49 protein-coding genes (2 of these 49 running past the window's edge) are annotated in these 56,608 nt (G+C 68.0%); 27 read left to right on the top strand and 22 right to left on the bottom strand.

Translation table 11 applies throughout. The features are described 5' to 3' along the window. On the top strand, positions 1-494 hold the 3' portion of the coding sequence (locus VG556_RS17755; protein ID WP_014647973.1) for a mechanosensitive ion channel family protein. Its footprint begins 100 nt before the window's first position; 494 of the gene's 594 nt are visible here — the last part of the coding sequence; the start codon falls outside the window, past its left edge; its stop codon occupies positions 492-494. 540 nt (positions 495-1,034) lie between these two features. On the opposite strand, the gene VG556_RS17750 is transcribed toward VG556_RS17755, so the two are convergent. After that, positions 1,035-1,301: a DksA/TraR family C4-type zinc finger protein gene (locus tag VG556_RS17750; protein ID WP_032958647.1), complete on the bottom strand. Its 267-nt coding sequence runs from the start codon at positions 1,299-1,301 to the stop codon at positions 1,035-1,037. A 170-nt stretch (positions 1,302-1,471) separates the two neighbouring features. After that, entirely contained in the window at positions 1,472-2,029 is a 558-nt protein-coding gene (locus VG556_RS17745) for a DUF2058 domain-containing protein (RefSeq protein WP_014647975.1), read from the bottom strand. Positions 2,030-2,091: 62 nt separating this feature from the next. Between VG556_RS17745 and VG556_RS17740 the strand changes: the two genes are divergently transcribed. The 3 genes from VG556_RS17740 (at position 2,092) to VG556_RS17730 (ending at position 5,039) form a co-directional block, all read left to right on the top strand. Then, positions 2,092-2,592, top strand: coding sequence for a M48 family metallopeptidase (locus VG556_RS17740; protein WP_014647976.1), 501 nt, complete (start codon positions 2,092-2,094; stop codon positions 2,590-2,592). Positions 2,593-2,639: 47 nt separating this feature from the next. Beyond that, on the top strand, positions 2,640-3,338 hold the full coding sequence (locus tag VG556_RS17735) for an RNA pseudouridine synthase (RefSeq protein ID WP_046431915.1): 699 nt from the start codon (positions 2,640-2,642) through the stop codon (positions 3,336-3,338). A gap of 108 nt (positions 3,339-3,446) precedes the next feature. Then, positions 3,447-5,039: a phospholipase D family protein gene (locus VG556_RS17730; protein WP_049404698.1), complete on the top strand. Its 1,593-nt coding sequence runs from the start codon at positions 3,447-3,449 to the stop codon at positions 5,037-5,039. Between the two features lie 3 nt (positions 5,040-5,042). Here VG556_RS17730 and VG556_RS17725 read toward each other — a convergent pair whose 3' ends face one another. Continuing rightward, positions 5,043-6,119, bottom strand: a complete 1,077-nt coding sequence (locus VG556_RS17725; protein ID WP_049404700.1) for an HDOD domain-containing protein — start codon at positions 6,117-6,119, stop codon at positions 5,043-5,045. Between the two features lie 278 nt (positions 6,120-6,397). Between VG556_RS17725 and VG556_RS17720 the strand changes: the two genes are divergently transcribed. Next, positions 6,398-7,495, top strand: a complete 1,098-nt coding sequence (locus tag VG556_RS17720; protein ID WP_008264553.1) for a Glu/Leu/Phe/Val dehydrogenase dimerization domain-containing protein — start codon at positions 6,398-6,400, stop codon at positions 7,493-7,495. 47 nt (positions 7,496-7,542) lie between these two features. Here VG556_RS17720 and VG556_RS17715 read toward each other — a convergent pair whose 3' ends face one another. Continuing rightward, the gene (locus VG556_RS17715) at positions 7,543-10,386 is read right to left on the bottom strand and encodes an autotransporter serine protease (RefSeq protein WP_100450440.1); all 2,844 of its coding nucleotides are present in this window, start codon (positions 10,384-10,386) and stop codon (positions 7,543-7,545) included. 182 nt (positions 10,387-10,568) lie between these two features. On the opposite strand from VG556_RS17715, the gene VG556_RS17710 reads away from it, so the two are divergent. The 3 genes from VG556_RS17710 to VG556_RS17700 all read left to right on the top strand — a co-directional run bounded on the left by VG556_RS17710 (position 10,569) and on the right by VG556_RS17700 (position 12,777). Then, positions 10,569-11,744: a thiolase family protein gene (locus tag VG556_RS17710; protein WP_014647981.1), complete on the top strand. Its 1,176-nt coding sequence runs from the start codon at positions 10,569-10,571 to the stop codon at positions 11,742-11,744. A 124-nt stretch (positions 11,745-11,868) separates the two neighbouring features. Next, a complete protein-coding gene (locus VG556_RS17705) occupies positions 11,869-12,210 on the top strand; it encodes a hypothetical protein (protein WP_005418203.1) in 342 nt (113 codons plus the stop codon). Between the two features lie 156 nt (positions 12,211-12,366). Next, entirely contained in the window at positions 12,367-12,777 is a 411-nt protein-coding gene (locus tag VG556_RS17700) for a hypothetical protein (protein ID WP_014647982.1), read from the top strand. Positions 12,778-12,889: 112 nt separating this feature from the next. Here VG556_RS17700 and VG556_RS17695 read toward each other — a convergent pair whose 3' ends face one another. After that, positions 12,890-14,527: an acyl-CoA dehydrogenase family protein gene (locus VG556_RS17695; protein WP_100450441.1), complete on the bottom strand. Its 1,638-nt coding sequence runs from the start codon at positions 14,525-14,527 to the stop codon at positions 12,890-12,892. A gap of 113 nt (positions 14,528-14,640) precedes the next feature. Here VG556_RS17695 and VG556_RS17690 point away from each other — a divergent pair, with 113 nt between their 5' ends. From VG556_RS17690 to pdeM, 4 genes are read left to right on the top strand one after another with little or no spacing between them, the layout of a single operon-like run. Continuing rightward, positions 14,641-15,639 carry a ligase-associated DNA damage response exonuclease gene (locus VG556_RS17690; RefSeq protein ID WP_046431930.1) on the top strand — a complete coding sequence of 333 codons (999 nt, stop codon included), beginning with the start codon at positions 14,641-14,643 and terminating at the stop codon, positions 15,637-15,639. Next, positions 15,636-17,243 (top strand): ATP-dependent DNA ligase, encoded by a 1,608-nt coding sequence (locus VG556_RS17685; protein WP_100450442.1) that lies wholly within the window; start codon positions 15,636-15,638, stop codon positions 17,241-17,243. The genes VG556_RS17690 and VG556_RS17685 overlap by 4 nt, the downstream gene beginning before the upstream one ends. Continuing rightward, positions 17,240-19,699, top strand: a complete 2,460-nt coding sequence (locus VG556_RS17680) for a ligase-associated DNA damage response DEXH box helicase (RefSeq protein WP_100450443.1) — start codon at positions 17,240-17,242, stop codon at positions 19,697-19,699. The genes VG556_RS17685 and VG556_RS17680 overlap by 4 nt, the downstream gene beginning before the upstream one ends. Further along, positions 19,689-20,330: a ligase-associated DNA damage response endonuclease PdeM gene (gene pdeM, locus VG556_RS17675; RefSeq protein ID WP_032959004.1), complete on the top strand. Its 642-nt coding sequence runs from the start codon at positions 19,689-19,691 to the stop codon at positions 20,328-20,330. Before VG556_RS17680 ends, pdeM begins: the two co-directional genes overlap by 11 nt. A gap of 1 nt (position 20,331) precedes the next feature. On the opposite strand, the gene VG556_RS17670 is transcribed toward pdeM, so the two are convergent. The 9 genes from VG556_RS17670 to rlmD all read right to left on the bottom strand — a co-directional run bounded on the left by VG556_RS17670 (position 20,332) and on the right by rlmD (position 27,686). Beyond that, a complete protein-coding gene (locus tag VG556_RS17670; RefSeq protein WP_014647988.1) occupies positions 20,332-20,601 on the bottom strand; it encodes a hypothetical protein in 270 nt (89 codons plus the stop codon). Positions 20,602-20,781: 180 nt separating this feature from the next. Then, entirely contained in the window at positions 20,782-22,050 is a 1,269-nt protein-coding gene (locus tag VG556_RS17665; RefSeq protein WP_014647989.1) for an FAD-dependent oxidoreductase, read from the bottom strand. 125 nt (positions 22,051-22,175) lie between these two features. Further along, positions 22,176-22,382, bottom strand: a complete 207-nt coding sequence (locus VG556_RS17660; RefSeq protein ID WP_005410590.1) for a cold-shock protein — start codon at positions 22,380-22,382, stop codon at positions 22,176-22,178. Positions 22,383-22,470: 88 nt separating this feature from the next. Next, entirely contained in the window at positions 22,471-23,217 is a 747-nt protein-coding gene (locus VG556_RS17655; RefSeq protein WP_100450444.1) for an S-methyl-5'-thioinosine phosphorylase, read from the bottom strand. Positions 23,218-23,299: 82 nt separating this feature from the next. Continuing rightward, positions 23,300-23,854 carry a hypoxanthine-guanine phosphoribosyltransferase gene (locus tag VG556_RS17650; RefSeq protein WP_014038078.1) on the bottom strand — a complete coding sequence of 185 codons (555 nt, stop codon included), beginning with the start codon at positions 23,852-23,854 and terminating at the stop codon, positions 23,300-23,302. Further along, complete coding sequence (nagZ, locus tag VG556_RS17645; protein ID WP_049404721.1) at positions 23,854-24,861, bottom strand: beta-N-acetylhexosaminidase; 1,008 nt, start codon at positions 24,859-24,861, stop codon at positions 23,854-23,856. Before nagZ ends, VG556_RS17650 begins: the two co-directional genes overlap by 1 nt. A gap of 159 nt (positions 24,862-25,020) precedes the next feature. Then, positions 25,021-25,716, bottom strand: coding sequence for a DsbA family oxidoreductase (locus VG556_RS17640; protein ID WP_100450445.1), 696 nt, complete (start codon positions 25,714-25,716; stop codon positions 25,021-25,023). A 115-nt stretch (positions 25,717-25,831) separates the two neighbouring features. Continuing rightward, a complete protein-coding gene (locus VG556_RS17635) occupies positions 25,832-26,317 on the bottom strand; it encodes a CYTH domain-containing protein (RefSeq protein WP_100450446.1) in 486 nt (161 codons plus the stop codon). 34 nt (positions 26,318-26,351) lie between these two features. Beyond that, positions 26,352-27,686: a 23S rRNA (uracil(1939)-C(5))-methyltransferase RlmD gene (gene rlmD / locus VG556_RS17630; RefSeq protein WP_053495771.1), complete on the bottom strand. Its 1,335-nt coding sequence runs from the start codon at positions 27,684-27,686 to the stop codon at positions 26,352-26,354. A gap of 127 nt (positions 27,687-27,813) precedes the next feature. Here rlmD and VG556_RS17625 point away from each other — a divergent pair, with 127 nt between their 5' ends. Beyond that, positions 27,814-28,542 (top strand): response regulator, encoded by a 729-nt coding sequence (locus tag VG556_RS17625; protein WP_014647994.1) that lies wholly within the window; start codon positions 27,814-27,816, stop codon positions 28,540-28,542. Between the two features lie 551 nt (positions 28,543-29,093). On the opposite strand, the gene ggt is transcribed toward VG556_RS17625, so the two are convergent. After that, on the bottom strand, positions 29,094-30,812 hold the full coding sequence (gene ggt / locus VG556_RS17620) for a gamma-glutamyltransferase (RefSeq protein ID WP_100450920.1): 1,719 nt from the start codon (positions 30,810-30,812) through the stop codon (positions 29,094-29,096). 688 nt (positions 30,813-31,500) lie between these two features. Between ggt and ilvC the strand changes: the two genes are divergently transcribed. The 9 genes from ilvC (at position 31,501) to leuB (ending at position 41,155) form a co-directional block, all read left to right on the top strand. Continuing rightward, positions 31,501-32,475 (top strand): ketol-acid reductoisomerase, encoded by a 975-nt coding sequence (gene ilvC, locus VG556_RS17615; RefSeq protein ID WP_014648333.1) that lies wholly within the window; start codon positions 31,501-31,503, stop codon positions 32,473-32,475. Positions 32,476-32,514: 39 nt separating this feature from the next. Then, positions 32,515-34,251 (top strand): acetolactate synthase 2 catalytic subunit, encoded by a 1,737-nt coding sequence (ilvG, locus tag VG556_RS17610; protein ID WP_014648334.1) that lies wholly within the window; start codon positions 32,515-32,517, stop codon positions 34,249-34,251. Further along, positions 34,235-34,486 (top strand): ACT domain-containing protein, encoded by a 252-nt coding sequence (locus tag VG556_RS17605; RefSeq protein ID WP_014038403.1) that lies wholly within the window; start codon positions 34,235-34,237, stop codon positions 34,484-34,486. Before ilvG ends, VG556_RS17605 begins: the two co-directional genes overlap by 17 nt. Before the next feature lie 96 nt (positions 34,487-34,582). Then, positions 34,583-35,674 carry a threonine dehydratase gene (locus VG556_RS17600; protein ID WP_049420878.1) on the top strand — a complete coding sequence of 364 codons (1,092 nt, stop codon included), beginning with the start codon at positions 34,583-34,585 and terminating at the stop codon, positions 35,672-35,674. Then, the gene (locus VG556_RS17595) at positions 35,671-37,257 is read left to right on the top strand and encodes a 2-isopropylmalate synthase (protein WP_100450578.1); all 1,587 of its coding nucleotides are present in this window, start codon (positions 35,671-35,673) and stop codon (positions 37,255-37,257) included. Before VG556_RS17600 ends, VG556_RS17595 begins: the two co-directional genes overlap by 4 nt. Before the next feature lie 10 nt (positions 37,258-37,267). Then, positions 37,268-38,047, top strand: coding sequence for a class I SAM-dependent methyltransferase (locus tag VG556_RS17590; protein ID WP_032958187.1), 780 nt, complete (start codon positions 37,268-37,270; stop codon positions 38,045-38,047). Positions 38,048-38,107: 60 nt separating this feature from the next. Further along, on the top strand, positions 38,108-39,526 hold the full coding sequence (gene leuC / locus VG556_RS17585; protein WP_049405004.1) for a 3-isopropylmalate dehydratase large subunit: 1,419 nt from the start codon (positions 38,108-38,110) through the stop codon (positions 39,524-39,526). Continuing rightward, on the top strand, positions 39,526-40,104 hold the full coding sequence (leuD, locus tag VG556_RS17580) for a 3-isopropylmalate dehydratase small subunit (protein ID WP_005410953.1): 579 nt from the start codon (positions 39,526-39,528) through the stop codon (positions 40,102-40,104). Before leuC ends, leuD begins: the two co-directional genes overlap by 1 nt. Continuing rightward, complete coding sequence (leuB, locus tag VG556_RS17575; RefSeq protein ID WP_100450579.1) at positions 40,094-41,155, top strand: 3-isopropylmalate dehydrogenase; 1,062 nt, start codon at positions 40,094-40,096, stop codon at positions 41,153-41,155. The genes leuD and leuB overlap by 11 nt, the downstream gene beginning before the upstream one ends. Before the next feature lie 141 nt (positions 41,156-41,296). On the opposite strand, the gene VG556_RS17570 is transcribed toward leuB, so the two are convergent. Beyond that, complete coding sequence (locus VG556_RS17570) at positions 41,297-42,070, bottom strand: SDR family oxidoreductase (protein ID WP_100450580.1); 774 nt, start codon at positions 42,068-42,070, stop codon at positions 41,297-41,299. Between the two features lie 117 nt (positions 42,071-42,187). Between VG556_RS17570 and VG556_RS17565 the strand changes: the two genes are divergently transcribed. After that, positions 42,188-43,093 carry a LysR family transcriptional regulator gene (locus VG556_RS17565; protein WP_049405007.1) on the top strand — a complete coding sequence of 302 codons (906 nt, stop codon included), beginning with the start codon at positions 42,188-42,190 and terminating at the stop codon, positions 43,091-43,093. Between the two features lie 455 nt (positions 43,094-43,548). Here the strand turns inward: VG556_RS17565 and VG556_RS17560 are convergent, their stop codons facing one another. Together VG556_RS17560 and VG556_RS17555 are read right to left on the bottom strand one after the other, a co-directional pair. After that, positions 43,549-46,710 (bottom strand): efflux RND transporter permease subunit, encoded by a 3,162-nt coding sequence (locus VG556_RS17560; protein WP_053496227.1) that lies wholly within the window; start codon positions 46,708-46,710, stop codon positions 43,549-43,551. 4 nt (positions 46,711-46,714) lie between these two features. Next, the gene (locus tag VG556_RS17555) at positions 46,715-47,845 is read right to left on the bottom strand and encodes an efflux RND transporter periplasmic adaptor subunit (protein ID WP_100450581.1); all 1,131 of its coding nucleotides are present in this window, start codon (positions 47,843-47,845) and stop codon (positions 46,715-46,717) included. 119 nt (positions 47,846-47,964) lie between these two features. Here VG556_RS17555 and VG556_RS17550 point away from each other — a divergent pair, with 119 nt between their 5' ends. The 3 genes from VG556_RS17550 to VG556_RS17540 all read left to right on the top strand — a co-directional run bounded on the left by VG556_RS17550 (position 47,965) and on the right by VG556_RS17540 (position 50,804). Further along, positions 47,965-48,645: a TetR/AcrR family transcriptional regulator gene (locus VG556_RS17550; RefSeq protein ID WP_100450582.1), complete on the top strand. Its 681-nt coding sequence runs from the start codon at positions 47,965-47,967 to the stop codon at positions 48,643-48,645. 136 nt (positions 48,646-48,781) lie between these two features. Next, the gene (locus tag VG556_RS17545) at positions 48,782-49,429 is read left to right on the top strand and encodes a protein-L-isoaspartate O-methyltransferase family protein (RefSeq protein ID WP_014648346.1); all 648 of its coding nucleotides are present in this window, start codon (positions 48,782-48,784) and stop codon (positions 49,427-49,429) included. A 16-nt stretch (positions 49,430-49,445) separates the two neighbouring features. Beyond that, positions 49,446-50,804 carry a TolC family outer membrane protein gene (locus VG556_RS17540; protein WP_014648347.1) on the top strand — a complete coding sequence of 453 codons (1,359 nt, stop codon included), beginning with the start codon at positions 49,446-49,448 and terminating at the stop codon, positions 50,802-50,804. A 100-nt stretch (positions 50,805-50,904) separates the two neighbouring features. On the opposite strand, the gene VG556_RS17535 is transcribed toward VG556_RS17540, so the two are convergent. Then, a complete protein-coding gene (locus VG556_RS17535; RefSeq protein WP_100450583.1) occupies positions 50,905-52,164 on the bottom strand; it encodes an amino acid transporter in 1,260 nt (419 codons plus the stop codon). Positions 52,165-52,387: 223 nt separating this feature from the next. After that, entirely contained in the window at positions 52,388-53,686 is a 1,299-nt protein-coding gene (gene waaA / locus VG556_RS17530) for a lipid IV(A) 3-deoxy-D-manno-octulosonic acid transferase (RefSeq protein WP_014648349.1), read from the bottom strand. A gap of 60 nt (positions 53,687-53,746) precedes the next feature. Between waaA and VG556_RS17525 the strand changes: the two genes are divergently transcribed. Further along, the gene (locus VG556_RS17525; protein ID WP_014648350.1) at positions 53,747-54,664 is read left to right on the top strand and encodes an LpxL/LpxP family Kdo(2)-lipid IV(A) lauroyl/palmitoleoyl acyltransferase; all 918 of its coding nucleotides are present in this window, start codon (positions 53,747-53,749) and stop codon (positions 54,662-54,664) included. A gap of 101 nt (positions 54,665-54,765) precedes the next feature. Here VG556_RS17525 and VG556_RS17520 read toward each other — a convergent pair whose 3' ends face one another. Next, positions 54,766-56,097, bottom strand: coding sequence for an O-antigen ligase family protein (locus tag VG556_RS17520; protein ID WP_100450584.1), 1,332 nt, complete (start codon positions 56,095-56,097; stop codon positions 54,766-54,768). Beyond that, positions 56,078-56,608, bottom strand: the 3' portion of a protein-coding gene (locus VG556_RS17515) for a glycosyltransferase (RefSeq protein ID WP_100450585.1). 585 nt of this gene lie beyond the right edge of the window; only the last 531 of its 1,116 coding nucleotides appear in the window; its start codon lies off the right edge, out of view — the gene reads right to left on this strand; its stop codon occupies positions 56,078-56,080. The genes VG556_RS17520 and VG556_RS17515 overlap by 20 nt, the downstream gene beginning before the upstream one ends.

Below are 56,608 nucleotides of genomic sequence, written 5' to 3'. Positions count from 1 at the left end.
GGCTCCTGCGCGTGCTCGCCCGGCGCCTGATCCGCCGCTTCGCCGAGCACTACACGTTGCCGCCCGAGATGGTGATGGGCGCGCGCCGGATCACCAGTTTCGTGGTCTATTTCAGTGCCCTGCTGTACATCCTCAGCCTGCTCGGCGCGAAGCCCTCGGTGCTGTGGACCGCGTTCACCGGCTTCGCGGCCGTGGGCGCGGTGGCCTTCTTCGCGGCCTGGAGCGTGCTGTCCAACATCTTCTGCACGCTGCTGATCTTCACCACCCGCCCGTTCCGCCTGCACGACTACATCGAGGTGCTGGAGAACGGCGAGAAGCCGGGCCTGAAGGGCCGGGTGATCGACGTGAACCTGATCTACACCACGCTGCAGGAGACCGGCGAGGGCCACGAGGGCACGGTGCTGCAGCTGCCGAACAACCTGTTCTTCCAGCGCACGGTACGGCGCTGGCGTGACCCGGCGCAGGCCCCCGGCGGCATCCAGGGCGACGGTTGAGGGTGGAGTTTTCGGCAGGGCTGCGCCCTGCACCTGCAGAGGCCGAAGCCGAAGCCGAAGCAAGATCAAGAGCGGCATTCCGTGGGATGGCGGGGCGGTGTGGGTGGTCAGGACACGCCGTAAACCCCCCTCCGGGGTCCGGCCCAGCCGCTGGCGGCTGTGCGTTCGGGCGCTTGCGAAGCAGTGCTTCGCAAGCAAAGCGCCCTCACCCATGGGGGCTCGATGGCGCCATCCATGGCGCCAACGGTCCTACCCACCCACACCGCCCCACCTCTGACAGATTCCGCGCGCTGTTGGTGGGTGCCGACCGTTGGTCGGCACATCTGTCAGATATCGATAGTCAAAATTGGATCCGACCCCGTGCCGACCAACGGTCGGCACCCACCATCAGGAGCAGGTTCCAACAGATCGCGGAAATCTGTCGAAGGCGGGGTGGGTCCGGTTGAGGGGGGGCCAGATCAGTGAGCGCCATGGATGGCGCCTTTGATGTTGACGTTGCTTCTGCAGGTGCAGGGCGCAGCCCTGCAATAAAACACCCGTTTACCTCAGCTGGCTGTCCTTGCTGCCACGCCGGTTGTACCCGGCATGCGCCTGGTCTTCGTCGTCCCGCGCCTGCTGGCACGCAACGCACAACCGCACACCAGGCACAGCCTGGCGCCGCGCCAACGGGATCGGCGCGTCGCATTCCTCACAGTGTTCCAGGCCGGGGCCGTCGCGCAGCTGTCGCCGCGCGCGGGCGATCGCATCATCGACAGTGGCGTCGATCTGGTCCTGGACCGCGCCGTCTCCTGCCCAACCGGTGGCCATGGCTATCCTCCGCAGGTGTGTCGCCCGATATGGGGACGATACACCCCGGCAAAAAGGAAGGCCTTCATGTAGAGCCGGGCCATGCTCGGCTGCTCTTCAGGATGCCAAACAGAACGCCGACGGATCCGATCAGGCCGATTGCGGCTTAATCCCCTCCGTCCCCTTTTTGCTTACCAGACCAGGTCGTCGGGCACCTGGAACTGCGCGTAATAGGCGTCGTCTTCTGCGTTGCCGGTGGAGATCTCGGCGGTCGAGCCCGGCTGGCCGTGGTCGACGATGATTGCTTCGGGTGCGCGTTCACGCACCTTTTCGGCGGCGGCGCGGGGCAGCAACGCATAGCCCTCGCCGTGGGCGACGATGACCAGCACGCCCACCGACAGCGCCTTGCGCAGCTTGGGGTCGATCAGCAGGGTACGGATCGCCGCGCCATCGCTGAAGCGGTACTCGTCGTCGCCCTTGTGGGGTACGGCATGGGCCGTGATGATCTGCCTGGCCTGGGCCTTCTGTTCAGCCTGCCTGGCCTGGGCATTGCGTTCGGCGGCCAGTGCGCGGTCGCGCTCGACCTTCTCGGCGCGGGCACGTTCAGCCTCGCGCTGGACCTCGGCCGAGGTCGATTCGGCCTTGCCCTGGCGGGCCTTGGCCTGCTCGCGTGCGGCGGCGCTGGCCTGCGACTTCTTGGCCAGGCCGGCCTTGAGCAATTGTTCCTGCAGCGCGTTGGGCTTTGCCATGGTCGGTGCGTACCGCGTGTAATCTTGGATGCCCCATTCTACCGACGCCCCGCCGGCCCTGCATGGCAGTCCTGAAGTACCTCACCGGTTATCCCGAACCCCTGGTTGCCCAGGTCAGCGAGCTGCTGGCGCAGGGCAGGCTCGGCCCCTGGCTGCAGCAGCGCTACCCCGACCCGCACGAGGTGCGCAGCGACCGCCAGCTGTACGACTACACCCAGGAGCTGAAGGACCGTTACCTGCGCAAGTCGGTGCCGCTCAACAAGGTCTGCTACGACAATACGCTGGAAGTGATCAAGCACGCGCTGGGCACCCACACCGCCATCTCCCGCGTGCACGGCGGCCGCCTCAAGGCCAGCCGCGAGATCCGCATCGCGACCGTGTTCCGCCAGGCACCCGCGGCGTTCCTGCGCATGATCGTGGTGCATGAGCTGGCCCACCTGAAGGAAGCCGACCACAACAAGGCCTTCTACCAGCTGTGCCAGCACATGGAGCCGGACTACCTGCAGCTGGAGTTCGATACCCGCCTGTACCTGACCGAGCTGGCCAACCGCGGCCAGCGCTGACCGGCCGCAGCAGCTACACTGCGCGCCCCCTGCCCGACCTGCCTGCCATGGAACCGATCCGTCTCGACAAACGCCTGTCCGCCCTGCTCGGCATCCCGCGCGGCGAAGCGCGGCGCTACATCGAAGGCGGCTGGGTCACGGTCAACGGCGACGTGGTGGAACAGCCGCAGCGCCCGGTCGATGGCAGCGCGGTGATCGTGGTGGCCGAACAGGCCAGCGATGAAAAGGCCGAGCGGGTCAGCATGCTGCTGCACAAGCCGGCCGGTGTCGCCGCCGAAACCCTGTGTGCCCTGGTCAGCAGTGACAGCCGCAGCGAACTTGATGCCAGCGACATCCGTCCGTTGCAGCGTCACTTCCACGGCCTGCAGCTGGCCGCCTCGCTGCCGGCCAGCGACAGCGGGCTGGTGGTGGTCAGCCAGGATCCGGCCACGCTGGCCCACCTGCAGCGCAACCTGGGCCGTACCGAGCAGGAATACCTGATCGAAGTGGCCGAAGGCGGTCCCGAGCGCGGGCCGTGGCTGATGGCGCGGCTGCAGCAGGAATCGGGCGGCGCCAAGGTCAGCTGGCAGAGCGAGCAGCGCCTGCGCTTCGCCGGCAAGGGTCTGACGGCCAAGGGGCTGCGTGTGGCGGTCAGCGCCGCCGGCCTGCAGGTCACGGCCGTGCGCCGCCTGCGTATCGGACGCGTGGCGCTGGGGCCGCTGCCGCCGGGGCAGTGGCGCTACCTGGGCAGCGACGAGCGGTTCTGAGGTGTGCGGGTCAGGGCCCTTTCCCGTGGAAAGGGATCCGGGGGTCGGATCCCGTGCCGAAGGCAAGGGCTCTGACCCCGTATCGATCCTGCAGGCATTCCTTCACGCATGGCGTGGCTCTACCATCGGGGCATGAGCCTGCCCAAGCCGCTGTGGCGACGCCTGCTGCGTGTTGCTGCGATCATCCTCGCCGTGCTGGTGCTGCTGGTCCTGTCCGGGCTGCTGCTGGCCGACCATCTCACGCCGCAGGCGCATGGCGCGCCTTCGCACGTGCTGCCGCTGCAGCCGGCACAGACCCGCATCGACCAGCAGATCGTGCCGCTGCAGGCGGCCCATCCCGGCCAGTCGGGCGTGGCCTTCCTCAGCGATGGTATGGATGCCTTCGCCGCCCGCGCGATGATCACCACCCAGGCCGGCCGCAGCCTGGACCTGCAGTACTACATCTGGCACGACGACCTGATCGGCCACCTGATGGCCAAGGCGCTGTATGACGCCGCCGAGCGCGGCGTGCGCGTGCGCATCCTGCTCGATGACATGAATGCCAAGGACAAGGACGCGCTGATGATGGCGCTCGATGCCCATCCGAACATCGAGATCCGCCTGTACAACCCGTTCCGCAACCGGACCGGCATCCTGCGCATGGTGGAGATGGTGCAGCGCTTCTTCAGCGTGAACCACCGCATGCACAACAAGAGCTGGATCGCCGATGGCCGCGTCGCGATCGTCGGTGGCCGCAACATCGGCGAGGAGTACTTCAGCGCGCGCACCGACGTGAACTTCCAGGATCTGGACCTGCTGGTCGCCGGCCCCGCCGTGGAGCAGGCCAACCGGATCTTCGACGACTACTGGAACAGCGAAACCGCCATTCCGGTATCCGCGCTTGCCTTCCATACCGACGCACAACTGCGCCTGCTGGTGCGCGAATCGGACCACGAGGCGCAGCGGGACGTGGCCCGCCCCTACCTTGCGCGCGTGGCCGAATCACGCCAGCGGCAGCGCCCGAGCCCCGAGCCGTTGCACTGGAGCGGTGCCGTGCGCATCGTGTCGGACCCGCCGATGAAGCACCGCAGGGATGATCGCGCCACCTGGCTGGTGTCGACCCTGATCAGCGAGCTGCAGGCCGCCCGGCACAAGGCCCTGTTGATCTCGCCCTACTTCGTGCCCGGCAACGAGGGCCTCGATGGCTTTTCGGCAATGGCCGGGCGGGGCGTGCAGGTGGGCGTGGTCACCAACTCGCTGGCCGCCAACGACGTCGCCGCCGTGCACGGGGGCTACATGGGCTACCGCGTGCCACTGCTGGAAGCGGGCGTCCACCTGTACGAGCTGAAGGCACAGGGTCAGTCGGGCGATGCCGGCGTGTTCGGCAGCAGCGGCGCGAGCCTGCACACCAAGGCATTCCTGATCGATGACCGCCGCGGTTTCGTCGGCTCCTTCAACCTGGACCCGCGCTCGGCCTACCTGAACACTGAAATGGGTGTGCTGTTCGACGATCCGGTGCTGGGTACACAGCTGCGGGACGAATACCTGCGCCTGGCTGACCCCAGGCACAGCTGGTGGCTGGCACTGGACGACCGCCGCCGGTTGCGCTGGCTGGAGCGCGAACCGCCCCCCCACTGGGTGGAGGCCGAGCCAGGGGCAACGGCGCGCAAGCGCTGGTTGTCGCGGGTGATCAGCTGGCTGCCGGTGGAATCGCAGCTGTAGCGCTCAGGACGCCGGAGCGGCCTCATCCTGTCCGGCCTCATCCAGCGTTTCCACGTTGCGCCCATGCAGGCGCCGCCAGATCCAGCGCAATGCATGCGGCGGTGCCGAGGGCAGCTGCTCCAGCAGGGCCAGCATGCGGCTCTGGCTGGCATGCCCATGGCGGCACAACAAGCTGGCCGCTGCGGCCGCGCTCGCCAGGCGCAGGCTGTCGGCCAACGATCCTTCCGCATCCACCGCCAAGGCCTGGTGAACCGGCTCAGGCAACTCCCATGCGGCAGCGACCCGCTGCGCCAGCGGCAACGACCACTGCTGCAACAGCTGCAGGGCCAACGCCGGCTCCACGGGCTCGCCACGGGCCTGTGCCTCCTGCAGCAGCTGGCGCATCACCAGCGCCGCACCCAGCCCCTGCACCAGGCCCAGCCACTGCGCGGCGAAGGCATCGCCGAAGGTGACCGTGCGTGCGTGGTCGGCCGCTGCACGCGATGCCAGCAGTGCGTGCTCCCAGATGATCGCGCTGAACTGCGGGAACACCTCGCATTGCACCTGCATCACCGGCTGCACCAGTACCGCACTGATGATCTGGCGCACGCCCTCGGTGCCGACCAGGGTCACCGCCCGCTGCAGGCTCTCTACCGGGCGCTCGTGGACCTTGTAGGCCGGGCTGTTGGCGATGCGCAGCAGGTTGCCGGTCAGCACCGGATCCTGGCCGATGATCGCGGCCATCACCCGGGCCGAGGCGGCATCGTCGTTGACGGTCTGGATCAGCTGCGGCAGCAGCTGCGGCCGGCGGGGCAGCTGCCTGGCCGCCCAGTCGCGGTCCTGCAGCGCGCGCGCCACCGCCTCGCCCAGGCCTGGGTCCTGCACCGGCGTTGGCTCGCCGGCCAGCCGTGGGTACAACGCAAGCGCATGCAGCCCGCGTTGCAGGTGAGCGGCGATCTCCGGCGACGGCAGCGCCTCGCCCTGCAGGCTTGCGGCTGCGGCGGCCACCGCCTGGCGGGATGCGGCAACCAGCCGCGCCGGTGCCGCCCCGGTCGAACGTGTCAGCCAGCCGCGCAGCGATCGCCACCATGCCGCTGTCATCGCCGCCCGTCCTGTCGTTGTGATGCCCTTGCCGTCACTGACCGCCCTGCCTCTTCACGCCCATCCGGCCACCCGCCGTCGTCGCAGCATCGGCCGCACTTTCATCTTCTTTAACCTGACGGCCGCCGACGTCGACGGCAACGGCCGGGCGAATGGACTAGAATGGCGCCGCGCGACCCGTCCCCCAGCCATGACGACGTCGCTTTTTTTGTTTTGGGACCCTACCGTTCACTGGCCGTTCGCTGCAGTTCGCCGCTGTTCGCGCCATCGGAGACGCCATGCTATTCGAAACCCTCGCCACCACCGGCCACGAACAAGTGGTGTTCTGCCACAACCACGATGCCGGCCTGAAGGCGATCATCGCCATTCACAACACCACCCTGGGCCCGGCCCTGGGCGGCGTGCGCATGCGCCCCTACGCCAGCACCGACGAGGCACTGGCCGACGTGCTGCGGCTGAGCCGGACGATGACCTACAAGAATGCGCTGGCCGGCCTCAACGTCGGTGGCGGCAAGGCGGTGATCATCGGCGACCCGAAGGTGGACAAGACCGAGGTGCTGTTCCGCGCCTTCGGCCGTTACGTCGACTCGCTGGGCGGCCGCTACATCACCGCCGAAGACGTCGGCACCGACGTCAACGACATGGAGAACATCTACCTGGAGAGCCAGTTCGTGACCGGCGTGCACCAGGTCCATGGCGGCTCCGGCGATCCGGCCCCGTTCACCGCCTACGGTGCGCTGCAGGCGCTGATGGCGGCGATGCGCTTCAAGTTCGGCCACGAGGAAGTGGGCAAGACCAGCATCGCGGTGCAGGGCCTGGGCCACATCGGCATGGAGCTGGTGAAACTGCTGCGCGACCGCGGTGCCAAGCTGTATGTCACCGACCTGGACAGCGCACTGGTTGATCGCGCGGTCAGCGATTTCGGCGCCGAAGCGGTCAAGCCCGACGAGATCCACGAAGTGAACGCCGACGTGTTCGCACCGTGCGCGCTGGAAGGCGCCATCAACGCCGACACCCTGCCGCGAATCAAGGCCAAGATCATCTGCGGTACCGCCAACAACCAGCTGTCGAGCCTGGAAATCGGCGATGAACTGCACGCGCGCGGCATCCTGTATGCGCCGGACTATGCGGTCAACGCTGGCGGCGTGATGAACGTGTCGCTGGAGATCGATGGCTACAACCGCGAACGCGCCATGCGCCTGATCCGCAGCATCTATCACAACCTCACCCGCATCTTCGAACTGTCGCAGCGCGAGAACATCGCGCCGCAGCGTGCGGCCGACCGCATCGCCGAAAGCCGCATCCTGTCGATCGGCAAGCTGAAGATGCCGCTGGGCCGCAGCACCCCGCGCCTGGGCAACCTGCGCGGCGGCTGAGCCTGCCGATGTCGCGCCGGGGCTGACGTCCCGGCGCGACCTCCCGCTCAGAACCCGGTGCTGTAGCGCAGCGCCGCCTGGCGCGCGCCCTCGCCACCGACGCGCTGGTCGAAGCCCAGGCTCAGGCGGCCATTGCGGCCCCACCACGACTCCAGCGCCACGCCGAACAGCGCACTGCCACGCGGTGCGTCCCATCCCGCCAGGGGTGCCCAGGCATCGACACCAACGAAGCTGGCCTGCCAGTCCGCATCGGCACCGTCGAGCCGTTGCTGCCACTCGGCGTGCCCGCGCAGCGTCCAGCGCCCCCAGCCGCGCTCGCCGCGGATACCGGCCAGCATCTGGCTGCGCTGCACGCGGTTGGCGTCGCCACGCAGGCCGAAGCCGAAACCACCCAGCTCATTGAAGGCATCGGTATCCACGCGCGTGGTGCTGGCACCCAGATACGGTGTCAACGACGCGCCCGCGCGGCCGAAACGATAGCCGCCTTCGACGCTGGCACTGCTGAAGCGTCCGCCGTAACGCGCGGAAACACCATAGGCACCGGCGCCCAGCAGCAACTGGCGATCCAGCGCACGGGTGAACTGGCCGCTGCCGACCTGCGCCAGCGCATAGCCCCGGCCCAGGTTCCAGCCGGCGTACAGCTGCGCCTGCGCCTGGCGATCACGCCCACGATCGCCGCCGAAGCTGCTGCCACCATTGCTGCGGGTCTCGCCAAAGGCCACGCCCATCAGCCCATTGCTGCCCAGCGGCAGGTCCTGGCCGGCCATCCAGCCACGGCTGTCGGCGGCATTGCCGGCAAAACTGCCCTGCCCGGCCTCACCGAGCGCGCTCTGCCAGGCCCCGCGCAGGCGCGGCGCCGCCTGCACGCGATCGAAGCGCTCGGCGATCGCACGGCGCGACATGTCGATGCTGTCGAAGGTGGCCGACTCGGCCCGCGCATGCGCCTGCCCGGACAGGCTCTGCAGGCTGGCTGCCAGGCCCTCGCTGCCACCGCCGGTCCACTGCAGCGCACCGGCCGCCGCGCCGAAGGCCGAGCCCTGCAGGGCGGGACTGCCATCGAGTGCGCTGAACGCACCTTCCAGTCGTTGCGCCGCGGACTGCGCCGAGGCCGCGAGCCCGGTCGCCGCCGCCGTCACGCTCACCTGGGTCAGGTTCAACCAGGCAGTGTTGCTGTCATAGCCATAGCTGCTCTGCAGCAGCGACAGGCCCTGCAGGCCGCTGGAGGAGGCCGGGCTGCTGAAGGTGCCGCTCAGGCCACCGGCCGCATGGACCAGGTCCTGGCGGCTGCCGTTCTGCGGCACGTAGCCGGAGACGAAGCCATGCACGCGCACGCCACCATTGATCGAGGCCGTGCCGGTCACCTGCAGCGCATTGGCACCGAGCGCGATCATCAACTGGCCACCCGCCTGCTGCGTGTAGTTGCCCTCGATGGTGCCGGTGGTGCTGCCGGTGGTCAGGAACACGCTGCTGCCGTTGACCACGTTGCCGATCACGCGCGGCGTGCCGCCATTGAACTGCAGGCCGGTCGAATCCGGGTCGGGCTGGCCGAGGATGGTCACGTTGGAACGGATGACACCGCCGTTCTGCAGCGACAGGATGCCGCGCTCGATGCGGGTGGCGCCGCTGTAGCTGTTGTTGCCTGCGAGCACCAGGGTGCCCCCGCCCTGCTTGACCAGGCCACCGCTGCCGACGATGTCGTTGCTCCACAGCGAGCCACTCGATGGCGCATCGACATTGGCCACTACATCACCCCAGTCGAAGCGGCCCGGGCCCTTGATCGCCCGCGAGATGTCGAGCAGGCCGTAGCCGAACACCGCATCCACGCCGGGCGCGCCGATGTCCTTGGCCGTGCCCAGCAGGGTCTGCCGCACCAGGTTGTTGTCGAAGTACGGGTAGCGCTGCCAGACCAGCGCGGCGGCGCCGGAGATCAACGGGGCGGCGAAGGACGTCCCGTAGTTCCAGTAGTAGGTGCTGCCATTGGCATCGGGATAGACCGCGCTGCCCGGCGCCGCCAGGCAATAGCGCGCCGCCTGCCCGCAGGCATTGGCGTAGCTGGCCAGCGTGCCCGGTGCATAGGGATCCACTGCGGTCGCCACCAGCCAACCGCGCTCCAGGTCGGCCGCCGGTAGCGAGCCGGCAACGCCCAGCTGGCTGGGCAGGGCGGCCAGGCTGCTCGGTTCGGTGCGCGCATCGTTGCCGGCCGCGAACACCACCAGGCCGCCATGGTTGATGACGAACGGACGGTACTCGGCCGCCACTTGCGCGGTGGTCGGCAGGTCGGTCCAGTACAGGCCGCCCCACGAGTTGTTCATCACCTTCACGTTGTAGCTGATCAGGTCCTGGTGGACCTGCGCCACGCCCAGCGGACCGCTGAAGGAATTGCCCTTGCCGCTGCCGTCATCGACCGGCGGCTTGTCGGCGATGATCCGCGCCGAAACGATCTGCGCACCGGGGGCGATGCCGCCCGGCCAGGTTCCCACCGGCGCGCCGGCGGCCAGGCTGGCTACCGCCGTGCCGTGGCCCACCACGTCGTCCACCAGCAGGTTGTTGCGCGCCGGATCGATGTAGTTGAGGTTGCCCACCACCCGCCCGTTCAATGCCGCTGCGTTGCGCTGCACGCCCGAGTCGACGATGCCGATGCGCACGCCCTGCCCGGTCAGGCCGGCGGCCTGTGCGGCACGCGCATTGGTCACTGACAGGTGCGCGTCGAAGGCTGGTTCCTGCGGCTTGGCCGGAGGCGGTGCCGTCGGAGGGGGCGTCGTTGGGGGTGTGGGGGTGGTCGGAGGGGGATCGATGCGGACATTGCCGCCGCCTCCGCCGCCGCCACATGCCGTCATTGCCATCGCCAGCGCCGTTGCCAGCGCGGACCTAACCATCGTCGTGCGTTCCATCGATTCCTTCCCATGAACGTTGACCTGCCTACATCCCGGCAGGCGTGCGGTGCCGCCCAGCGGCGGCCCTCCCCGACCCTCTATACTTGGGCCGACCCCCACGCAGTCTGCCGGGAAACCGGGGCGCTTCCAACGTCCGCGGTCTCCTTTCCGAACATTGCTTACGCATCAACGAGATTGCCATGTCCAACATCGTCATCGCCGCCGCCAAGCGCACCGCCATCGGCTCCTTCCTCGGCCAGTTCAACGGCGTGCCGACCCCCACCCTCGGCGCGGCCGCCATCGCTGCCGCCCTGGAACAGTCGGGCGTACCGGCCAGCGACGTCTCCGAGGTCCTCATGGGCTGCGTGCTGCCGGCCAACCTCGGCCAGGCGCCCGCCCGCCAGGCGGCGATCGCCGCCGGCATTCCGCTGTCGACCGGCGCCACCACCCTCAACAAGGTGTGCGGCTCGGGCATGAAGACCATCATGCTCGGCCATGACCTGATCAAGGCCGGTTCGGCCAGCATCGTGGTCGCCGGTGGCATGGAATCGATGTCCAACGCCCCGCACCTGCTGCCGAACTCGCGTACCGGCAACCGCTTCGGCAACTTCCAGGCGGTCGACCACATGGCCCACGACGGCCTGGTCAACGCCTATGACGGCAAGGCCATGGGCGAATTCGCCGAATGCGCCGTGGACAAGTACCAGTTCAGCCGCGAGGAGCAGGACGCCTACGCGATCGAATCGGTCAAGCGCGCGCAGGCCGCACAGGCCAACGGTGCGTTCGCCGACGAGATCGTCGCGGTGAAGGTAGCCACCCGCAAGGGTGACGTCGAGGTCGCCACCGACGAGCAGCCGGGGCGCTCGGATATCGCCAAGATCCCGACCCTGCGTCCGGCCTTCAAGAAGGACGGCAGCGTCACCGCCGCCAGTTCCTCCAGCATCTCCGACGGCGCCGCCGCGGTGGTCCTGCTGACCGAGGAAGACGCGGCCGCCCGTGGCATCACTCCGCTGGCCCGCATCGTCGGCCACGCCACCCATTCGCAGGAACCGGAGTGGTTCACCACCGCCCCGATCGGCGCGATCCACACGCTGCTGGCCAAGACCGGCTGGTCGCTGGACCAGATCGACCTGTTCGAGATCAACGAGGCCTTTGCCGTGGTGGCAATGGCGCCGATGCGTGAGCTGGGCATCCCGCACGACAAGCTGAACGTGAATGGCGGTGCCTGCGCGCTGGGTCATCCCATCGGTGCCTCCGGTGCACGCCTGGTGGTGACCCTGGTCAACGCCCTGCGCACGCGCGGTGGCAAGCGCGGCATTGCCACCCTGTGCATCGGTGGCGGCGAAGCAACGGCAATCGCCATCGAATTGATTTAAAAAGATTTAACGATGATTTCGCAAAAATGAATGCGGGATCGCTTGACACCCAATCTTGGCTTGTCATCATGTTGTCGGCGCGCAGCATGCGCGTTGCCTAATTCTAACGACGAGGATTTACACAATGAGCATCAACAAGCTGCTGGTCGCGATGTCCCTGGCTCTGGCCCTGGCCGCCTGCTCGAAGCAGGAAGCTGCCCAGGACGCCGCTGCTTCGGCCAACGAAGCCGCCACCGAAGCCCAGGCTGCTGCCGACCAGGCCGCCGCTGCCGGCGCCCAGACCGCCGACGCTGCCCAGCAGGCTGCCAACACCGCCGCCACCGCTGCTGACGCTGCGACCGACGCTGCTGCCAACACCGCTGCTGCCGCGACCGACGCTGCTGCTGGCGAAGCCAAGGACGCTGCCAAGGCTGCCGAAGCTACCGCTGAGCAGGCCAAGGACGCTGCTGAAGAAGCCAAGAAGTAATAACTTCTTTCTTCACGCTGTTCCGGAAAAGCCGCTGGTTCGCCAGCGGCTTTTTCTTTGCGCCACTGCCACCTCGCGGCGCGGGCATCGCGACCCCGCCTTCACAACGGCATGAATAGGCTGGCGTCCCCATCCATTGCAGTACCGGAGACCGCCATGAAGATTCGCCCGATCACCACCACCCTGCTGGCCGCCTCCCTGCTGCTGGCCCTGGCCGCCTGCAAGGGCCCGGAAGCCGAACAGGCCAAGCAGGACGCGCAGCAGGCCGCTGACAGCGCCGGCGCGGCTGCCCGCGATGCCGTCGACAAGGCGGCAGAAGCTACCCGTGACGCCGCCGACAAGACCGCTGCAGCCTCCGAGCAGGCCGCCGCCGATACCCAGCAGGCGCTGGACAAGGCTGCAGACGCCACCGCCAACGCTGCCGACAAGGCCAAGGACGCCGCAACCGACGCCGCCGCACACGCCAGCGACGCGACTGCCAACGCCGCACAGAAGGTGGCCGACAAGGCCCGCGATGTCGCCAATGACGCGAAGGCGAACGCCGCCAAGGAAGAAGCCAAGCACTGAGGCGTACCGGCAGCCAGGCATGGGCCCGGCGCTACAGGAAAAGCCGCGGCACTGCCGCGGCTTTTCTGCTTTTCGCTTTGCGTTTTTTCCGTTGATTCCGTGGTGGGCGCTCCTACGGCAGCGCGCGCACCAGCATCGCCGACAGATCCACGCCCGTCGGCAGGGTCCCGAACACCAGCCCATGCTCCGCTTGCAGCCGGCTGCGCACGAATGCCTCTGCCATCGGACTTTGCGCACGCAACAGCAGCGCGGCCTGCAACAACAGCACTGTGCGCTCGCAGAACAGCCGCGCCTGCGACTCATCCGGTGGCGGTGCTGCTGCCCACCGCTGCAAAGCCGCTGCGTAGCGCGCATCACGATCGGCCACCGCCGCCAGTTCAGCGCGCAGCGCCGCCAGCGCCTCCGGTTCGCGCGCCAGCGCGCGCAGCACGTCCAGACACTGGGTGTTGCCGCTTCCTTCCCAGATCGAATTCAACGGTGCCTGCCGGTACAGCCGCGGCAGCATCGATTCCTCCACATAGCCCGCGCCGCCCAGGCATTCCTGTGCTTCATTGACGAAGGCCGGCGCGCGCTTGCACAACCAGTACTTGCCCAGCGCCGTCCCCACACGCGCCAACGCGGCTTCGTTGGCATCCACGCCGGCCCGGTCCACCGCACGCGCGATGCGCATCGACAGCACTGTGGCCGCTTCCGACTCCAGTGCCAGGTCGGCCAGCACATTGGTCATCAACGGGTGCTCGACCAGCAGCTTGCCGAACGTGCGGCGATGACGTGCGTGATGCAGCGCCTGCGCCAGCGCCATGCGCATTTCCGCCGCCGCGCCCAGCATGCAGTCCAGGCGGGTCATCATCACCATGCCGATGATGGTGGCCACGCCCCGCCCCTCCTCGCCCACGCGCCACGCCTGTGCCCCGCAGAACTCGACTTCGCTGGAGGCATTGGCCCAATCGCCAAGCTTGTCCTTCAAGCGCATCAACCGGAATGCGTTGCGGTCGCCGTCGGCCAGCCGGCGCGGCATCAGCAGGCAGGTCAGTCCTCCCGGCGCCTGCGCCAGCACCAGGAAGCCATCGCACATCGGTGCGGAAAAGAACCACTTGTGACCGACCAGGCGATAGCGCTGGCCATCGATCGGTTCAGCACGCGTGCTGTTGGCGCGCACATCCGAGCCTCCCTGCTTCTCGGTCATGCCCATGCCCAGCGTGATGCCGGCCTTGTCCGCCACCGGTACATCGCGCGGGTCATAGACCGGCGCTGCGGCTTTGCGCGCCCACTCGGCCAGGTGCGGCTGCGTGTGCAGCACTGCAACTGCCGCATGGGTCATCGTCAACGGGCAACTGGTGCCAGCCTCGGCCTGGTGGTGCAGGTAGCTCAACACCGCGCGCGCGACGTGCCCGCCCGGTTGCGGCTCGTGCCAGGACAACCCGGCGACCCCGTGCGATTTCGCTGTGCCCATCAACTGGTGATACGCCGGATGGAACTCCACCGTATCGATGCGATGGCCCTGCGCATCATGCGTGCGCAGGCGCGGCCGATCGCGGTTGGCATCGAAGCCGAGCCGGTACAGTTCGTCACCCGCCAGCGCGCCATAGACCGCCAGCCGCGGCGCAAAGCCGCCAGCGCCTTCGCGCTGCACCGCCTCCATCAGCGCCACGTCATCGGTCCACAACTGGCGCCCCGCGAACGACGGCGGCTGGTTCAGCACCACATGGGTTTCGTAGGGCGCATTGCTGCTGAAGCTGGGTCCACTCATCCGGTCCGTCCTGGCGGCAAGAGATCTGCGGTTCGATTGTGCCGCATCGCCTGCCAAGCCCGTGTTCAGGCCGATTCTCACCCTGTGCACGAGCGGCCGGCCACAGTGACCGCATGGCAGTCAACGACGATCTGGTGGTCCTGCGCCCCGAAGGGCTGTACTGCGCCGCCGGTGATTTCCACATCGATCCCTGGCGACCGGTCCCGCGCGCGGTCATCACCCATGGCCACGGCGATCACGCACGCCCGGGCATGGGCGAATACCACTGCAGCGACGGCAGCCTGCCGATCCTGCGCTGGCGCCTGGGCGATGTGCCGGTGCAGGCGCATGCCGAGGGCGTGCCGTTCCGCCTGGGCCGGGTGCAGGTATCGCTGCATCCCGCCGGCCATGTACTGGGATCTTCGCAGGTGCGCATCGACGACGGGCAGCAGGTCTGGGTGGCGTCCGGCGACTACAAGCGCCAGCCTGATCCAACCTGTGCGCCGTTCGAAGTGGTGCCCTGCGATACCTTCATCACCGAGGCCACCTTTGCCCTGCCGATCTATCGTTGGCCGGACACGCCCACCGTCGCTGCGGAGATCGTGGCGTGGCGCCGCGAATGCGAACAGCGCGGCGAAGCTGCCATCCTGCTGTGCTATGCACTGGGCAAGGCGCAACGGGTACTGGCCGAACTGCTGCCGCTGGACGATCGCCCGGCCTGGCTGCACGGTGCCATCGCCAATGGTGTGGAGGTGTATCGGCAGGCCAACGTGCCAATGCTGGAGACGCTGGCGGTGGCCGAGCAGGGTCGCCAGCCGGATGCCGCCGGCCAGTTGATCCTCGCCCCGCCCTCGGCCGCCGGCACGCCGTGGATGCGCCGCTTCGGCCGCTACCAGCTGGGCTTCGCCTCGGGCTGGATGCAGCTGCGCGGCAACCGGCGTCGCCGCAACGTCGATCGTGGCTTCGTCATTTCCGATCACGCCGATTGGCCCGCACTGCTGCAGACCATCGAACAGACCGGCGCGCAGCGGGTGATCGCCACCCATGGCAATACCGATGCGTTGATTCCCTTCCTGCGCGAGCGCGGCGTAGCGGCTGAAGCCTTCCGTACCGATTTCGGGAGCGAGGAATGAAGGCCTTCGCGGCACTCTACCAGCGCCTGGACCGCAGCACCGCCACGCTGGACAAGCGTGCGGCATTGATCGATTACTTCCGCCAGGCAGGCGCGCACGATGCGGCGTGGGCGCTGTACCTGCTCAGCGGTGGCAAGGTGGGCGGCGCACGCCGCAAGATCGCCGCCAGTGGCGAACTGCGCGCCTGGATTGCCGAAGAATCCGGCTTGCCGCCATGGCTGGTGGAAGACAGCTATGCGCAGGTCGGTGACCTGGCCGAAACGTTGACCCTGCTGCTGGATGATCCATCCCAGCCGGCCGCCGACCGTGCGTTGGCGGATTGGATCGAACAGCATCTGCTGGCGGTGGCCAACCAGCCCGAAGCGGTACGCCGTGCGGCGGTCGTCGCGGGCTGGCAGCAGCTGTGCAGCAGCGAACGCCTGGTGTTCAACAAGCTGCTGACCGGCGCCCTGCGCGTTGGCGTCTCGCAGCGGCTGGTGCAGCAGGCACTGGCGGAGTGGTCCGGGCTGGACATCGCGCGCATCGCCCAGCGCATGCTTGGCGAGTGGGTGCCCTCGCCCGCACTGCTGGGCCAGCTGCTGTCGCCGGATGAGCTGCCACTGGACCGGCAGCAACCCTACCCGTTCTTCCTCGCCTCGCCACTGGAAGGCGATCCTGCCGAACGCCTCGGCCCCATCGAAGATTGGCTGCTGGAATGGAAGTGGGATGGCATCCGCCTGCAGCTGCTGCGCCGGCGCGGCGAGGTCGCATTGTGGTCACGCGGCGAAGAGCGGCTGGATGGTCGCTTCCCCGAAATCGAACAGGCGGCGATGGCGCTTCCCGATGGCTGCGTGCTGGACGGAGAGCTGCTGGCGTGGGACGAAGCCACGGACCTGCCGCGTGCATTCACCGCGCTGCAGACCCGCATCCAGCGCCGCAAGCCCGGTGCGGCTACCCTGCGCAACACGCCGGTGCGCGTGCTCGCCTATGACCTGCTGGAACACGATGGCGCGGACCTGCGTGAGTTGCCGTTGCGGGAACGGCGTGCACGGCTTGCCGACGTCGTCGGTGCCCTGGGTGATGCACGGATCCAGCTCTCACCCGACGTTGCCGCCGAAGACTGGCCGCAGGCGGCGGCGATGCGCGATCTGGCACGCGAACGTGGCGTGGAAGGGCTGATGCTGAAACGTCGTGCCTCGCCCTACCAGGCCGGGCGACGCCGCGGTGACTGGTGGAAATGGAAGGTCGATCCGCTCACCATCGATGCAGTGCTCCTGTACGCGCAGGCCGGCCATGGGCGGCGCAGCACGTTGTACACCGACTACACCTTCGGCGTCTGGGACGGCGACACGCTGGTACCGGTGGCCAAGGCCTATTCGGGCCTGGATGACAAGGAGATCCTCGCGCTTGATCGCTGGATCCGCGCCAATACCCGCGAGCGCTTTGGCCCGGTGCGCAGCGTACGCCCCGAACACGTCTTCGAACTGGGCTTCGAGGCGGTCAACCGCAGCAGCCGGCACAAGTCCGGTATCGCCGTACGCTTTCCACGCATCCTGCGCTGGCGCCACGACAAGCCAGCCAGCGAGGCCGATCAGCTGGCTACCCTGCAGGCGCTGGCGCGATGAACCGCAGCCAGGCACTACGCCGGCTGGAAGACTGGTTCGCGTCGAAAGGCTGGCGCTCGTTGCCGTTCCAGCGCGCGATGTGGCGGCACTATCTCGCCGGCGGATCCGGGTTGCTGCACACGCCCACAGGCAGCGGCAAGACACTGGCGATGTTCGGGGGACCGCTGCTGCAGGCCATGATCGACCCACCGCCTTCGCCCCGCCGCGCCGGTGCGGTACGCCCGCTGCAGGTGCTGTGGGTGACGCCCTTGCGCGCGTTGGCCAGCGACACCGCGCGTGCGCTGCAGGCCGTGGTCGATGGGTTGCAGCTTGGATGGCGTGTCGGCCTGCGCAGCGGTGACGCCAGCAACCGCGAGCGACGACAGGCACGCGAGGGCCGCATCGACGTACTGGTCACGACGCCGGAATCGCTGGCGCTGCTGTTGAGCTATCCGGATACGCTGCCGCGCATGCGCCAGCTGCGCTGCGTGGTGGTGGACGAATGGCACGAACTGCTGGGCAACAAGCGCGGCGTCCTGCTGCAGTTGAATCTGGCCGTGCTGCGCGATGCCGCGCCTGCATTGCAGCTGTGGGGGCTGTCGGCCACGCTGGGCAATCTGGATGAGGCGCGCGACGTGCTGCTGCCCGGACAGCCCGACGCGCCGATCGTGCAGGGCGTGCGCCCGCGTGCGACCACGGTGCGCAGCCTGCTGCCCGAACCCGGTGAACGCTTTCCCTGGGCCGGGCACCTGGGCCTGGCCCAACTGCCGCGGGTGCTGGACGCATTGATGCAGGCACGCAGCAGCCTGCTCTTCACCAACACCCGTGCACAGGCAGAACTGTGGCATCAGGCGCTGGCGTCGGTTTGGCCCGAGCAACACGACACGCTTGCGCTGCACCACGGTTCGCTGGATCCGGCGCTGCGCCAGCAGGTGGAGGACGGGCTGCGTGCAGGAACGCTGCGCTGCGTGGTCGCCACCTCCAGCCTCGACCTCGGCGTGGACTTTCCCGAGGTCGAACAGGTACTGCAGCTGGGCAGCCCGAAGGGCGTCGCGCGCCTGCGCCAGCGCGCCGGACGTGCGCGCCATCGTCCCGGTGCCAGTGGCGCGATCCTGTGCGTGCCCAGCCATGCGCTGGAACTGGCCGAGTACGCAGCCGTGCGTCGCGCACTGGCCGAAGGCGTGGTCGAAGCACGCAGGCCGCCGATGCTGTCGCTGGACGTTCTGGCCCAGCATGCGGTCAGCCGTGCCCTGGCCGGTGGATTCCACGGTGATGCGCTGCTGGCGCAGGTCCGGCGCACCCATGCGTTCGCATCCCTGGCCGAGGACCAGTGGCAGGCCGTGCTGACTTTCATCGTGCAGGGGGGCCAGGCCCTGGCCCAGTACCCTGACTTCCACAAGGTCGTGCAGGACGTCGATGGCCGCTACCGGATGCACGACCGGCGCCAGGCACTACGCCACCGGCTGTCGATCGGCACCATCAGCAGCGATGGCAGCGTGCGCGTGCAGTTCCTGCGCGGGGCCGGCCTCGGCGCCGTGGAGGAACAGTTCGCCAGCCGCCTGCGCCGCGGAGACCGCTTCCAGTTCGCCGGGCGCCTGCTGGAGCTGGTGCAGCTGCGCGACATGACCGCCTTCGTGCGGCTGGCACGAGGGCGCGGTGAAGGTGTCGTGCCCCGCTGGCAGGGAGGCCAGCTGCCGCTGTCGATGGCACTCGGCAGCGAACTGGAGTCGGTGCTGTCAGGCGCCGACGACAGTGCGGAAGCGCGCTGGCTGGCACCGCTGCTGGCACTTCAGCAGCAGGTGTCGGCGCTTCCCGGCCCGGACCACCTGCTGCTGGAAGACGTACGCCGCCGCGAAGGCCAGTTCCTCTTCGTCTATCCCTTCGCCGGACGCCACGTGCACGAGGCGCTGGCCGCCCTGTTGGCACTGCGCTGCACCCGCCAGCAACGCAACAGCATCGGCTATGCCGTGAATGATCACGGCCTGGTGCTGGCACCGGCGCAGGCGATCGACCTGGACGCGGCGCAATGGCATGCGTTGTTCACCACCGATCAGCTGCTGGACGATCTGCGTGCGGCGGTGAACCTGGGCGAGCTTGCGCGGCGCCAGTTCCGTGGCATCGCGCGCGTCGCAGGCCTGCTGGTACCCAGCCTGCCGGGGGGCATGCCGCGATCGCTGCGCCAACTGCAGGCCTCGGCGGGCCTGCTGTACGACGTATTGCGCGAGCATGACCCCGAGCACTTGCTGCTGGCGCTGGCCGAACGCGAAGTGCTGCATGACAGCCTCGACCTGCCGGGGCTGCGCCAGGTGCTGGTCCGGATCGGCGCGCGACGCATGTCGATGCAGCGCCCTGCATCGCTGACGCCCCTGGGCTTTCCGCTGTGGGCCGAACGCCTGCGCGGACAGTTCAGCAACGAGGACTGGCGTACCCGCGTGCAACGCGCGGCCCAGCAACTGGAACGTCGCCATGGCCGATGAGATACCGCTGCTGCTTGCCGGCGAACCGGTGACCCTGGCGGGCGCACGCGCACTCTACTGGCCGGCGCGGCAGGCGCTGCTGATCGCGGACCTGCACCTGGGCAAGGCCGATGTGTTCCGCCGCGCCGGCATCGCGCTGCCCAGCGGCGGAACCGGCGAAGACCTGCAACGCCTGCAGGGTCTGCTGGACAGGCACGCCTGCCGCGAACTGTGGATCCTGGGCGACATCCTGCATGGGCCGGCGCATCGCGCCGCCTGGTACCAGCAATGGCTCGGCTGGCGCGAACGCAACACCGCACTGGACGTGCATGTCCTGCGCGGAAATCATGACCGGCAGCTACCGCATGCCCAGCTGCAGGTGCAGATCCACGAGGAGGTGCGGCTGGCGCCGTTCCTGCTGCGCCATGAACCGTGCGCAGACCCGGCGTGGCACGTGGTCGCAGGCCACCTGCATCCGCAGGTCGCACTGCCCGCATTGCGCCGGCGCTTCCCGGCCTTCTGGCTGCGCGAGCGGATGACGGTCCTGCCGGCCTTTTCCGCGTTCACCGCCGGAATCGTGCCTGCTCCCGCCAGCGGCGAACAGATGATCGCCTGCGTGGAAAACGGCCTGGTGGAACTGCCAGTGGCTTGAATCAGGCCGGACGAATGTCCAGCTGCGGCATCAACTGGAACTCAGGCGTGTCAACTTCACGTCGCCGCGGCAAGGCCTGGATTGCCGCCAGCATCTCCTGTGCGCAGGCGCGGATGCGTCCGTGGTGCTCCGGCGATGCATGACTGATCAAGCTGCCCACATGGAATTCGAACACGTCCTCCAGTACGTCGGGCTGGTCCTCGTGCAGCATCTGCAACAGTCCGCGCAGCTTGCAGATTTCCGATTCCAGCTCCTCGACCGCGAACCACATGGCGTCCTCCTCTTCAACAACAGGCGGCACGTCCGGGCCGCGACAGGCCGCAACGGCAACGCCGCCCGGGCCACGCGCGATGTCAATCACGGAAAGGAAAACGGGCGACGCGCAATCGCGTGCAACCTACTTCTCGCATATACACGGTGAGGCAACCGTTAATTCGCGTGACAGCGCGCTTCACGCATTCGCAGTGATCGCGCTGATGCCAGGCATCTGCGCCCCTGCAGCCAACGCGTCGACAAATGCCGGATCCAGCGCAAGCGAACCGAACCAGCCATGCTGCGTACCGCTGAGCACGCGCAGCATGTGGCCACGCCCACCCGGCAGGCGCCCCATCGGCCCGAGCAGCACGTCGCGCGCCTTTGCCCAGGCATCGCGATCAGACTGGAACAGCGGCGTCAGCCAACGGCTCCAGCGCTGGTAGACCGCAACGTGCGCCCTGCGCTGCGCCTGGTAGGCCTGCAATGCAGCGCCTCCCCCGCCATGTGCGCGCACGGCATCGCGCAATGCCAGCGCATCGAGCAGCGCCATGTTCACGCCCTGCCCCAGCTGCGGGCTCATCGCATGTGCGGCATCGCCGGCCAGCACCATGCGGCCGCAATGCCAGCGCGTCATCACGGCGTCACGGTAGACCGCGCGCGCCAGCTGGCCGGCATCATGCAGATGCGCAAAGCGCGCGCTGGCCTGCGGCCACAGCGCGTGCAGCTCGTCCAGCCAGGGCGTCATGCCATCGGCCTGCCATCGTTCGAAGTCGGCGCGTGGCAGGCTCCAGAAGAAGCTCAGGCGCGGCGTGTCATCACCTGGCCGCGTACCGACCGGCAGCAGCCCGATCATCTTGCGCGCGGCCACGTAGCGCTGCCGCAGCTCCTGCAGGTGCGGCCAGTCCTCGGCCGGCAGCAGGCACCACAGTGCGCCCCAGGGATACACGCGGTCCAGCCCGGTGCCGCCTTCGATCGAGCCGCGCAGCGTCGAAGCCGCACCATCGGCGGCCACCACCAGGTCGAACGGCCCATGCATGCGGCCCTCACTGTCATGCAGGCGGCCCTGTGCGGCATCCACTGCGGCAATGGTGACGCCGGCATGCAGCTGGCCCGCACCCGCACGCGCCCCGTCCAGCAGCGAGAACAGCGCCCCACGCTGCATGCCGAGGCCGTGCAGGCGCGCATCCAGGCCGTCATAGCGCATGTCCATCACCGTGCGCTCGCACGGCGTATCGCCATACAGACGGTGCACCGGCGCCGCATGCGCGCGCACGGCATCAAGCAGGCCCATCTGCCACAGCACCTGCAGGCCGCTGGGCTGCAGCAGGAAGCCGGCGCCAACCGGCCCCGGCGAGGGCACGCGTTCGAAGATCTCCACCTCGTGACCATCACGGGAGAGCAGGATGGACAATGCCTGTCCAGCGGTGCCGTAGCCGATCACGGCGATGCGCAGTCGTTCCTTCATCGGCGCATTGTGCCCGAGCGCAAATCCGGATGGCCACCTGGAACCCTGTCCACAGCGCCGCAATGCCCGTCGCGACGCAAAAAAAACCCCGCCGGAGCGGGGTTTTCAACGCACTGTCGAGTGGATCACTCGGCCGGCGTGATGTTCGAAGCCTGGGCACCCTTCGGGCCCTGGGTCACGTCATAGGTGACACGCTGGCCTTCCTGCAGGCTGCGGAAGCCCTTGGAGTTGATGGCGGAGAAGTGCGCGAACACGTCGGCGCTGCCATCCTCCGGCGAGATGAAGCCAAATCCCTTGGCGTCGTTGAACCACTTGACGGTACCGTTCGGCATGGTGATGCGAGACCTTATGCAATGAATGGGTGGTGTACGCTGAACCCGCGCACAAGCTGAGTATGCAAAGCTTGCTCGGGGAAGACAATCACCCCCGCGCCAATTCGCCCACCAGTTCCGGAAGTCCGTTGCTGGCCGCCTGCACGTTCGCCAGTACTTCGGCCATCGTAATCTCCTCGCCATCACCGCAGCCGGCGGCCCAGTTGGCGATGATTGCCAGGCAGGCGTAATCCAGCCCCAGCTCGCGTGCCAGCGCGGCCTCCGGCATGCCGGTCATGCCTACCAGGTCGCAGCCGTCACGGCGCATGCGGGCGATCTCGGCGATGGTCTCCAGGCGCGGGCCCTGCGTCGCGCCGTAGCAGCCACCGTCATGGACCGTGACGCCGGTCACTTTCGCTGCCGCCAGGATCTTGCTGCGCAGCATCGGCGTATAGGGGTGGCCGAAATCGACGTGGACCACGTCGGTGCCTTCTTCTTCACAGATCGTGCTGATGCGGCCCCAGGTGTAGTCGATGATCTGGTCCGGGCAGGCCAGCACGCGCGGACCGAAGTCTTCGGTGATGCCACCCACCGTGTTCAATGCCAGCACGCGCTGCGCGCCCAGCTGCTGCAGCGCGGCCAGGTTGGCGCGGTAGTTGATCTTGTGCGGCGGCAGTGAGTGCCCCTCGCCATGCCGCGCCAGGAACGCCACGCGATGACCGAGCAGCGTGCCCACGCGCACCGGGCCGGACGGGCGGCCAAAGCGGGTGTCGACCTCGTGGATCTGCACGTCGTCGAGCTTGGCCAGGTTGTAGACACCGGTACCGCCGATCACGGCCAGGGCGATCTGTTGCATTCAAAGCACTCCATGGAAAGACGAACGCCGGCACCCGAGGATGCCGGCGGTGGAAGAAGACGCGCCGCAGGCAGCTGCGCCGTTACTCCTTCATTGCGTAGATCGCCGGCACGCAGCGCAGGGTCTCGTTGACGTCCATGCCGAAGCCGAACACGTAGCGGTCCGGCAGCTCGATGCCGGCGTAGTCGGCGGTCACGTCCGGCAGTGCGCGGTCGTGCTTCTTCACGGTCATCGCGGCGATGCGCACGTCGGTCGCGCCCTGCTCCAGGCACCAGGTGCGGACGCCCTGCAGGGTGTAGCCCTCGTCGAGGATGTCGTCGATCAGCAGCACGCGGCGGCCGAACAGCGAGGTGGCCGGCTTGTGCTTCCAGACCAGGTCTCCGCCGGTGGTTTCACCGCGGTAGCGGGTCGCGTGCAGGTAATCGAACTGCACGTCCTGGCCGCGCGCGCCCAGTTCCAGCGCCAGCTGGCCGGCGAACGGCAGCGCACCATGCATGATGGACAGGAACAGCGGCACCTCGCCCTTGTAATCGCGCGCGATGGCGTCGGCGATACCAGCGATGGCCTTGTCGATGGTGGGGCGGTCGACCAGCAGGTCAGCCTGGGCCAGGGCCTGGGAAATGGTGAGGTTGGGCATCAGACGGTTCTTCCAAGGGTTTCAAGCAGACGGGATTGGGTGTCGCCATGGCGGGCGTCGGCCAGCAGGCCGTCCCAGCCGAGCGCGCCGCGGCCAAGCAGGCCCAGCAGCGCAGCAGTATTGAGGGAGCGTCCCTGCACCGCGTGCAGGGCTTCATCGACCAGTTCCGGGTGGCAGACCAGCACTACGTCGCAGCCCGCATCCAGATGCGCGTGCACGCGTGCCGGCACGCCACCGGCGCTGTGCGAGGCGGCCATGCCGATGTCATCGGAGAACACCACGCCACGGAAGCCGAGCTCGCCACGCAGGATGTCCTGGATCCAGCGCGGGGAATAGCCGGCCGGCTCCGGCGCCACCTGCGGATAGATCACGTGCGCCATCATCACCGCATCGGCACCGGCGGCGATGCCGGCCTGGAACGGCACCAGGTCCTGCCCACGCAGTTCGTCCAGCGCGCGCGGGTCGATCGCGGTATCGACGTGGGTGTCTTCCAGCACGGTGCCGTGGCCGGGGAAATGCTTGAGCGTGGCGGCCATGCCGACCGCATGCATGCCGCGCACATAGGCGGCGGTGAACGCGGCCACCACCTGCGGGTCTTCACTGAAGGCACGGTTGCCGATGGCGCGGTTGCCGCGGCCAAGGTCGACCACCGGCGCGAAACTCAGGTCGAGGCCGCTGGCACGTACTTCGCTGGCCATCAGCCAGGCATGCTGTTCGGCCAGGGCCAGCGCCTGCTGCGGGTCGGCGGCGTACAGCGCGCCGATGTCCTGCAGCGGCGGCAGCGCGCTGTAGCCCTCGCGGAAACGCTGCACACGGCCGCCTTCCTGGTCCACGCAGATCAGCTGCGGGCGTGGGGCGGCGGCACGGATCGCCGCACTCAGATCGGTCACCTGCTGGCGCGAGGCGAAGTTGCGCTTGAACAGCACCACCCCGGCCACGGCGTCGTGCTGCAGCCAGTCACGTTCCTGGGCGGTCAGTTCGGTGCCGGCAACGCCGATCAGCAGCATGGTCGATCTCCACAACGCGCGCCCGCATGGCGCAGTGCCGCATTGTCGCAGAACCGGCCGACAGGCGCAGGGGTCAGACGAAGGGGAGTGTGGGGTCAGAGCCCCTGCGGGGATCTGACCCCGGGGTCGGATTCCCGCGGGGGGCTGCCCCCGGTCTGCTCAGACCTTGCAGCCGTCCGGGCCGCAGGCCTCGTCGCCGCCAGCCGAAGCTGCCGGGGCGCCCTGTTCGACTGCGATCTGGCGAAGGGCGTTGGCGAAGGCCTCTGGCGGCTGGGCCCCGGAAATGGCCCACTTCCCATCGATGACGAAAGTCGGCACCGAGGAAATGCCCAGTGCATGGGCCTGCGCCAGCCTGGCTTCGACCTCGGCCAGGCCGCGGTCGGAGCCCAGCATCTGCGCGATTTCAGCACCGTCCAGGCCGCCAGCCACGCCGGCCTTCACCAGCACTGCAGTATCGGCCAGATTCTGGCCATGCTCGAAGTGGGCACGGAAAAGTGCTTCGCCGACCGCATCCTGCACGCCGTGCTGGCCGGCCAGCCACAACACCCGATGGGCCGGCAGCGTGGTCACCCGCACCTGGCCCTGGCTGAAATCCATCGGCAGGCCCTCGGCCCGCGCGGTGGTCTGGGTCTGGCCGAGGATCTGCTCGGTGCGCTCGACGCCACCGAACTTGCGCACATAGGCCTCGCGCAGCGGCACCGGGGTGGCGTCCGCGTCCGGGTCCAGCTGGAACGGCTGCCAGTGGATATCGAGTTCAGGCGCATTGGCGCCGAGCAACTGCACACCCTGCTGGAAGCGATGCTTGCCGATCCAGCACCAGGGGCAGACCACGTCGGAGTAGATGTCGATTCTCATCCCCACCACATGGGGCCCGCCTCCCTCGAAAAAAGGGGACGGAGGGGATTAAGTCGTTTCCAGCACAGCTGGGGTAAAGACGACCTAATCCCCTCCGTCCCTTTTTTTGGGGGCTTCACCACTGTGAATAGGGGTGACTGGCCAGTGCGACGTTGTAGTAGCGCGCGTCGTCGGTGACTTCGGCACCCACCCAGTCCGGCAGTTCGATCGCCTGGTCGGCGCTGTCCAGCTCGACTTCGGCCACGACCAGGCCGGCGTTGTCGCCGAGGAACTCGTCCACCTCCCAGGTCAGGCCGGCGTGTTCGACCAGGTGGCGGCGCTTGTCGATCAGGCCACCGACGCACAGCGCCAACAGGGCGCGCGCATCCTCCACCGGGATCGGGTAGTCGAACTCCTGGCGGGTATGGCCGATGGTGCGCGACTTCAGGTTCAGCGCGGCGTGGTCGCCTTCGATGCGCACGCGCACCGAGGCGTTCTGGGTGCCGCGGTCGAGCGCGCCCATGTCGTTGATGTAGCCCTGCGCCATCGGGATCACCCGATGCGCGGCGGTGCGCCAGCCATCACTGCTGACGAGGAATTTGCGTTCGATTTCGATGCCCATCGCGCCATTATGCGCGATGGGTGATGACAACCTGTCAGCGCTTCTCGAACACCGCGATGCTTTCCACGTGCGCGGTATGCGGGAACATGTCCATGGCACCGGCGCTGACCAGGGTGAAGCCCTGTTCGTTGACCAGATAGCCGGCATCGCGCGCCAGCGAGCCCGGGTGGCAGCTGACGTAGACAATGCGCTTGAACTGCTTCAGCGGCAGCTGCTGCAGCACTTCGATCGCACCCGAGCGCGGCGGGTCCAGCAGCAGCTTGTCAAAGCCCTGGCGCATCCACGGGGTGCTGCGCTGGTCCTGGGTCAGGTCGGCGCTGAAGAACTGCGCGTTGGCCAGGCCGTTGCGCTCGGCGTTCTCACGCGCACGCGCCACCAGGCCGGCATCGCCTTCCACGCCAACCACCTCGCGCACGCGGCGCGCCAGCGGCAGGGTGAAGTTGCCCAGGCCACAGAACAGGTCCAGTACACGCTCGTCCTCACCCGGTTCCAGCAGGTCCAGGGCGTGGGCGATCATCTTCTCGTTGAGCTTGGCATTGACCTGGATGAAGTCCAGCGGGCGGAACGCCAGCTCGACATCCCACGGCGCCAGACGGAACGACAGCGGCACATCCTGCCCGTCCAGCGGCCGCACGGTATCCACGCCGCCGGACTGCAGGTAGATCACGAAGCCATGCTGCTGGCCGAAGGCCGCCCAGGCCGCGCGGTCGGCATCGCTGAGCGGCTGCAGATGGCGAACGGTCAGGACCACGGCCTGGTCACCGGCGATGAATTCGATCTGCGGGATGTCACGCTTGCCATCGAGTGACTCGATGAAGGTGGACAGCGCCTCGACCTTGGTACCAATCTCGGGGATCACGGTCAGGCACTGGCTGAGGTCGGCAACGAAGCGCGGATCCTGTTCACGGAAGCCGACCAGGGTCTTGTCCTTCTTTTCGACCCGGCGCACCGAGAAACGGCCCTTGCGGCGGTAGCCCCAGCTCTCGCCGACCAGCGGCGCGAGCACGGTGCCCGGCTTCACATGGCCGATCCGCTCCAGGTTGTCCATCAGCACGCGCTGCTTGGCCACGATCTGCTGGTCTTCGTCGAGGTGCTGCAGCACGCAGCCGGCGCAGGTGCCGAAATGGGGGCACTTGGGGGTCACCCGCTGCGGCGAGGCCTGCAGCACCTCCAGGGTGCGCGCCTCGTCGAAATGGCGGCTGCGGGCAGTCTGCTCAGCCATCACCACCTCGCCGGGCAGCGCGCCGCTGACGAAGGTGACCTTGCCGCCCTCGCCTTCACGGCGGGCGACACCGCGACCATCATGGCTGAGGTCGAGGATCTCGGTCTGGAATGGGGTACGGTCAGTGCGGGAACGGGATCGGGCCACGTGGCAACAGGCTGCGGGCAAAAATGGGGGCGTATTGTCGCAGATCCTGACCGACGGGGCCTGGACCCGCTTGCGCCCGTGGCCGTCGTGCTTGATGATTGGGCCAGCTGACATGGAGGCAGCCCTGATGCAGATGACCCCGCGGGCCGCACGGCCCCGCTTCCTGCTTGTCGAGGACGACATCATCAGCCGCGGTTTTTTCAAGGCGGCGTTGGAAACGTTACCGGCGGATGTGGATACCGCAGATTCGCTGGCCAGTGCCCTGGCCAGTGCCGAACCCGGCGCGCATGATCTGTGGCTGATCGACGTCAACCTGCCGGATGGCAATGGCGCGCAACTGCTGCGTGAGCTGCGCCGCTCACATCCCGACACACCGGCGCTGGCACATACGGCCGACGGCGATACCTCCATCCACGCCCGCCTGCGCGAAGCCGGTTTCAGCGACACCCTGGTCAAGCCGCTGGGCCGCGACCAGCTGCTGAAGGCCGTGCGCCGCGCGCTGGTCAACAGCCCGGCGGGAATCTTCGTGGCACAGGCCCCGGCCGCGGTCGAGCTGGCCGTGCAGGACTGGGACGAGACTGCGGCATTGGCCGCGCTCAATGGCCAGCGCAACCACCTGATCGCACTGCGCGAGCTGTTCCTGGCCGAGTTGCCCGGTGTGCGCGACGCGGTCGAGCAGGCGGTGGACCAGCACGACGAGCGCCAGCTGCGCAGCCAGTTGCACCGGTTGCAGGCGAGCTGTGGCTTCGTGGGGGCGGCACGGTTGGGCCGGGCGGTGCGCCAGCTGCATCATGCACCCGAGTCCGGGCAGGCCCAGGACGGGTTCCGCGCCGCGGTGGCTGCCCTGCTGCATTGAGGGTTTTTGGGCAGGGCTGCGCCCTGCACCGCAGAGGCTTCAAGCCAAGGCAACAGCAACAGCAACGGCATGCATTCCGTGGGTTGGCGGTGCGGTATCGGAGGGCGGGGACGCCGTAAACCCGTCCTTGGGGGCTTGGCAGCCGCATCCATGCGGCTGACACCCCGCCCTCCGATACCGCCCCACCTCTTACAGTTTTCCGCGATCGGGTAGATCCACGCCATGCGTGGATGAATTTCTGTCAGATATCGAAATCAATCTGGGGTCGGATCCGTTTTCCTGCGGAAAACGGATCCGACCCCAACCCAAAGCCCGCGGCTGTTGCCGTTGCCTTTGCTCTTGCTCTTCTTTTTCTTTTCCTGCGGTGACGGACACGGAAACTGTCCGTGGCCGGGCGGGTGGGTTGGCTGGGGGCGTGAGCCGCATGGATGCGGCGACCGAGCCTACAGGGACGTATTCACGGCGTCCCCCAGACAATCCACCCGCCCGGCCAAGCCAAGCATCGCTGAACCATCACCGCAGAGGGGGCTGCGCCCGGTGGCCGGGAAACCTCAATACCCCGCCGCCTGCCCATCCTTGCGACTCTCCGAAGCTCCGTAATAAACCCCGCTCTCGGGGTCGCGCATGATCGCCTGGTACCCGCCATAAGGCCCATCGGCGAACACGATGCGATGCCCCTTGCGCATCAACGCACGCACGGTTTCATAGGGGAAGCCGGTTTCCAGATTCACTTCACCACCGTCGGTCATCGCCGTGGCCTGTCCGGTCGGTTCGGTCGAGCCCTCGTGCTGGATGCGCGGTGCGTCACCGGCTTCCTGCAGGTTCATGCCGAAATCCACCAGGTTCATCACAATCTGCGCGTGGCCCTGCGGCTGCATCGCGCCGCCCATCACGCCGAAGCTGGCGTACGGCTTGCCGCCCTTGGTGATGAACGCCGGGATGATCGTCTGGAACGGCCGCTTGCCCGGTGCATAGCCGTTGGGATGGTTCTTCTGCAGCACGAACATCTCGCCACGATCCTGCAGGATGAAGCCCAGCCCCGGCGGCGCCATGCCGCTGCCCATGCCGCGGTAGTTGGACTGGATCAACGACACCATCATGCCGTCGGCGTCGGCCACGGTCATGTAGATCGTGTCGCCTTCTTCCAGCTGCTTCGGCGTGCCCGGCTGCACTTCCTTCAACGCCTTGTCCATCGAGATCAGCGCGCGGCGCTGCGCGGCGTATTCCTTGGAGATCAGCTTCTGCACCGGCGCCGGCTGGAAGGCCATGTCGGCATAGAAGCGCGCACGGTCGGCGAAGGCCAGCTTCTTCGCTTCGACGAACAGGTGCACGTGCTCGGGTGAACCGAACGGGATCTTCGAGAAATCGTAGCCTTCCAGCACGTTGAGGATCTGCAGGGCGGCGATGCCCTGGCTGTTCGGCGGCAGCTCCCACACGTCGTAGCCACGGTAGTTGCTGCTGACCGGCTCGACCCATTCACCGTGGTGCTCGGCCATGTCCTGGTAGCTCAGGTAGCCACCATTGGCCTTGAAGTAGTCGCCGATGGTGTGGGCAATGGCGCCCTTGTAGAAGGCATCGCGTCCGCCGTCGGCAATCTGCTGCAGGGTGCTGGCCAGGTTCGGGTTCTTCCACATCTCGCCCTTGCGCGGGGCGTGGCCGTTGATCGTGAATTGCTCCTTGAAGCCCGGGTACTGCGACAGCTTGGGCACCGAGCGGTCCCAGTAGTAGGCGATCACCTCGGCGACGGGATGGCCCTCGCGCGCGTAGCGGATGGCCGGCGCCAGGTTGTCGGCCATCGGCTTGCGGCCGAAGCGGTCGTGCAGCGCGAACCAGCCGTCGACCGCGCCGGGCACGGAGACCGGCAGCGGGCCGGTAGCCGGGATGTCCTTCAGGCCACGTCGCTGGAACTCGGCCAGGGTCAGCGACTTCGGCGAGCGCCCCGAACCGTTGTAGCCGTAGAGCTTCTGCGTCTTCGGGTCCCAGACGATGGCGAACAGGTCGCCGCCGATGCCATTGCCGGTCGGCTCCATCAGGCCAAGCGCGGCGTTGGCGGCAATCGCCGCGTCCACCGCCGAACCGCCCCCCTTCATCACGTCCAGCGCAATCTGGGTGGCCAGCGGCTGCGAGGTAGCGGCCATCGCATGCGGGGCGATCACCTCCGAACGGGTGGCAAAGGTGTGGCCGGTGATGCGGTCGGCGGCCGAAGACAGTGCGGGCACAGCGGCCAGTACAGCGGCGGCCAGCAGGGAACGGGCAAGGCGTCGGGACACGGTCGGGTTCCGATGGAAGGGTGGTCCCCCGATCTTCGCCGCTGCGGCCATCCTGGGGTATCGGGCAGAGGTCATGGACGTTGGTCCTGGGGTGGGTGTGCAAGGTCCGCACCCAGCAAGGCGAGGATCCGCCGGATTCCGCGCAAAAACCGCCCTGAAAGGAGTGAATTCCGGTTCACCGAAACACTTTCAGCGGCAACCATCCTTGTGCCACAGGCGATTGCGCCGGATGCAACGGAAACCAACAAGAATTCCGTCGCGAGGGTTGACATCGCCAAAACGGCTGTGTTTCTCTCGATCACATGTTGCATCACAACACGCCACCGCGAACCCACAACGAAGCCGCCGACATCGGCGCCGCCTCGCTGCGTTCGATTCTTGTGCTCGTACTTATTACCCAACCAACAGGTGCGGGACGAGCCAGCGTGTAAGCAACGAATACACCGGAACTCTTCAAAAACCCGCACCCGCCCCGGTGTGGGTTTTTTCATTTCAGAACCTGGTTTCAGACGCAACCACCATGCACAACGCCCAACGCAAAACCCGGACCCACACCGCCGCCACGCCTCGTGGTGGCTGTGCCTGCGCGGCGCATGGTGCCTCCTCCACCGCTTTCCCCTGACCGGCCGGTACGTCACCTCGACGACCGGCCGTTCTTTTTTTCTTCCCACCGCAAGGAACCTCCCCCATGAGCACCAACGACCTGCCCCAGACCAAGATCGCCGTCATCGGCTACGGCAGCCAGGGCCGCGCCCACGCACTGAACCTGCGCGAATCCGGCTTCGACGTGGTGGTAGGCCTGCGTCCGGGCGGCCCGACCGAAGTCAAGGCACAGGCCGACGGCTTCACCGTGAAAGCACCGGCCGACGCGGTGAAGGATGCGGACCTGGTCGCCGTGCTGACCCCGGACATGGTGCAGAAGAAGCTCTACGACGACGTGCTGGCGCCGAACATGAAGCAGGGTGCGGTGCTGCTGTTCGCGCACGGCCTGAACGTGCACTTCGACATGATCAGGCCGCGCGACGACCTGGACGTGGTGCTGGTTGCGCCCAAGGGCCCGGGCGCGCTGGTGCGCCGCGAGTACGAGATCGGCCGTGGCGTGCCCTGCATCTGGGCGGTCTACCAGGACAAGAGCGGCAAGGCGGCCGAGTACGCACTGGCCTATGCGGCCGGCCTCGGCGGTGCACGCGCCAACCTGATCCAGACCACCTTCAAGGAAGAGACCGAGACCGACCTGTTCGGCGAGCAGGCGGTGCTGTGCGGCGGTGCCTCGGCGCTGGTGCAGGCCGGTTTCGAAACCCTGGTCGAAGCTGGCTACCAGCCGGAGATCGCCTATTACGAAGTGCTGCACGAGCTGAAGCTGATCGTCGACCTGTTCTATGAAGGCGGTATCTCGCGCATGCTGGAATTCATCTCCGAGACCGCGCAGTACGGCGACTACGTCAGCGGCCCGCGGGTGATCGACGCCGGCACCAAGGCGCGCATGAAGGAGGTGCTGAAGGACATCCAGGACGGCACCTTCACCAAGAACTGGGTGGCCGAGTACGAAGCGGGCCTGCCGAACTACAACCGGTTCAAGCAGGCCGACCTGGAGCACCCGATCGAGAAGGTGGGCAAGGAACTGCGCGCCAAGATGGTCTGGTTGCAAGGACAGGCCGCGTAACCGCGCGGCCCTCCCCCACCCGCTTTGCAAGGTTCCCCCATGAACTCTTCCACACACCGCAGCGCGCCGCCCAACGGCGCGCGCTGGCTGACCCAGGCGCTGGAAGCCGAAGGCATCCGCACGCTGTTCGGCTATCCCGGCGGCACCATCATGCCGTTCTACGACGCGCTGGTGGATTCGTCGCTGAAGCACATCCTGGTGCGCCACGAGCAGGGTGCCGCACTGGCGGCGAATGGATTCGCCCGCGCCAGCGGCCAGGTCGGCGTCTGCGTGGCCACCTCCGGCCCGGGCGCCTCCAACCTGGTCACCGGCATTGCCGATGCGATGCTGGATTCGGTGCCGATGGTCTGCATCACCGGCCAGGTCGCCACGCCGCTGCTGGGTACTGACGCTTTCCAGGAACTGGATGTGTTCGGCCTGACCATGCCGATCGTCAAGCACAGCTGGCTGGTGCGCAGCGTCGACGACCTGCCGCGCGTGGTCGCCGATGCCTTCCGCGTCGCCCGCGAGGGCCGGCCCGGCCCGGTGCTGATCGACCTGCCCAAGGACGTGCAGCTGGCCGATGCCAGCCACCTGCCGGCGCACGTGCCGAGCAGCGTCGAGCCGCCACCTGCGCCGGCCGAAGCGGCCATCGCCGAAGCCATTGCCGCACTGGCAGCCGCCGAGAAGCCGGTGGTCTACGCCGGTGGCGGCATCGCGCTGGGCGATGCGGTGCAGGACCTGCGCGACTTCGTCGAAGCCAGCGCCATCCCCACCGTGATGACCCTGCGTGGCCTGGGCGCGCTGCCGGCCAGCCATCCGCAGTCACTGGGCATGCTGGGCATGCACGGTACCCGCGCGGCCAACATGGCGGTGCAGGAAAGCGACCTGCTGCTGGTGCTGGGTGCACGCTTCGACGACCGCGCCACCGGCAAGCTGGCCGAGTTCGCACCGTTCGCCCGCGTCGTCCATATCGATGCCGACGCCTACGAGATCTCCAAGCTGCGCAGCGCCGATGTCGCCGTGCCTGGCAACGTCGGCCATGCCATCCGTGCCCTGCGTGCGGCCTTCCCCTCCCCCAAGGCCCATCAGGACGCGTGGCGCAGGCGTTGCGCGCAGCACCGCGACCGCTTCTCGGCACGCTACGACGCACCGGGCCAGCACATCTACGCCCCGGCGCTGCTGAAGCGCCTGAGCGAGCTGGCCCCGGCCGATGCGGTGATCGCCTGCGATGTCGGCCAGCACCAGATGTGGGTGGCGCAGCACTGCCGCTTCAACCACCCGCGCAACCACCTGACCAGTGGCGCGCTGGGCACCATGGGCTTCGGCCTGCCGGCGGCGATGGGTGCGCAGTTCGCATGCCCGGAGCGCACCGTGGTGCTGGTGTCCGGCGACGGCAGCTTCATGATGAACGTGCAGGAGCTGGCGACCATCGCGCGTTGCCGCCTGCCGGTGAAGATCGTGCTGCTGGACAACAGTTCGCTGGGCATGGTGCGGCAGTGGCAGGAACTGTTCTTCGCCGAGCGCTACAGCGAGATCGACCTGTCCGACAACCCGGACTTCGTGGCGCTGGCACAGGTGTTCGGCATCGCCGCCACCCGCATCGACAACCGCGATGACGTGGAAGGCGGCCTGGCCGCGCTGCTGGCCGAACCGGGCCCGGCCCTGCTGCACGTGGCCATCGATGCACGTGCCAACGTGTGGCCACTGGTGCCGCCGAACACCGCCAACAGCACGATGCTGGAAAGCAACCCTGCCCATGCCCGCCAGGAGACCCCCAATGCAATACCGGCTTGACCTGGTGCTGCACCCGGCCGAAGGCGCGCTGCTGCGCGTGATCGGCATGGCCGAACGCCGGGGCTTCGCACCGCGCGCGATCAGCGGTGCGCCGGTGGCCGCCGACGATGGCCGCTGGCACCTGCAGCTGGTGGTGGATGGCCAGCGCCCGGCGGAAACGCTGTGCCGGCAGATCGAGAAGATCTACGACTGCGTGTCCGTGCAGGTCACTGCCGTGGAAGGAGCATCCGTATGAACACCCGTACCGTAGTGACCACGGTGCCGGTACGGAGGCGTCTTCTTCGCCGCCCGTGCCCGCATGCGGCGGTCGCCCGCACCGCGCTGGTGGCCCATGCCGGCCGCTGATGCCAGCCAGGAAAGCGATGTCGGCGACGTAAGCGTCGCCGACGTACTGGCGGCGCAGGCCCGGCTGCGCCGCTTCCTGCCGCCTACCCCGCTGCACCATGCCGAGCGCTTCGGCACCTGGCTGAAGCTGGAGAACCTGCAGCGCACCGGGTCCTACAAGGTACGCGGCGCGTTGAACGCGCTGCTGGCCGGCCGCGAGCGCGGCGATACCCGGCCGGTGATCTGCGCCTCGGCCGGCAACCATGCCCAGGGCGTGGCATGGGCGGCCTACCGCCTGGACGTGCCGGCCATCACCGTGATGCCGCATGGCGCACCGGCCACCAAGATCGCCGGCGTCGCCCACTGGGGCGCGACCGTTCGCCAGCACGGCACCAGCTACGACGAGGCCTACGCCTTCGCGGTCGAACTGGCACAGCGACACGGCTACCGCTTCCTGTCCGCGTTCGACGACGCCGATGTGATCGCGGGCCAGGGCACGGTCGGCATCGAGCTGGCCGCACACGCGCCGGACGTGGTGATCGTGCCGATCGGCGGCGGTGGACTGGCCTCCGGCGTTGCACTGGCGCTGAAATCGCAGGGCGTGCGCGTGATTGGCGCGCAGGTGGAAGGCGTCGATTCGATGGCACGTGCGATCCGCGGCGACGTGCGCGAGATCGCCCCGGTTGCCTCTCTGGCCGACGGCGTGCGGGTGAAGATTCCCGGCTTCCTGACCCGCCGCCTGTGCACCTCGCTGCTGGACGATGTGGTGATCGTGCGCGAGGCCGAACTGCGCGAAACGCTGGTCCGGCTTGCGCTGGAGGAACACATCATCGCCGAGGGCGCGGGCGCGTTGGCGCTGGCGGCCGGCCGCCGCGTCGCCGGCCGCCGCAAGTGTGCGGTGGTGTCCGGCGGCAACATCGATGCCGGTGTCCTGGCCGGCCTGCTCACCGACATCCGTCCGCGCCCGCCACGCAAACCGCGGCGACGGCGCAGCGAAACCCCGCGCTCGCCGACCAAGGCCAGCGCCCTCGCCTCCCCCGCCTCTTCCCCTTCCCCCCTGCAAGCCGTCGCACCCGCTGTCGAGGAGATTTCCCTGTGACCACCATCGAACGAATTACCACCCCGCGCATCCGCATCTTCGACACCACCCTGCGTGACGGCGAGCAGTCCCCCGGCTGCAGCATGAGCCCGCCGCAGAAGCTGGTGATGGCGCGTGCGCTGGACGAACTGGGCGTGGACATCATCGAGACCGGCTTCCCGGCCAGCTCGCAATCCGACCGCGAGGCGATGGCGCTGATCGGCCGCGAACTGCGCCGCCCGAGCCTGAGCCTGGCGGTGCTGTCGCGCTGCCTGCAGGCCGATATCGAGACCTCCGCACGTGCACTGGAAGCGGCAGCCAACCCGCGCCTGCACGTGTTCCTGTCGACCAGCCCGCTGCACCGCGAGCACAAGCTGCGGATGACCCGCGAGCAGGTGCTGGAGTCGGTACGCAAGCACGTCTCGTTGGCCCGTTCCTACATCGACGACGTCGAGTTCTCGGCCGAGGATGCCACCCGCACCGAGCTGGACTACCTGATCGAGGTTTCGCGCGTGGCGATTGCCGCCGGCGCCACCACCATCAACCTGCCCGACACCGTCGGCTTCACCACGCCGGAAGAAATCCGCGCGATGTTCCAGCAGGTCATCGCCGGCGTCGCCGACGTGCCGAACGCGGCCAACGTGATCTTCAGCGCGCACTGCCACAACGACCTGGGCCTGGCGGTGGCCAACTCGCTGGCCGCCATCGAAGGCGGTGCACGCCAGGTCGAGTGCACCATCAACGGCATCGGCGAGCGCGCCGGCAACTGTTCGCTGGAAGAGATCGCGATGGTGCTGAAGGTCCGCCAGGCCTTCTACGAACAGGACAGTTCGATCAACACCCCACGCATCGTCGGCACTTCGCAGCTGCTGCAGCGTCTGGTCGGCATGCCGGTACAGCGCAACAAGGCCATCGTCGGTGCCAACGCGTTCGCCCATGAATCGGGCATCCACCAGCACGGCATGCTGCGCCATCGCGGCACCTACGAAATCATGCGTCCGGAAGACGTGGGCTGGGAAGATTCGCAGATGGTGCTGGGCCGCCACAGTGGCCGCGCCGCCGTCGAAGCGCGCCTGCGTGCGTTGGGCTTCTGGCTGGACGAAGACGAACTGAAGCTGGTGTTCGAGCAGTTCAAGGGCCTGTGCGAACAGCAGCGCGTGGTCACCGATGCCGACCTGCAGACGTTGATGCAGGGCGGCTCCAGCGCGCAGGGTTACCGCCTGGCCTCGATGACCATCAGCGACGTCGGCAGCCGCGCCAACGCGCTGGTCGAACTGTCCGACCCGGATGGCAACCGCGTGGCCGAGACCGCGCAGGGCGACGGCCCGGTCGATGCGCTGTTCGGCGCGCTGTCGGCCGCCACCGGCGTGCAGCTGATGCTGGACAGCTATCACGTGCACAGCGTCGGCATCGGCGCCGATGCGCGCGGTGAAGCCAACCTCAGTGTGCGCCATGACGGCGTGGAGTACGACGGCACCGGCACCAGCAAAGACATCATCGAAGCCTCCGCGCTGGCCTGGCTGGATGTGGCCAACCGCCTGCTGCGCCAGCGTCAGGCCGCCGTCCACAGCAGCGCCGACGTTCCCGCTTCCGCCACCGCCTGAGGATCCCACCATGAGCGCCTTCGACACCCCCACCCCGGCCAGCGCCGCTGGCCAGCAGTGGAACGCCCAGGACTATGCGATCGATGCCGGCTTCGTGCCGCTGCTCGGCGGTGCGGTATCGCGCCTGCTCGACCCGCGCGCCGGTGAGCGCATCCTCGACCTGGGCTGTGGCGATGGCGTACTCAGCACCGAACTGGCCCTGAGCGGTGCGCGCATCCACGGCGTGGATGCCTCGCCGGAACTGGTGATCGCCGCCCGTGCGCGCGGCGTCGACGCCCAGCTGATGGACGGCCACGCACTGTCGTTCGACAGCGAGTTCGATGCGGTGTTCAGCAATGCGGCACTGCATTGGATGACGACTCCGGACCGCGTGCTGGAAGGCGTGCGCCGCGCCCTGCGCCCCGGTGGCCGCTTCGTCGCCGAGTTCGGCGGCCACGGCAACGTGGCCACGATCGTCGCGGCCGTGCAGGCCGCGCGCGTGGCCCACGGGCATGGCGCCAGCACCTTCCGGTGGTACTTCCCGACGGCCGACGCCTACGCCGATCGCCTGCGCCAGCATGGCTTCCAGGTGCAACTGATCGAGTGCACGCCGCGCCCGACCGCACTGCCGACCGGCGTGGCCGGCTGGCTGCGGGTATTCGCCGCACCGCTGCTGGACGACCTGCCGGCCGAGGCCCGCGCCACCGTGCGCGAGGCGGCCACCGCACTGCTGGCCGAGCTGCCGCGTGACGCATCTGGCCAGCCGCTGGCCGACTACGTCCGCCTGCGTGTGCTCGCCCGCCGTCGCTGACTTGACCGTTCCGCTTTCCTTACTGATGTTCGCTATTTCGTACTTCTGCCAGGCATACGCATGACTTCCGCACCCCGCACCCTGTACGACAAACTGTGGGACGCCCACGTGGTGGTTCCCGAATCCGACAGCGCGCCCGCCGTGCTGTACATCGACCTGCACCTGATCCACGAGGTGACCTCGCCGCAGGCCTTCACCGAACTGCGCGAACGCGGCCTGTCGCCGCGCCGGCCGGACCGCACCAAGGCGACGATGGACCACTCCACGCCGACCCTGCCGGCCGCCGCGGACGGCACGCTGCCCTATGCCAGCGCCGCCTCCGAGGCACAGGTCGCCACGCTGGCGCGCAACTGCGCCGAGCACGGCATCGAGCTGTTCGACATGGCCTCGGACAACCGCGGCATCGTCCACGTGATCGCGCCCGAGCAGGGCTTCACCCAGCCGGGCATGACCATCGTCTGCGGCGACAGCCACACCTCCACCCACGGTGCCTTCGGTTCGCTGGCGTTCGGCATCGGCACCAGCGAGGTCGGCCACGTGCTGGCCACGCAATGCCTGCTGCAGCGCAAGGCGAAGACGCTGGCGATCACCGTCGATGGGCCGCTGGCGCCGGGTGTCGGCGCCAAGGACGTGGTTCTGCACATCATCGGCGTGATCGGCGTCAATGGCGGCACCGGCCACGTGATCGAGTTCCGCGGCAGCACCATCGAAGCGATGGACATGGAACAGCGCATGACCCTGTGCAACATGTCGATCGAAGCGGGTGCGCGTGCCGGTATGGTGGCGCCGGACCAGGTCACCTTCGACTTCGTCGCCAACACCCCGCGCGGCCCAAAGGGCGCCGATTTCGAGGCTGCGGTGGCGCGCTGGCAGCAGCTGCGCAGTGATGACGGCGCGCACTTCGACAGCGAAGTGCACATCGACGCCGCCGATATCCGCCCGACCCTGACCTGGGGCACCCACCCGGGTACCGCCATCGCGGTGGATGCGCCGATCCCGGCCGCCAACGATGCCGCCGCACAGAAGGGCCTGGACTACATGCATTTCCAGGCCGGAAAGGCGCTGGCCGGAACGCCGGTGGACGTGGTGTTCGTCGGTTCCTGCACCAACGGCCGCCTGAGTGACATGCGTGAGGTGGCGCAGGTGCTGCGCGGTCGTCGCGTCGCCGACCGGGTGCGCATGCTGGTGGTGCCGGGCTCGGAGATCGTCAAGCGAGAGGCCGAGGCCGAAGGCATCCATGAGATCGTGCGCGCGGCCGGTGCCGAGTGGCGCGAGCCGGGCTGCTCGATGTGCATCGCCATGAATGGTGATCTGGTCGCGCCCGGGCAGCTGGCCGTGAGCACCAGCAACCGTAATTTCGAAGGCCGCCAGGGTCCCGGTTCGCGCACCCTGCTGGCCTCACCGATGAGCGCGGCGTGGGCCGCGGTGAACGGGCATGTCGCCGACACCCGCGAGCTGTTCGCACAGGAGGTGGCGTGATGGCCGGTTTCCGTACCTTGACCTCGGCCAGCGTGGTGCTGCGCCAGACCAACATCGACACCGACCAGATCATCCCGGCGCGGTTCCTGTCCACCACCGAACGCGCCGGCCTGGGCCGCAACGCCTTCAATGACTGGCGCTGGCAGGCCGACGGTTCACCGGTGGCCGACTTCGCCTTCAACCAGCCGCACAACGCCGGCCGCAGCATCCTGCTGGCGGGTCGCAACTTCGGCTGCGGCTCGTCGCGCGAACATGCACCGTGGGCGCTGACCGACCTGGGCCTGCGCGCCATCGTCAGCAGCGAGATCGCCGACATCTTCCGCGGCAACTCGCTGAAGAACGGCCTGCTGCCGATCGTGCTGGACGAGGCCGACGTGCAGGCGCTGATGCAGCGCCCGGATGATGAGCTGACCATCGACGTGGCCGCGCGCGAACTGCGCACGCCGGACGGCCGCGTCTATTCCTTCCCGCTGGACGGCTTCTCGCAGACCTGCCTGCTGGAAGGTGTCGACCAGTTGGGGTATCTGTTGGGCCGTGTCCCTGAAATCGAACGTTACGAGAGTGAGCATGCACGCTGAAATTGTTGTCCTGCCCGGTGATGGCATCGGCCCGGAGGTGGCCGCCGCGGCAGTCGCCGTCCTGAAGGCCGTCGCCGAACGCTTCAACCACAGCTTCACCTTCAGCGAGCACGACATCGGTGGCATCGCCATCGACCGCCACGGCGAACCGCTGCCGGCGTCGACCCTGGCCGCCTGCCAGGCCGCCAGCGCGGTGCTGCTGGGCGCAGTCGGTGGCCCGAAGTGGTCCGACCCGAACGCCAAGGTGCGTCCGGAACAGGGCCTGCTGGCGATCCGCAAGGCGCTGGGCCTGTACGCCAACCTGCGCCCGGTGCGCACCCATGAGGCCGCGCTGCACGCCTCGCCGATCAAGGCCGAGCTGCTGCAGGGTGTGGACTTCGTGGTGGTGCGCGAACTGACCGGCGGCATCTACTTCGGCGACAAGACCCGCGATGCCGACAGTGCCAGCGACCTGTGCCGCTACACCGTGGCCGAGATCGAGCGCGTGCTGCGCAGTGCCTTCCGCCTGGCCCGGCAGCGGCGTGGCAGGGTCACCTCGGTGGACAAGGCCAACGTGTTGGAAACCTCGCGCCTGTGGCGCGACGTGGCCGCGCGCATCGGCCGCGAGGAATTCCCGGAGGTGGCGCTGGAGCACCAGCTGGTCGATTCGATGGCGATGCACCTGCTGGCCAAGCCGCGCGAGTACGACGTGATCGTCACCGAGAACATGTTCGGCGACATCCTCACCGACGAAGCCTCGATGCTGGCCGGCTCGCTCGGCCTGCTGCCCTCGGCCTCGCTGGGTGAACCGGGTGCGGTCGGCATCTACGAACCGATCCACGGTTCGGCCCCGGACATCGCCGGCAAGGGCATCGCCAATCCCTACGCGACGATCTTCAGCGCGGCGATGCTGCTGCGCCATTCGCTGGGGCTGGAAGACGAAGCCGCAGCAGTGGAAGCGGCGGTGCACGCGGTGCTGGATGATGGGGTGTTCACTGCCGACCTGGCCGCCAAGGGCCAGGCCGTGAGTACCGCCGCCGCCACGGATGCGGTGCTGGCCAAACTCAACTGATCCGATGGCGCCACTCCATGCGTGGCGCCTCTGCCTTTGGTCATTGTGCGCAGCCACCCATGGGGTGGCTCTACTGTAGATCCACGCCATGCGTGGATCGTTCGAATGTCGCGCAGCAGATCCACGCCGTGCGCGGCTGCATTATTTGGTGGTGTACCCACCATTGACCAGGATGGTCTGCCCGGTCATCCACCAGCCATCGGTGACCAGGAAGCGGATCCACGGCACGATGTCGGCGATGTCGGTCAGGCCGGTACGGGTGAACGCCGAGAGCGCGGCCGCGGTCTTGTGGTACGCCTGTGCATCGGCACTCTCGGCCGGGTAGAAGAACGGCGTGTCCATCGGGCCCGGCCCGATCGCAGTCACCGAGATGCCGCGCTCACCGAACTCCTTTGACGCCGCGCGGGTGAAATGCTCGACCGGCGCCTTGGTGCCGGCATAGCTGGAATAGAACGGCGTGAACGCACCCAGCAGTGAGGTGACCAGGGTGCAGATGCGACCGCCGTCGTTGACCTGGCGGCCGGCCTCCTTGAGGAAGAAGAATGCGGCCTTGGCGTTGACCGCGCTCATCTCGTCGTACTCGGCTTCGCTGATCTCCAGCAGCGGCTTCTTCAATACCTTGCCGACCGTATTGATGGCGATGTCGGGACGGCCGGCTGCGGCCACGGCATCGGCGAACAAGCGCTCCATCGCTGCCGCCGAGGTCAGGTCGCCCTGCAGGGCCACCGCCTTGCTGCCGGCCGCCTGCACGGCGGCAACGGTTGCCTCTGCATCGGCCTGGGTAGCGGCACTGTTGTAGTGGATGACGATGGCTTTGGCGCCCTGTGCGGCGAAGTCGCGGGCGATCAGGCCGCCCAGGTTCTTGGCGCCACCGGCGATCAGCACGGTCTTGCCCTTGAGGGAATGCTCGGTCATGGCTTCGGTCTCGGGAGGGGGCTGCCCGGGGTGGCAACCCTGCCCTGACGACGATATCGTGCAGAAAAAGCGGATAAAGCCCGCCACATTGACTTAACTTTCCAGAGCCAGCGAACAATGGACCGGATCGATCGCTTCCGCATTTTCACCCGGGTCGTGGAGTGCGCGAGCTTCACCCGCGCCGCCGACCAGCTCGGCCTGCCCCGCTCGACCGTCTCGGCGGCGATTGCCGAGCTGGAACAGCGGCTTGGCACCCGCCTGCTGCAGCGCTCGACCCGACGGGTATCCACCACCCATGACGGCGACGTGTTCCATGCCCGCTGCCTGCGCCTGATCGCGGAGGTTGAAGACGCCGAGTCGCTGTTCCGGCAGGACGACGCGCAACCGGCCGGTTTGCTGAAGATCGACGTACCCAGCCGCATCGGCCGTCGCATCATCGCCCCGGCGTTGCCGGATTTCTTCGCGCGCTATCCACAGCTGGAAGTGGACCTGGGCATGACCGACCGCGCGGTGAACCTGATCGAAGACGGCTGCGATGCGGTGCTGCGGGTCGGCCAGCTGGGCGATTCCAGCCTCGTGGCCCGCACGCTGGGCCAGCTCGACTTCGTCAACGTGGCCGCGCCGGCCTACCTGCGCGAGCACGGTGTTCCGCAGCATCCTGCCGACCTGCCGCAGCACCGCGCGGTGAACTATGCGTCGCCGACCACGGCACGGGTGGAACCGTGGGAATGGCAGGATGGCGGCCAGCTGCGCACGCTGCCGATGCCCGGCTGGGTACGCGTGAACAGCGCCGAGGCCTCGATCGCGTGCTGCGTGGCGGGATTGGGGCTTTTGCAGATTCCGCGCTACGACGTGCAGGCCGAGCTGCAGTCAGGCGCATTGGTGGAGGTGATGCCGCAGTACGCGGCGCAGCCGCTGCCGGTGACCCTGCTGCAACCGCATCGGCAACACCGTGCACTGCGCGTGCAGGTGTTCGTCGAGTGGCTGCTGCCAGTGCTGCGGATCGGCCTGCAGCTGCAGTAGATCCACGTCATGCGCGGGTGCTTCTGTAGAGTCGAGCCATGCTCGACTCATCCCATCATCGCGCGAAGAGCGAAGAGCGAAGAGCGAAGAGCAGCCGAGCATGGCTCGGCTCTACAGAAAGCAGATCCCGCGAGCAGATCAGTCCACGCCATGCGTGGATGCATGCTGCAGTGCCAACCAAGGTTGGCACCTACCAGGGCAACGATCCGCTGCTGTAGATGCACGTCATGCGTGGGTGCTTCTGTAGAGTCGAGCCATGCTCGACTCATCCCATCATCGCGCGAAGAGCGAAGAGCGAAGAGCGAAGAGCGAAGAGCGAAGAGCAGCCGAGCATGGCTCGGCACTACAGAAGGCAGATTCCGCGAGCAGATCAGTCCACGCCTTGTGTGGATGCATGCTTCAGTGCCAACCGAGGTTGGCACCTGCCAGGGGCCGTGGCCGCAGAACCCGGGGCATTACGCCCCGGATTCGTCCGGCTTCACCCGGAACCACGCCGCGTACAACGCCGGCAGGAACACCAGCGTCAGCACCGTACCCACGATCAGACCACCCATGATCGAGATCGCCATCGAGCCATAGAACGCGCTGCGCGACAGCGGAATCATCGCCAGCACGGCCGCCAGCGCGGTCAGCACGATCGGGCGGAAGCGGCGCACCGTGGCATCGATGATCGAATGCCAGCGATCATGCCCGGCATCGATGTCCTGCTGGATCTGGTCGATCAGGATCACCGAGTTGCGCATGATCATGCCGGCCAGTGCGATCGTGCCCAGCAGCGCGACGAAGCCGAACGGCGCACGGAACAGCAGCAGGAACAGGGTCGCACCGATGATGCCCAGCGGCGCGGTCACCAGCACCATCGCCGCACGCGAGAAGCTGCGCAGCTGCAGCATCAGCAGCGTCGCCACCACCACCAGGAACAGCGGCATGCCGGCCTTGATCGAGTTCTGGCCGCGCGCCGAGTCCTCCACGGTGCCGCCGGTCTCCAGCAGGTAGCCGCTGGGCAGCTCGGCACGGATGCCATCCAGCGTGGGCACGATCTGGTGCACCACGTCCAGCGCCTGCATGCCATCGCTGATGTCGGCGCGCACGGTCACGGTCGGCAACCGGTTGCGGTGCCAGATGATGCCGTCCTCGAAGCCGTACTCCATCGTCGCCACCTGCGACAGCGTGATGCTGCCGCCGTTGGCGGTCGGCATCGACAGGCTGGACAGCAGCTCCAGCTGGTTGCGCTCATCGGCCGGTCCGCGCAGCAGCATCTCGATCTGGCGGTTGCCTTCGCGATACACGCTCACCGACTGGCCGGCCAGCGAACTGGCCAGGAACTGGCTGACCTGGGCGCTGCTCACGCCCAGCGCGCGGGCACGCTCCTGGTCGATCACCAGCCGCACCACCTTGCTCGGCTCGCTCCAGTCCAGGTTGACGTTCATCACGTGCGGGTTCTCACGCACCTTGGCCTCGACCTGGCGCGCGATCGCCTGCACCTTCTCGATGTGCTCGCCGGAGATGCGCATCTGCACCGGATAACCGACCGGCGGGCCGTTCTCCAGGCGGGTCACGCGCATCTGCACGTCCGGGAACTTCGGAATCACCTCGTGCAGCAGCCAGTCACGGGTGCTTTCGCGCGATTTGATGTCCTTGGCCAGCACCACGAACTGGGCGAAGTTGGTCGCCGGCAGCTGCTGGTCCAGCGGCAGGTAGAAGCGCGGCGAACCGGTGCCCACGTAGGACACATAGTTGGCGATGCCCTCGCGGCTGGACAGCAGCTTCTCCAGCTTCTCGGCCTGGGCCTGGGTCGAGCGCAGCGACGCCCCCTCGGCCAGCTCGATGTCCACCATCAGTTCCGGCCGGGTCGAGTCCGGGAAGAACTGCTGCGGCACGAAGCGGAACATCATCAGTGAGAACACGAACAGGGCAACGGTCGCGGCGATCACCCACCAGCGGCGGCGCAGGCAGGCGTCGAGGAAGCGCCGGAAGCTGCGGTAGAACGGGCGCTGGTAGGGATCGTGGTCGTGCCCATGCTGCGGCGGTGCGATCAGGTTGGCCAGCGCCGGATAGCGGTCGGCCCACTGCTGGCGCTTGGCCAGCCAACGCGCGGACAGGCTGCCGGGCTTCGGCGGCTGCGGATTGAACAGGTCCGGCAGCATCTTGTCGCCCAGGTACGGGATGAACAGCACCGCTGCGATCCATGACACCACCAGTGCGATGGTCACCACCTGGAACAGCGAACGGGTGTATTCACCGGTGCTCGATGCCGCCGTGGCGATCGGCAGGAAGCCGGCTGCCGTGATCAATGTGCCGGTCAGCATCGGGAACGCGGTCGATTCCCAGGCGAAGCTGGCCGCGCGCAGGCGATCGAAGCCCTGCTCCATCTTGGTGGCCATCATCTCCACCGCGATGATCGCATCGTCCACCAGCAGGCCCAGCGCCAGCACCAGTGCGCCCAGCGAAATCTTGTGCAGGCCGATGTCGAAGTAATGCATGACGAAGAAGGTCATCGCCAGCACCAGCGGAATGGTCACGCCCACCACCAGGCCGGTGCGCAGGCCCAGCGAGAAGAAACTGACCAGCAGCACGATCACCACCGCTTCGGTCAGCACCTGCACGAACTCGCCAACCGACTCCTCCACCGACTGCGGCTGGTCGGACACCTTGCGCAGCTGCATGCCAGCCGGCAGGGTCTTCTGCAGCCGCTCGAACTCGGCGTCGAGGTTGGCGCCCAGCTTGAGGATGTCACCGCCATCCTTCATCGCCACCGCCAGGCCGATCGCCTCTTCGCCCATGAAGCGCATCTTCGGCGACGCCGGATCGGCGAAGCCACGCTTGACCTCGGCGATGTCGCCCAGGTGCACGGTGCGGTCGCCAGCACGGATCGGGAACTGGCGGATGGCGTCGATGTCGTTGAACTGGCCCGTCACGCGCAGCTGCACGCGATCGGTGGCGGTCTCGAAGAAGCTGGTGCCGGTGATCGCATTCTGGTCGGCCAGCGCCTGCTGCACCTGCTGCATCGACACACCCAGCGTTGCCAGCCGGGTGTTGGACAGTTCGATCCACACCTTCTCGTCCTGCAGGCCGACCAGGTCGATCTTGCCGACATCGGGCACGCGCTGCAGTTCCAGCTGGATGCGGTCGGCGTAGTCGCGCATAACCGCGTAGTCGAAGCCCTTGCCGGTCAACGCATAGATGTTCCCGTAGGTGTCGCCGAACTCATCGTTGAAGAACGGGCCGACAATCTCGCGCGGCAGCGTCGCACGGATGTCGCCCACGCGCTTGCGAACCTGGTACCACAGGTCCGGGATCTGCCTGGAACGCAGGCTGTCGCGCGCCATGAAGATGACCTGCGATTCGCCGGGGCGCGAATAGGAGCGGATGAACTCGTACTCGCCGGTGTTCATCAGCGCCTTCTCGATCGGCTCGGTCACCTGCCGCGAGACCTGTTCGGCGGTGGCGCCCGGCCAAAGCGTGCGCACCACCATCGCCTTGAAGGTGAATGGCGGATCCTCGGACTGGCCCAGATGCTTGTACGACCATGCGCCGATCAGCGCGAAGGCAAGCATCGCGAACAGCACCAGCGGGCGGTTGGACAACGCCCACTCGGAAAGATTGAAGCGGCGCACCGGCTTACTCCTTGGCCTTGGCGGCAGCGGTCGGCGTGGCCGGCTTCAGCACCGGGCGGTTCTGGCGGTCCACGGCGATCACCGGCTGGCCGGCACGCAACAGGTGTCCGCCGGCAGCGACCACCCAGTCACCCGCATTCACGCCGGACAGCACCGGCACCGATTCGCTGCCATAGGCACCGGTGGTGACCGACGCGGCCTTCAGCGTGCTGTTGGCCGGATCGACCACCCACACGCTGGCGGCACCGTTGGCACCGCGCTGCAGCGCACCGAGCGGCAGCTGCAGGGTGCCGTGGCGGCCGGCGCTGCTGTAGACGCGCGCGCTCTGGCCCAGTTCGACATCGGCCAGCGCATCGGCGGGCAGGCTGACCCGGGTTGCATAGGTGCGTGCCTGTGGATCGGCGGCAGCGGCGATCTCGCGGATCGTGCCTGGCAGGCGCTGGCCAGGACGGTTCCACAGCTCCACCTCGACCGGCTGGCCCACCGCATAGTCGCGGATGGTGGCCTCGGGCAGGTCGATCAGCACTTCGCGCCCGCCATCGGCGGCCAGGTTGAAGATGGTCTGGCCGGCCGACACCACCTGCCCGGCTTCGGCCTCGCGGCTGGCGATCACGCCATCGGACGGCGCGCGCAGCTGTGCGTAGTCGGCCTGGTTGCGCAGCACATCGAGGTTGGCGCGGGCGGCGTTGGCCTGGCCCTGCGCGGCCTTGAAGGCGGCGGACTGCTGGTCCAGCTGCGAGCGGCTGACCAGCTGCTGGTCGGCCAGCACCTGGTAGCGCTTGAGGTCATCACGGGCACGCACCAGATCGGCTTCGGCCGCAGCAAGCTGCGCCTGCGAGGCGCGGGCCTGCAGCGCGAAGTCGGCCACGTCCAGCTCGGCCAGCACGTCGCCCTTCTTCACCCGTTGCCCGGCATCGACGTGGCGCTTGACCAGGTTGCCGCCAACGCGGAACGACAGTGGACTTTCCTGCCGCGCACGCACCGTGCCCGGGAACGCCGCCGGCGCCTGCCCGGCCTGCTCGCCAGGGTGAACCACCAGCACCGGAACGGCCGCGTGGGGCGCCTGTTCCTGTCCCGAACAGGCTGCCAGCGCAGCCATCCACACCATACCGCCCATCCAGCGCACGATCTTCATCGGTCAACGTCCTGAAAACGCAGGGTTGCAACTAAGGGGGGAGCCGCGACTGCCGGCCCAATTTAATAAACCGGCCGGTATAGTATAAATATCGAACCGCTTGGTCTAGTATTGTCGTGATGAGTTCTCACACTTCCCGCAAGCCGTCGGCCAAGCCCGCTGCCAAGGCCGCCGGACCCGGGCGCCCCAAGGACCTCGGCAAGCGCGCGGCGATCCTTGAAGCAGCCAAGACACTGTTCATCGAACAGGGCTATACCGGCGTGAGCATGGACACCATCGCCGCTCAGGCCGGCGTCTCGAAACTGACTGTGTACAGCCACTTCGGCGACAAGGAGACCCTGTTCTCCGAGGCCGTGCAGTCGAAGTGCATTGAAATGCTGCCCGATGCCCTGTTCGTGGCCGACGCGGACGGCCCGCTGCGCGACCAGCTGATCGGGATCGGTCTGGCCTTCTTCGAACTGATCACGTCCGATGCGGCGATCTCGATCCAGCGCATGATGATGGCGCCGGAGACCGACGAACGCCTGCGCGAGCTGTTCTGGAAGGCAGGACCGGAACGTACCTGCGAGGCCCTGGCTGACTTCCTGCGGGCACGCGCCGAGCGCGGCGAGCTGGAAATCACCGACTATTCGCTGGCTGGCGAGCAGTTCCTGACCTTGGTCAAGGGCGAAGTGCACATGCATATGATGTGCGGCATGCCACTGTCACCGGTGGAATGCGACCCTGTTGCCCACGTGACTGCCAGCATCGACTTCTTCCTGCGCGCCTATGCGCCGCGAGGGGTCGGGACGGCTGAATAACCAAAACTGAACGAACCGGAGGTCGCGATGACTTCCGGCACTGCGACCCCGGCCACCCGGCAGCTGATGCTCTGGGCGCGCCGCCGGCCTCCGGCACCGGTAAAATGGCCGGCCCACTGCGCTGGATTTGAACCTCATGACGATTGATTACGCCCACGCCCGCGAACTGATGGTGGAACAGCAGATCCGTCCCTGGGACGTGCTGGACATCAAGGTGCTCGACGTCCTGGCCCGCCTGCCGCGCGAGGCTTTTGTCGCCGATGCACACCGGGCACTGGCCTACGCCGATGTCGAACTGCCGATCGGCCATGGCCAGAAGATGATGAAGCCGGTCATCGAGGGCCGTACCCTGCAGGCGCTGGACTTGCAGCCGGGTGACGAAGTGCTGGAAATCGGCACCGGCAGCGGCTTCCTGTCGGCCTGCATCGGCGCGCTGGCGCGCGACGTGCTGAGCCTGGAAATCGACCCGGAGCTGGCCGCCGCCGCGCGCGCCCGTCTGGATGCTTCCGGCCTGGGCACCAACGTCCGCGTGGAAGTGGCCGACGCCCTGTCCTGGCAGACCGAACGCCGCTTTGACGTGATCTGTGTCACTGGTGCGGTCGACGTGGTGCCGTCACAGTTCGCTTCGTGGCTGCGTCCGGGTGGTCGCCTGTTCGTGATCCACGGCCGCTCGCCGGCGATGGAGGCCCTGCTGGTCAAGGCCGACGGCAGCAGCGAGTCCCTGTTCGAGACCGATATCGATTACCTGCGTGGTGCCGCCCCGGCCCCCCAGTTCCACCTCTGAGTCCAAGGAAGCCGCAATGATCCGCCGATCCCTCGCTGTTGCGCTGGCCACTGCCCTGCTGCCGTTGTCCGCCCATGCCGCCGACCTGCTGCAGGTCTACGAAATGGCGCGCAATGGCGATCCGCAGCTGTCCGCCGCCGAATCGACCCGGCTGTATGACAAGGAAGGCGCCGTGCAGGCGCGCGCCGCCCTGCTGCCGCAGATCAACGGCCAGGCCCAGCTGAACCGCACGCGCAGTGAGCCGAACGCCGACGCCAACTCCGGCTCGTTCACCAACAAGCGCCGCACCTACACGATCGACGGCAGCCAGACGCTGTTCAACTGGACCCAGATCAACAACCTGCGTTCGCAGCGCGAGCTGAGCAAGGCGGCGGACTTCACCCTCGATTCGGCCAACGACAGCCTGATCGTGCGCACCTCGGCGGCCTACTTCAACGTGCTGGTGGCGATCGAATCGCTGAATGCCGCACAGACCAATGAAGCGGCCGCGAAGAAGCAGTTCGACTTCGCCGACAAGCGCCTGGAAGTGGGCCTGGCGCCGATCACCGACGTGCACGAAGCACGCGCCCAGTACGACCAGGCGCGTGCCAACACCATCGTTGCGCAGAACACCCTGGCCGATAACTACCAGGCCCTGACCGAACTGACCGGCCAGCCGGTGACCAACCTGCGTGGGCTGCCGGCCGACTTCCGCCCGGAAGTGCCGGCCAACCGTGGCAACATCGATGAGCTGGTGCAGCAGGCCACCACCCAGAATCCGGCGCTGAAGGCGCAGGAACTGAAGGTCAGCGCCGCCGAGGCTGGCGTGCAGGCCGCCCGTGGCGGCCATTACCCGACCCTGTCGCTGGGCGGCAGCTGGGGCAAGAGCGCGACCTGGGGTGACAGCACTGGTTCCGGTTCGCTGTCGCCGGACGCCCGCACCAACAGCATCGGCCTGACCCTGAGCGTGCCGATCTTCTCCGGTGGTGCCACCCAGTCCGGCGTGCGCCAGGCGCTGGCCCAGCGTGACATCGCCCAGGACGGCTACGAGCAGCAGAAGCGCGCCCTGGACCGCAACACCCGCAATGCCTACCAGACCCTGGTACAGGGCATCAGCGAAGTGGAGGCCCGTCGCCTGGCCGTGGTCTCGGCACAGAGCGCGTACGACGCCTCGCAGGTCGGCCTGGAAGTCGGTACCCGTACCGTGCTGGACGTGATCCAGAACCAGCGCATCCTGTTCTCGGCGCAGCTGGACTACGCCCAGGCCCGCTACACCTTCCTGCAGAACCGCCTGCTGCTGAGCCAGTCGCTGGGTGCGCTGGACGTGGCAGAGCTGCAGGACGTCAACCGCCTGCTGACCCAGGACGCGGGCAATCCGGCAACGACCACGCACTGATCCGTCGCCCTGCCGGCAACAAAGAAGCCACCCGCAAGGGTGGCTTTTTTGCAGGCGGTGCATCCGCCCGCAGCTACCCGTTGCGTGGCCCCGCGAACCCTCAGCCCGGCCATGCCCGCAGGCGTTCCAACGCCGCAAGGACGCACAGCGCGGCCGCCAAGGGCGCCAGCATCGGCAGCACCAGTTCGCGACCGGTTGCGCCCTGCCTCATGTCATTCCGCCGCCGCAGCACCGCCAGGCACAGCGCCGCCATCACCAGCAGGGTTGCCGGACCCGGCAGCGCCGGCAGGGTGCCCAACGGCAGCCACAGCACCAGCATCACCGCCGGCAGTCCGACCGCCGCCACGATCACACCGCGGGAGCGTCCCACTGCATCACCCGCCCCTGGCCACAGCGATGTTGCCAGCCGCAAGGCCAGCATCAGCAGCACCAGCTGCAGTGCGGCCAGGCCCGTAGCCCCCGCCAGGGGCAACAACGGCAGCATCCACTCCAATTGCGGATGCATCTGCAGCGCCACCGACAGTGGCCGGGTACTGGCCAGCGCGGAAAACTCGACCAGCCCTGCCTGCAGTGCTGCCAGCACGATCAGCAGCAGCATCGCCAGCAACGAGACCAGCGCCAGCACTGCCGGTTGCCACATCGCGCCCTGGCGGCGCAACGCAGGAAAGCCCAGTGCCAAGCCGACGCTGGCAAATACCCCCAGCAGCGGCACCGCAGCCGCCAGCACCCCGCCCAGCCCGAAGCGATACGGCGCGGTCGCCGGTGGCAGCCAGGGGATCCAGTGCGCGTAATGCACATGACGTGCCGCCAGCGCCAGCAGCAACACCCCCGCACCGATCTTCACCGTCAACAGGGCGCAGGCCACCAGCACCACACGCCGTGGCGGCAGCAATGCCAGCGCGCCCAGCATCAGCAGGCCCACCGCCGCCGTGACCTGTTCCGGCAGCCAGTCGCAGGGCTGGAGGCCTTCGGCGGCCAGCACCGCGTGCAGATGGAGGGCCATGGACTGCGCCACGCCCGCCGTGGTCGCCACCAGCTCCAGCAGCAGGGCCATGCCCAACACGCCCGCCACCCGCGGCCCCCAGCTGGCAGCCAGCAGCCCGTGCAGGCCCTCGCCCGCCGGCAACCGCAGCACCAGATCCTGCAGGCAGCACAGCACCAGGCCGGCCCCCAGTGCAGCCAGCAACAAGCTCAGCACGATGGCGGGGCCTGCCTGTGCCGCCGTGTGCTGGCCCACCAGTGCGATCACGCTGCCGCCCACCAACAGTGTCAACGCCACCACCGCCAGATGGTCCGTCCCCAGTCCGGCCCCACCCGTGCCGGCCCCACCCGTGCCGTCCCCGCCCCTGTCGCCGTCCATCGCAAGTTCCCTTGATATCCGCCCAAGCGCGGTCGACAGCAGGCTGGCAGCCTGCGTCGCCCTGCGGAATCAGAATCGGTGGAATGTGCGCAACGATGTGATGGCAGGCACGCTGCCAGCGGCAGGGTCGGTCCAGCAACGACAGAAAAATCGTCGCTAAGCAGAATTGATGAAGTTGATCACGACAATGCTCGTCAGCGCCGCTGACTCCGCGCTGCCGCGATCACTCGCGCGGTGGTGGCAGGTGCGGCGCCACCAGGGCAAGCGTGCGTTGCAGCGCGCCGCGGCCATTGCTGACCAGCGTGCATCCCGCCCGCGCCATGTCTTCGCGGGCCTGGGCATCGTCGAGCAGGTGCTGCAGCAGATCGCCCACCGCCTGCGCGTCCTCGCCGATCAGCAGCGCCCCGGCCTCGCGCATGCGCCGGGAAATTTCCGCGAAGTTGTGCAGGTGCGGGCCGGTCACCGCCGCCGTTCCCATCGCGGCCGGCTCCAGCAGGTTGTGACCACCGATGGCCTGCAGGCTGCCGCCGACGAAGGCGACCTGGGCGCAGGCATAGAACGGCATCAGCTCGCCAAGGGTGTCGATGACGAACACGTCTGTGGCCGCGTGTGGCCACTGGTCCACGCGGCGGGTCGCCACGCTCCAGCCCTGTTCGCGCGCCAGCGCTTCCACCTTCGGGAAACGCTCGGGATGTCGCGGTGCCCACAGCAGCAGCAGCTCCGGATGCCGCTGGCGCAGGCGCCGGTGCAGGTCGATCACCGCCTGCTCCTCGCCATCATGGGTACTGGCGGCGATCCATACCGGACGAGCGGCCGGTACCCGCGCATGGAACTGTTCGACGAAACCCTGCACATCCGGCGTGGCGATGTCGAATTTCAGGTTGCCCAGCGCCTGCACCTGGCCGGGATCCGCCCCCAGCTGCACGAAGCGCTCGGCATCGTCCTGCGACTGCGCGGCCACGCAGGTGACGGTGCGCAGCGCGCGGCGGATCAGTGCCGCCAGCAACCGGTAGCCGCGCAGCGAACGCGCCGACAACCGGGCGTTGAGGATGTACACCGGAATGCCGCGGTCACGGCAGCCGAACAGCATGTTCGGCCACAGCTCGGTTTCCAGGATCAGCGCCAGGCTGGGCTGGAAATGGCCGAGGAAACGGTTGACGCTGCCCGGCACGTCGTACGGCAGGTAGACATGGTCCAGGGCGTCGCCCCACAGCGCGCGTACGCGCTCGGAGCCGGTCGGGGTGATGGTGGTGATCACCCAGCGGATGTCCGGGCGCTGCTGGCGCAGGGCATTGACCAGCGGCGCGGCGGCATTGACCTCGCCCACCGAGACCGCGTGCAGCCAGACCCGCGGCTGCCCGGTCGGCTGCGGATAGGAGGCATAGCGTTCATCCCAGCGCCGGAAGTATTCACGAACCCGGAAACCGCGCCAGACCAGGTGGTACACGGTGATCGGCAGCAGGATGTAGAGCACGACCGAATACAGGCCGCGCAGGATCCATTCGACAGGGTCTTTGCGCATGCGGCAAGGATACGGGAGCCCCCGGGGAAAGACACGCGGCCGCCTTGGTAGAATGGCCCCATGTCAGATGCCTCCACCGCCGTCCGCCCATCGCTGCGCGATCCGCGCAACTGGCCGATGTTCGCCGCCATGTTCGGCGCCTTCGCCATCGCTCGCCTGCCGTGGATGCTGCAGCGCGCGCTGGGCCGGGGCGTCGGCTGGATCACCTGGCGCCTGCTCGGCAGCCGCCGCCGCGCCGCCGAAGTCAACCTGCAGCTCTGCTTCCCCGAGAAGGACGAAGCCTGGCGCCAGCGCCTGGTGCGCGACAGTTTCGATGCGCTGGGCGTGGGCGTGTTCGAGTGCATCCGCGCCTGGTGGGGCAGCATCGACCGCATCCGCCCGCAGGTACGGATCGAAGGCCTGGAACACCTGCGGCAGATGGAGGCTGAAGGCCGCGGCGTGCTGCTGGTCTCCGGCCACTTCATGACCCTGGAAATGTGCGGACGCCTGCTGTGCGACTACGTCGACCTGTCCGGCATGTACCGCAAGCACAAGAACCCGGTGTACGAGTGGGCGGTGAAGTTCGGCCGCCTGCGCTATGCCAAGGCGATGTTCGCCAACGAGGACATCCGCGCGACCGTGCGCCACCTGAAGAAGGGCGGCTTCCTCTGGTACGCGCCGGACCAGGACATGCGTGGCAAGGACACCGTGTTCGTGCCGTTCTTCGGCCACACCGCTTCGACCATCACCGCCACCCACCAGCTGGCAAGGATGACCGGTTGTGCAGTGATCCCGTACTTCCACCGCCGCGAAGGCGGGAAGTACGTGCTGAAGATCGGCGCACCGCTGGAGAATTTCCCCAGCGAGGACGTGGAAGCCGATACCACGCGGGTCAACCAGGCCATCGAAGAGATGGTGCGCGAAGCCCCCGACCAGTACCTGTGGATCCACCGCCGCTTCAAGCGCCAGCCCGGCGGCCGGAGTGATTTCTACAAATAGCCGGATGCGGTGGAAGGGCCGGCGTCCTCGCGGTAGTCGCCAACCTTGGTTGGCGCCGGATGAACCGAGGCCGGTCCCGGGGAGCCCACCAAGGTTGGCAACTACTGCATCGGCGGAGATTCGTCCGATTCGCGGGCCAGCAGACTGCCGGCGAACAGGGCCGCCAGCAGCACGGTCAGGCCGCCCCAGAACGCAGAATAGAACGCCAGGTGCGTATTGAGCGGGAACACGGTAACCGCCAGCGCCAGCATCGCCGGGCGGGCGCGGTCACGCGCCGCCGGCGGTGCATAGCGCCAGGCCCGCCAGGCCTGCGCCACCGCCGCCAGCCACAGCAGCAGGCCCAGCACGCCGGTCTCGGCCAGGATTTCCAGCACGATCTGGTGGGCGTGCAATGCCGGTTGATTGCCCCACACGGCGGGGCCCTCGTCTGACACGCAGGCCGGATACGCATCACGGAAGCCGCGCGCACCGACACCGTTGACCGGATGTTCCTCGATCATGCACACGGCCGCCGTCCAGATGCGCGCGCGCCCCGAAAGCGCCTCGTCAACGCCCTGCCCGTCTTCGTTCCATGCCTGTGCCGTGCGCGCAACACGCTCGCGCAGCTGCGGCACGCCCGCTGTCAGTGCGGCCGTACCCAGCGCTGCCACAAGGGCCAGCAGCAGCAGCCGCTTCCAGCCGAACTGGCGCAGGCCGCTGTAGCCCAGCACCAGCACAAAGGTGATCCACGAGGCGCGCGAACCGGCCAGCAGCAGCACGCCTCCCAGTGCGGCGGCGGCCAGCAACCACCCCGCACTACCGAAACGCCGCGCCATCGGCAGCAGCAGGAAGGGTGACAGGCTGGCCAGCACCTGGCCGAATTTCAGGTTGCAGGGCCCGAGCGCGCCACTGAGGCGGTCGGCCAGTGCGGCTTCGTCGGCCGGGCACAGCGCGTGGCCACTTACGGCCAGCTTCAGGTGCTCCAGCGACCAGAACCATGGGCTGGTGCCGGCCAGCGCCTGTACCAACGCGTCCAGCGTCCACGCGCCGGTGATCAGCGTCAGGCCGCCGAAGGTCAGCCGCCGCCGTTCCGGTGTGGCCACCGCGATCGCCACCAGCCACATGAAGGGCAGGTAGCGCAGTCCGGCGGCAGCCTTGGTCCACGAGGCCGCCGGATCGATCGCATCGATGGCCGAGAACGCCTGTGGCAGCCAGTAGCCGAGGAACAGGATCGAGGTCAGGGCCCACGCCGCCGTGCTCAACAGGTGCGGGCGGCGCTGCAGCCGGCGCATGACCATGCGCGCGGCAGCATAGAGCGCGCCAAGGCCGAGCACGGTTTCGGCGATGCCTGGCAACGGCCACATCGCCACGTACGCCAGCACCCACCAGGGCGCCCAGCGCCCAGCGCGGTCGTCGCGCACGATGGCAGCGGGGTCAGCCGGCGAGATCGGCATAGAGGCGGAGGGTATCGCGCTGCATGGCCTGCAGGGTAAACGGGATGCGGGTCGGCAAGGATGGCGGCTGCGCCAGCAGGGCCAGCGCACGTTCACCCAGCGCGCGCGCGTCGCCGAGCGGCACCGCGCCGCTGGGCTGCAGCTGCTGCAGCAGTTCGCCGACGCCACCGTGGTCCCAGCCCAGCACCGGGCGGCCGACCGACAGCGCCTCGACCACGGTGCGGCCAAAGGCTTCCGGCTTGTCCGACAGCTGCAGCACCAGATCGCTGGCGGCGTAGGCCAGGGCGATGCGTGCGGTAGGCGTACTGATCTGTACGGCCTCGGCCACGCCCAGTGCCGCAGCCTGGCGGCGCAGATCGGCCACGTAGGCCTCGCGCCCGGGTTCCTCGGTGCCCAGCATCCACAGCTGCGCAGGCACGCCGGCGGCACGCACGTCGGCCAGCAGCTGCAGCGCGTGGGCGTGGCCCTTCAACCGGGTGCCGCGCCCGGGCAACAGCAGCAGCGGGCCATC

It is taken from the genome of Stenotrophomonas sp. CASM106, assembly GCF_049384825.1.
GTDB classification, from domain to species: domain Bacteria; phylum Pseudomonadota; class Gammaproteobacteria; order Xanthomonadales; family Xanthomonadaceae; genus Stenotrophomonas; species Stenotrophomonas muris.
This window is presented reverse-complemented; position numbering and strand designations above follow the sequence as displayed.

Excerpts from the sequence above, each read along its gene's own strand:
- VG556_RS17750 (WP_032958647.1), bottom strand. The coding sequence starts at position 1,301 with ATGGCCACCGGTTGGGCAGGAGACGGCGCGGTCCAGGACCAGATCGAC.
- VG556_RS17745 (WP_014647975.1), bottom strand. The coding sequence starts at position 2,029 with ATGGCAAAGCCCAACGCGCTGCAGGAACAATTGCTCAAGGCCGGCCTG.
- VG556_RS17740 (WP_014647976.1), top strand. The coding sequence starts at position 2,092 with ATGGCAGTCCTGAAGTACCTCACCGGTTATCCCGAACCCCTGGTTGCC.
- VG556_RS17735 (WP_046431915.1), top strand. The coding sequence starts at position 2,640 with ATGGAACCGATCCGTCTCGACAAACGCCTGTCCGCCCTGCTCGGCATC.
- VG556_RS17730 (WP_049404698.1), top strand. The coding sequence starts at position 3,447 with ATGGCGTGGCTCTACCATCGGGGCATGAGCCTGCCCAAGCCGCTGTGG.
- VG556_RS17725 (WP_049404700.1), bottom strand. The coding sequence starts at position 6,119 with ATGACAGCGGCATGGTGGCGATCGCTGCGCGGCTGGCTGACACGTTCG.
- VG556_RS17720 (WP_008264553.1), top strand. The coding sequence starts at position 6,398 with ATGCTATTCGAAACCCTCGCCACCACCGGCCACGAACAAGTGGTGTTC.
- VG556_RS17715 (WP_100450440.1), bottom strand. The coding sequence starts at position 10,386 with ATGGAACGCACGACGATGGTTAGGTCCGCGCTGGCAACGGCGCTGGCG.
- VG556_RS17710 (WP_014647981.1), top strand. The coding sequence starts at position 10,569 with ATGTCCAACATCGTCATCGCCGCCGCCAAGCGCACCGCCATCGGCTCC.
- VG556_RS17705 (WP_005418203.1), top strand. The coding sequence starts at position 11,869 with ATGAGCATCAACAAGCTGCTGGTCGCGATGTCCCTGGCTCTGGCCCTG.
- VG556_RS17700 (WP_014647982.1), top strand. The coding sequence starts at position 12,367 with ATGAAGATTCGCCCGATCACCACCACCCTGCTGGCCGCCTCCCTGCTG.
- VG556_RS17695 (WP_100450441.1), bottom strand. The coding sequence starts at position 14,527 with ATGAGTGGACCCAGCTTCAGCAGCAATGCGCCCTACGAAACCCATGTG.
- VG556_RS17690 (WP_046431930.1), top strand. The coding sequence starts at position 14,641 with ATGGCAGTCAACGACGATCTGGTGGTCCTGCGCCCCGAAGGGCTGTAC.
- VG556_RS17685 (WP_100450442.1), top strand. The coding sequence starts at position 15,636 with ATGAAGGCCTTCGCGGCACTCTACCAGCGCCTGGACCGCAGCACCGCC.
- VG556_RS17680 (WP_100450443.1), top strand. The coding sequence starts at position 17,240 with ATGAACCGCAGCCAGGCACTACGCCGGCTGGAAGACTGGTTCGCGTCG.
- pdeM (WP_032959004.1), top strand. The coding sequence starts at position 19,689 with ATGGCCGATGAGATACCGCTGCTGCTTGCCGGCGAACCGGTGACCCTG.
- VG556_RS17670 (WP_014647988.1), bottom strand. The coding sequence starts at position 20,601 with ATGTGGTTCGCGGTCGAGGAGCTGGAATCGGAAATCTGCAAGCTGCGC.
- VG556_RS17665 (WP_014647989.1), bottom strand. The coding sequence starts at position 22,050 with ATGAAGGAACGACTGCGCATCGCCGTGATCGGCTACGGCACCGCTGGA.
- VG556_RS17660 (WP_005410590.1), bottom strand. The coding sequence starts at position 22,382 with ATGCCGAACGGTACCGTCAAGTGGTTCAACGACGCCAAGGGATTTGGC.
- VG556_RS17655 (WP_100450444.1), bottom strand. The coding sequence starts at position 23,217 with ATGCAACAGATCGCCCTGGCCGTGATCGGCGGTACCGGTGTCTACAAC.
- VG556_RS17650 (WP_014038078.1), bottom strand. The coding sequence starts at position 23,854 with ATGCCCAACCTCACCATTTCCCAGGCCCTGGCCCAGGCTGACCTGCTG.
- nagZ (WP_049404721.1), bottom strand. The coding sequence starts at position 24,861 with ATGCTGCTGATCGGCGTTGCCGGCACCGAACTGACCGCCCAGGAACGT.
- VG556_RS17640 (WP_100450445.1), bottom strand. The coding sequence starts at position 25,716 with ATGAGAATCGACATCTACTCCGACGTGGTCTGCCCCTGGTGCTGGATC.
- VG556_RS17635 (WP_100450446.1), bottom strand. The coding sequence starts at position 26,317 with ATGGGCATCGAAATCGAACGCAAATTCCTCGTCAGCAGTGATGGCTGG.
- VG556_RS17625 (WP_014647994.1), top strand. The coding sequence starts at position 27,814 with ATGCAGATGACCCCGCGGGCCGCACGGCCCCGCTTCCTGCTTGTCGAG.
- ilvC (WP_014648333.1), top strand. The coding sequence starts at position 31,501 with ATGAGCACCAACGACCTGCCCCAGACCAAGATCGCCGTCATCGGCTAC.
- ilvG (WP_014648334.1), top strand. The coding sequence starts at position 32,515 with ATGAACTCTTCCACACACCGCAGCGCGCCGCCCAACGGCGCGCGCTGG.
- VG556_RS17605 (WP_014038403.1), top strand. The coding sequence starts at position 34,235 with ATGCAATACCGGCTTGACCTGGTGCTGCACCCGGCCGAAGGCGCGCTG.
- VG556_RS17600 (WP_049420878.1), top strand. The coding sequence starts at position 34,583 with ATGCCGGCCGCTGATGCCAGCCAGGAAAGCGATGTCGGCGACGTAAGC.
- VG556_RS17590 (WP_032958187.1), top strand. The coding sequence starts at position 37,268 with ATGAGCGCCTTCGACACCCCCACCCCGGCCAGCGCCGCTGGCCAGCAG.
- leuC (WP_049405004.1), top strand. The coding sequence starts at position 38,108 with ATGACTTCCGCACCCCGCACCCTGTACGACAAACTGTGGGACGCCCAC.
- leuD (WP_005410953.1), top strand. The coding sequence starts at position 39,526 with ATGGCCGGTTTCCGTACCTTGACCTCGGCCAGCGTGGTGCTGCGCCAG.
- leuB (WP_100450579.1), top strand. The coding sequence starts at position 40,094 with ATGCACGCTGAAATTGTTGTCCTGCCCGGTGATGGCATCGGCCCGGAG.
- VG556_RS17570 (WP_100450580.1), bottom strand. The coding sequence starts at position 42,070 with ATGACCGAGCATTCCCTCAAGGGCAAGACCGTGCTGATCGCCGGTGGC.
- VG556_RS17565 (WP_049405007.1), top strand. The coding sequence starts at position 42,188 with ATGGACCGGATCGATCGCTTCCGCATTTTCACCCGGGTCGTGGAGTGC.
- VG556_RS17555 (WP_100450581.1), bottom strand. The coding sequence starts at position 47,845 with ATGAAGATCGTGCGCTGGATGGGCGGTATGGTGTGGATGGCTGCGCTG.
- VG556_RS17550 (WP_100450582.1), top strand. The coding sequence starts at position 47,965 with ATGAGTTCTCACACTTCCCGCAAGCCGTCGGCCAAGCCCGCTGCCAAG.
- VG556_RS17545 (WP_014648346.1), top strand. The coding sequence starts at position 48,782 with ATGACGATTGATTACGCCCACGCCCGCGAACTGATGGTGGAACAGCAG.
- VG556_RS17540 (WP_014648347.1), top strand. The coding sequence starts at position 49,446 with ATGATCCGCCGATCCCTCGCTGTTGCGCTGGCCACTGCCCTGCTGCCG.
- VG556_RS17535 (WP_100450583.1), bottom strand. The coding sequence starts at position 52,164 with ATGGACGGCGACAGGGGCGGGGACGGCACGGGTGGGGCCGGCACGGGT.
- waaA (WP_014648349.1), bottom strand. The coding sequence starts at position 53,686 with ATGCGCAAAGACCCTGTCGAATGGATCCTGCGCGGCCTGTATTCGGTC.
- VG556_RS17525 (WP_014648350.1), top strand. The coding sequence starts at position 53,747 with ATGTCAGATGCCTCCACCGCCGTCCGCCCATCGCTGCGCGATCCGCGC.
- VG556_RS17520 (WP_100450584.1), bottom strand. The coding sequence starts at position 56,097 with ATGCCGATCTCGCCGGCTGACCCCGCTGCCATCGTGCGCGACGACCGC.